Genomic DNA, 57,671 nt, shown 5'->3' on the forward strand with positions numbered 1-57,671 from the left:
CCCGGCGCCGGGGTTGTGGCAGGCTACGGGGATGACTGAGCAGTACGTCCTGACGCTCTCCTGCCCCGACAAAAAGGGCATCGTGCACGCCGTGTCGAGCTACCTCTTCATCACCGGCTGCAACATCGAGGACAGTCAGCAGTTCGGGGACCGGGACACGGGTCTGTTCTTCATGCGGGTGCACTTCTCCGCCGAGGCCCCGGTGACCGTGGAGAAGCTCCGCGCCAGCTTCGCCGCCGTCGGCGACTCCTTCGGCATGGAGTGGGAGATCCACCTCGCCGAGGAGCGGATGCGGATCGTCCTGATGGTCAGCAAGTTCGGCCACTGCCTGAACGACCTGCTCTTCCGCGCGCACACCGGCGTCCTGCCGGTGGAGATCGCCGCGGTCGTCTCCAACCACACCGACTTCTCCGAGCTCGTCGCCTCCTACGGCATCCCCTTCCACCACATCCCCGTGACGAAGGACACCAAGGCCGAGGCCGAGGCACGGCTGCTGGAGCTCGTCCGCGCGGAGGGCGTCGAACTGGTCGTCCTCGCCCGCTACATGCAGGTGCTCTCCGACGACCTGTGCAAGCAGCTCAGCGGCCGGATCATCAACATCCACCACTCCTTCCTGCCGAGCTTCAAGGGCGCCAAGCCCTACCACCAGGCGCACGCCCGCGGGGTGAAGCTGATCGGCGCGACCGCGCACTACGTGACGGCCGACCTCGACGAGGGCCCGATCATCGAGCAGGAGGTCCAGCGCGTCGGCCACCAGGTCACCCCGGAGCAGCTCGTCGCCACCGGCCGGGACGTGGAGTCCCAGGCGCTGGCCCGCGCGGTGACCTGGCACGCCGAGCACCGCATCCTGCTCAACGGCCGCCGCACGGTCGTCTTCGCCTGACCCGCGCGCGGCCCCTCCCGGGGCCGCGTCAGCCCGCCTGCCCGCCCGAGACCGGGCTGTCGCAGAGGTCGTCGAGCACGAAGGCGCCCGCGTCGAGCTGGAGCCGGCGCTCGGCGTCCAGCCGTTCCAGCAGACGGTCGAGCAGCGCCGCGTCCCGCGGGGCGCCGACGAACTCCAGCACCGCCCGGTAGAACGCGTCCCGCAGCGTCGGCGGCATCGCGTCGGACGCGTCCAGGCATATCCGGCCCGCCGTGTCGAGGAGCGTCTGCACCTCCCGCGTCGCCGCCGATGGCGGCCCCGCGGCGACCTCGCCGCCCGGGAAGAACGGCCGCTCGCCCGGCGCCGCGTGCCCGGCCCAGCTCTCGCGGGCGTCCCGCGAGGTGAGCCTGCTCAGCAGATCCCAAGCCGCCGCGCTCGGACGGAAGACGGCCGCCATGTCCCCCGACACCTCGAACGCCCTCTCCTGACCGGCACGCTCCGCCCCGCCGAGATAGCGCGCCGTCGGCAGCGGCCGCACGTCGTCGCCGTAGTGCCGGCGGATGAACGACCCCTGGTGCTCGTGGGTGCAGTCGCCCCGGTTGAGCAGCCCGTACGCCCCGCCGCCGAGGGCCTCGAAGGAATCGGTCAGCGACCTCGGATCAGGTGCCCCGCCGTGCGCCGTGAGCAGGCGGCCCCACTCCTCCCAGACGCCCTTCGTGGCCCGCCACGGCGTCCGGCCGGTGGCCCAGGCCTCGTACGCCGCCGTGCCCCCGCGCTGGAGCATCAGATCCTCGATCCAGTCGGTGCCCGGCCACCCCGAGGTCGCCCCGGAGCCCATCCCCAGGCACCACACCGGCTCCTGGTCCGCCACGCGCGGTCTGCTCCACACCACCGACTTCAGATCGATCCGCACCGGCACCCAGTACGTCCGGGTCCGCGCCCCGTCGCCGGTGCCCGTCACGGTCACCTGCGGGGCCCACGGCGGAATCGCCGCACCCGCCACCGCCTCCGGCAGCGGGTGGGCACGGCCGTCCCTGGCGTACTCGGCCAGTTCCCCGGGGCTGCTCAGCACGGCGACGTCCGGCGGCGCCCCCGCCTGGAGCTGGGCCACCAGGGTCTCCCGCAGCGAACGCGTCCCCGTGTACACGTAACTGCGGCCCGTCTCCTTCTCGATGCTGTCCAGCGCCTCGCGGAAGGGCCTCTCCTCGCCGTCCGTCCACGGCCCGAGCACGACCAGCGTCCGGTCGTCCTCCGGGGAGGCGCAGCCGCCGGTGGCCACGGCCCAGACGGCGAGCAGGACGCCCGCGAGCGCCAGCCGGATGCGTCGACTCATGGCTGCGGCTCCTTGCGCCGGGGGAGACGGCCCGGATAGGGCCTGCCGTAGAGGAAGAGCGTGAGGCCGCACCCCAGGGCGCCGGCCACGGTGACGGGCAGGGCGACGTCCGCCGTCAGCGACCAGCCGTCCGCGTGCGAGCCGGCCAGGGCACGCGAGGCCGCGGCGGCCGCGTCCCCGATCCTGCGGGGCGCGTCCGCGCCCCCGGTCACGTACGCCAGCGCCGCCAGCTCGGCCCGCACCCGCTGCTGCGCCCCGTGCTCCTGCGCGCCGGCGGCGCCGAGCAGCACCGGGGTCAGCAGCACCGGCACCGAGGCGGCCAGCAGTTGGAGGCTCACCAGCCGCAGCCGGTCCCGGAGGAAGACACAGGTGCCCACCACGACGAACGCGAAGAGCGCCGTGACGAGCACGGCGACGGCCGCCGCCGCCAGCACCGGCCCGCTCCAGGCCGTCGTCTCCTCGTCCCGGTCCCGGAGCCGCGCCTCGACGTGCTCGATCCGGTCGAGCAGCCCGACCGGCCGCGCCCGCTCCTCGTCCTGCGGGACCGGGCTGCGCAGCATGCCCTCCGCGTAGTCCACCCCGGCCTCCCGCAGCAGCGTGCTGCCGCGGTTGCGGTCCGCCCAGGCGATCTTGTCGCCGTAGGCGACCACCAGCCCCGCCACCACCCGCAGTTCCTGTTCCTGGCCCCGGTCCAGCGCCCGGCTCTGGGCGACCCGGGTGAGGTGCTGGGTGGCGTCGGTCAGATGGGTGCGGTACGTGTCCCCGAGCTCGACCGCCCCGTGCGGGGTGGTGTGCAGCAGCCGCAACTCGGCCTCGCGCTGGGCCAGTCCGAGCGAGGTCCGCGCCTGCGCCAGCCCCACCAGCGCCGGGACGGACCGGTCGCGCAGCCGCTCCGTCGACGCGTGCACCTCGTGGAACGCCGCCGCCACCAGGGCCACCGCGATCAGGGCCAGCGCCGGCAGCACCAGCATCCTGCGCCGCAGGAAGGCGGCCGTCGGCCGCCGCCCGCCGGGCCCGGTGCCGGTCGCCCACGCCCACATCCGGCCCGGCAGCCCGCCGAGCGACGCCCGCAGCCGCACGTCCGCCCGCCGCAGCCCCCGCCGTGCCGCGCCCGGCCACGCGCCGAGCCCGCCCCCGCGCCCGCCGGCCTCCCCGCCGCCCATGCCCGTCCCCTCCGCCGCCCACGCCCCTCATGCCCGCCCGGCCGTCCCCTCACGCGGTCCCGGGCCCCGTCCGCGCGGCGGCGACCGCGCCGGTCGTCCGCCCGGGCGTCACGGTGCCGCGTCCGGCGGGCGGGGGGTGCGGCGGCGGGGGAGCAGGCCCGCGCCGCGGTGGCGGAAGCCCAGCGGCCGGGTGCGGAACGCGCTGTCCAGCAGCGCCTCCGCCAGCGCGGCCCCCGGCCCGTCCTCCGGATGCGGCACCTGCTTGGCCAGCCGCCGGTAGCTGTCCGAGAGCTGCCGGCGCAGCTCCCGCTCGGTCGCCGGCACCGGGAACGGCGCGAGCAGTCCGTCCCGCACCGGCGGCAGCGGATCGTCCGCGCCCTTCTCCCGGGCGGCGCGGACCAGGTCGAGCAGCAGTTCCTGGAGCTCCGTCGCCAGCCGCTCCTGCGCCCGCCCGTCGGTCAGCCCTTCGTGGCTCACCAGCCGGTGCGCCGCCGACAGCGCCCGGCGGGCCGACTCCACCGTGGGCGGCGCCCCCGCGTGGATCCGCACCATCGCCGTCCGCGCGGCCGTGCGGTGGCGGGAGTCCGGCGGCACGCCGGCGAGCGAGGCGAGCGCCTGGTCCGGCCGGTGCCGCGCGAGCTGGATGCGGGCGAGGCCGAACGCCGCCGTCCCCAGGGCGTGGTTGCGCCGCCAGACGGCGTCGTAGTAGCGCATGGCCTGGTTCTCGTGCGCCTCCCTCCGCGGGGTGCCGTCCGGCCCGTCGCCCGGGTCGTCCGCGAGGCGCTCGTGGCAGTAGCCCAGCGCGAGTTTGGGCGCGTACTCGCCGGGGATCGCCGCGTACACGTCGTCGAAGCAGATCAGCGCACGCGCCGGCCGCCCGCGGGCCAGCTCCACGAGGCCCTGGTGCCAGTCGAGCCGCCAGTCGTACGAGGCCCGGCTGCCCAGCAGCCGCCGCGCGTCGGCCAGCGACCGCGCCGCCCTGCGCAGTTCGTCCTCGCCGTCGCGCCCCCGCCACCCCGACAGCTCCAGCCGCAGCCGGCAGCGCAGCAGATGCAGCTCGGGCGACGGCTCCCAGTCCTCGCTGAGCTGGAGGAGACCGGCGGCGTCGCTGTACGAGGTGCGCTGGAGCTCCTTCCAGTTGGGGTCCTGCTTGTCCGGCTTCGGCACGGGCAGCGCGACCGCCGCCCGGGCCGGTTCCGGCACCCGCGCGTCGGGCGCCCGCCCCCCGGTCCCCGCGTCCGCCGCCCAGCGTTCCAGCGGCGGCGCCGCCCCCAGCCGGCCGGAGAGCGCCGAGGCGGCGGGGGCGAACAGCGACGACGGCTCGAACGTCTCCTCCCCGAGCCGCAGCGACCGCAGCTCCCGCAGCACCCCCTGCAACTGCACCCGCATCTCGCGCGCCGAGGCGTAGCGCAGCCGCGGATCGGCGGCGGTCGCCCGGCGCAGCGCCCGCTGGAGCGACTCGGTGCCGAGGTCGGCCGGGGGTTCCGGGTCCTCGGCGAGCAGCGCGCCGAGGACCGCGCCGACCGTGTAGAGATCGCCCGCCGTCGTCATCTCGCCCCCCGCGCCCGTCTCGGGCGGACGGTGGGTGACGGGCCCGGGGGCGCCGGGCTCGCGCACCCCCGCGACGTCGATCAGCTTGATGCCGTTGCCGCAGTGCAGCACGTTGGTGAGCGACAGATCCCCGTACACGAGCTTCTCGTGCTCGTGGAGGTAGCTGAACGCGTCCAGCACGAGCAGCCCGTAGACGACGATGAACTCCCGGACCCGCGGCCCGGCGAACGGCGCGTCCTGCCGGGCGATCCGCGCCGCGACCCAGGCCAGCCGCGCCCCGTCGGCGAACTCCATGACGATGTAGTCGGCGGGCTGCCCGCCGCCCGTCCCGCCGGGGGCGCCGCCGCCGTGACGCGCGTAGTTGACGACCCGGATGATCGCCGGGTGGTTCAGACTGACCAGCCGCAGCCGCTCCTGCCGGGCCTGGCGCACGGCGGCCCGGTCACCGGGGTCGAGCAGGCCCTTGAGCGCGACGGGCCGCATCTCCAGCAGCAGGTCGCGGGCGAGGAAGACCTGCCCGTGGCTGCCGTGCCCCAGCGGCCCCACCACCTCGTACTGCTGGTGCAGCAGATCACCGGCCGCCAGCGGGGCGGCCCCGGCGGCGGCCCCCGGACCGACGAGCGCGGCGGGATCGCGCACGGCGACCACGGGCAGATCCGTCAGTTCGCCGCCGGGCGGCTCGACCACGAACTCCCGCGCTCCCATGGGGCCGGCGAAGGCGCCCTCGGCGTTCTCCGCCTCCAGCAGCGCGGCCTCCACCTCGACCGCCAGCCGGAACAGCCCCGGCGCCGCTCCGGTGCCGCCGGGCGTGGACGTCTCCCCGGCGCGGCGGAGTTCGCGGCGCAGGGTGGCAGCGCGGGCGTGCGGACGGGAGGAGCGGGCGGCGGCATCACCGGGCAGCCGGTGCAGCCGCAGCTCGGTCCCGGCGAGGCGGGAGATCCGGGCGGTGATCCGCCGCGTCGTGCGGGCCTCCCAGCCCGGCTCCATCAACTCCTCCCGGACCCGGGCGAACAGCGGCGCGTGCGGGTCGCTGAAGACCAGCAGAAGCCTGGTCCCCCCGCCCGTCAGCAGCGCGCGCAGCAGATCCACGATCTCCCCGTCCGGCGACGCCGAACGGTCGACGGCGAGGAACGCGGCCGTCAGCGGGGTGCGTTCGGCGGCGAGGCGCCCGAGGAGGCGAGCACACGGGTCCGCCCCGCCGCCGGCCCCCGCAGCGTCCCCATGCCCCTGCCCGTCCCCGTTCCCGTCCCCGTCCCTGGCCTCGTCCTCGGCCGCGTCCTCGTCGGCGGCCGGCAGGCCGATGCGTTCCGCCGCCTGGCGGGCCAGCTCCGCCGCCGTGCGGTTCGTCGCGTCCACCGCGAAGTCGATGCTGCCCGCCCGGGGTTCCCCCTGCGACGCGGCCGGGACACCCGACGGGGGCGGGTCCGCCGGGCTCTGCTCCCGGTCCGCCAGGGTGAGCACCGAGCGGACGGTGTGCAGCAGTCCGCGGTCGCCCTCGCCCGCGAAGACCGGCTCCACCGGATCCGTGTCCGGCGCCCCGTCGAGCCAGCGCGTCAGCCGCCGCTGGAGACCGGGCACCCGGCCCGAGGCCGTCCGGCCGGGGTCGAGCGCGACGTCCCGGGAGACCGCCCGGGGGCCCCGGACCGTCAGTCCCAGCCGTTCCAGCGGGAGATGGCGCAGCAGGGTCTCGGTCGGGACCAGATAGGCGCGGTCCCTGCGCACCGGCGCCTGCGGAGTGCCGGGCCGGTGCGCCACGATGCCGATGACCCGGCGCGAACGGCTGTGCACCACACCGCTGCCGCTGTAGCCGTGGCGTACGGGGTAGGCGGCGCCGTGCGGGTCGAGCTGGACCCACTCCGGCGTCGGCGCCGGCCCGCCGCGGCCCATCAGCCGGGCCTCCAGATGCTCCCCGCCCGGCAGGTCCTCCGGGTACCCGGTGAAGTGCACCCGCTCGCCGCGCACCGGGATCTGCCGGTGCAGCACCGCCGGGGAGGCGTCCGGCTCGTGGTCCAGCTTGAGCAGCGCCAGGTCGCCGCCGCTCTGCGCGGCGGGCGGCACGAGGTACTCGTCCAGCAGCCGTGCGCGCAGCGGCTCCCGCGTCCCGCGCCCGAAGGCGGCACCGGGCACGTCCACGTACACGGTGCCGAGCGGCGCGCGTCCGCCCGACGCCCCCTGGGGCGGCACGACCGTGTGCGCGCAGGTGAGCACCAGCCCGCCGGGCAGCAGCACCCCGGCCCCCAGCGGGCGGCCCGCCCGGTCCTGGGTGCGGAGCAGCCGTACCCGCCAACTCTCCTCCACGTCGGTGGAGTCGGATGTGCGATACGACTCGCTCATAGCGTTCCACGATAGCCACGCCCGCCCGCGCGGGCGACGGTCGTGCGCGGCCTTCCCCGCCCGTGGCCGTCCCCGCCGACGGCCGTCCGGCCCGCGGCGCGCGCCGTCCCGGCTCAGAGTCTGCTGAGCGCGGCCGCCGCGAAGAGCACGTCCGCGATCGCGTCGCGGTCCCCGTCCTGGCCGGCCGCCGCGTCCTGCGGGGCCACGTGACCGGCGACCAGCCGGCAGAACTCGACGCCGTCGAGGGCCACCTGGGCCACCGCGTGGTCGGCGGAGCCGACCGCCGCAGGGGAGTCCAGGGCGATGTACCAGTTCCCGCCGCCCGAGCCCTCCACCTCCAGGTGCAGGGACCGGCCCGGCGAGCCCGGCGTCACCAGATGCCGGGCGGGACCCGCCAGCCCGGCCCTGCGGCGGTCGGCGAGCGCGGCCGGCAGCAGACGCGCCGCGAGGTCGATCATCCGGTGCAGATGGGCGCCGCTCGGCGGCTCGTACGGGTAGTCGACGGCGTCGGCGATGTCGTCCGCGTGGATCCAGCACTCGAAGGCGCGGTCCAGCAGCGCGTCCCGCATCGGCAGGGCGAACGAGCCGTACGAGACGGTGAGATCGGACGCGCCCCGTCCGGCGAACGAGACGGTGCGGATCAGGGTGTGGCTCTGGTCCCGCCAGGGCTCGCGGATCCTGCGCGTCGGCGGGCGGTCGGCCGCGCCCCAGAAGGACTCGGTGCGCTCCGCCGGCAGGCCCGGCGCCGCGGGCCCGAGCGGGTCGTCGAGCCCCAGCGCGGCCGAGACCAGCCCGTCCACGCTCATCAGATGGGCGATCACCCCGGCGACGGTGGTCCGCCGGTTCACCTGGCGCTCGCCCTCGAACCACCGCAGCCGCACCGGCGCGTGCCACTCCGACTCGCCGATGTCGCGCAGCAGCGCGTCCAGCCGCGCGGTCTCCGCGTCGTAGGCGTCGGCCCAGGCGGGCACGGGGATACGGGCGGGCCGGCGGCCGAGGCAGTTCTCCAGCACCTGGAAGCGGAGCAGCGGGTCGAGGTCGAGATCCCGGTCGGTGTGCAGCAGCCCTACGGCCTCCCGCAGCCGCAGCGCCTCCTCGGCGCAGGGCGCGCACTCGCCGAGGTGCTCCTCGACGGCCTCGGTCTCCTCCCCGGAACACGCGGACAGCGCCCACGCCCCGAGCAGCGACTTCAGCACCCCGTGCGTCCGCCGCCCATCCGCGCCGCCTCCGGCCCCGGCATCCGGCTCGGCGGCCGCGGGGTTCCCGTCCGGACCGGCGTCGGCCGCGGGTCCTGCGCCGGGGGCCGCCCTGCCGCCCGGTGCGTCCGCGTCGCCCTGGGTGCCGGGCTCCGCCTCGCTGTCCGCGTCGCGGCGGGCGCCGGGCTCCGCCTCGGTGGAGTCGGCTTGGTGGGACCGGTGACCCGCCCCGTCAGGGGCGTCGCCGCGGTGGGGGAGGGCGGGGCGGTAGGCGTCCGGGGAGAGGTCGTCCGGGGCCCAGCGGGGCGCCGGTATGCGGGGCACGCCCCGCACCTCGTCGTGCTCGCGGTCGTCGTCGCCACCGTCCAGGGGGCCGTTCGGCGTGTTCACAGGGATCGTCCGTATCCAGGGGGTGAGGAGCCCTCCAGTGGCCGGGTGTGCGCCGTGGACAGCAGTTGCAGACCGAGGCGCAGCCGGCGCCGCGCCTCGTCCTCCGTGACGCCGAGGTCGGCGGCCGTCTGCCGGTAGTCGCGGCGCTGGAAGTAGGCCAGCTCCAGCGCGGCCCGCAGCGGCGCCGGCATGGACGTCACGATGTAGTCGGCGCGGGCGGCGACGGCCGCCCTGCGCACCTTCTGCTCCAGCTCCTCGGCGGTGCCCCCGCCGCCCTCGGCGAGCGCGGCGGCCTCGTTCCTGCGGAGGCGCTCGACGGCCTGGCCGTTGGTGAGCCGCGCCACCCAGGAGCGCATCGAGCCCTGCTTGGGGTCGTAGGCGTCCGGGTGCTCCCAGATGTAGCCGAAGACCTCGCGGGTGACCTGGTCGGCGGCGTCGTCGTCCTCCAGGACCCGGTGCGCCTGGCTGTGGACCAGCGCGGCGAACCGGTCGTACAGCTCCCCGAGCGCCGCGGCCTCGCCCCGCGCGAGCCGCTGCTGCATCCTGCGGTCCCAGCGCGGTGGTGCGTCCTTCGCCATACGGCCCCCAGCCCCTGCGGTCCGAGCGTCCTGCCCTGCTGCGTCGCGCGCGGCGCCCCCTGTCGCGCGCCGTGCGCGGCGCACGGCGCCGGGGTACCGCCGTCCTGTGTCCTATTCGAATGTAGTGCGCCGATTGGCGTACGCACTCCCCTTTGCGGCAAGTACGTCCATGGGGCGGCCCGGCGTGGTAGGGCCTGCCGGGCCCAGGAACCGGAGTGTGGAACTCCGCGTGACATCCGTCGCGTTTCAGGGATGGACGGTCGGGCAGGGGGCACTGGACCGACGGCTTCCGGTCTCCGGGACAGGCCGGTTCGAGGAGGGGTGTCCCCAGATGATGCTCAAGGTGGTCGAGGCCCGCGAGGGCCCGTGGACCGTGCTGCACGTGTGCGGCGAGCTCGACCTCGTGTCCTCGCCCGTGGTACGCCAGCACGTCCACGACGCGGTCGCGGCAGGCCACCGGGACGTGGTCCTCGATCTGTCCGGCGTCCACTTCTGCGACTCCAGCGGGGTGGGCGTGCTCGTGGCCGCCCGGCGGCTGATGCGGTCGTGCCAGGGCAGGCTGCGGCTCGTGCTGCCCGCGCACGGCGCCGAGGACGGCTCCCACGTCAACCGCGTGCTGGCCGCGCTCGGCGTGCGCCGCCTCTTCGAGGTGTACGCGGACGCCACGGCCGCCGCCGACGAGGAGGCCCGCCCGCTCTCCGCCTAGCCGCCCGGGGCGCCGACGCCGGCTCCGGCCCCGCCGCGCCCCCGGCACCCGCCGCCGGGGGAGGCGCCTCCGCGCCCCGGCGATGCGCCCCGGCGCGCGTCGGCGCAGGTCGCGGCGGTCCGGTGCGCCCCCGTGCACCCGCCGGTCGTCCGCCCGTCTCCCGCAGGTCGCGGGCACGCAATTCCCCCGCCGTGTACACGCGTCAGGCCCCGGGGCCTTACCCTCCCCGCATGGACAGCGCAGAATACGAGCGGAAGATCGCTTCCCGCTTCGCGGCTTTCGACCAGGACCACAACGGCTCCATCGACCGCGAGGACTTCAGCAGGGCCGCCGCGGCGGTGCTCGCCGAGTTCTCCGTGACGGCCCGCTCCGACAGGGGCCAGGCCGTCTACATCGGTGCCGAGGCGTTCTGGCAGGGCATGGCGGGGATCGCCGACGTCGACGGGGACCAGCGGGTCAGCCGCGAGGAGTTCGTGACCGGCGCGGCCAAGAGACTGCGCGACAACCCGGAGCGCTTCGGCGAGATCGCCCGGCCGTTCCTGCACGCGGTCTACGCCGTCGCGGACGAGGACGGCCAGGGGGTCACCCCGCAGGCCGCCGCCCGTGTGATGCGCGCCCTGGGCATCGACGGGCAGATCGCGGACGGCGCCGCCGCCGCGCTGGACGCCGACAGCGACGGCCGGATCTCCGAGCAGGAGGTCCACACGGCCTTCGCGGCCTACTGCGTCACCCCGGAACAGCCCCGCTAGCGGAGCGGGCCCGCGGCCCGGCGTCCCGCCGGAGCGGTGCCGACGACCGTCCCGAGGCGCCCCGTGTCATCTCACGGGGCGCCGCACGTCGTTGGCCCGCGCGTGAGCCACGTCGTCCCGAGCGTGAGCCACGTCGTCCCGCGCGCGAACGGCGTTGGCCCGAACACTCTGGAGCGTCACCGTGTGTTGATATCGGGTTGTGTCCTCGTAAGCGGTCGTCACCGCCCGGAGTCGTCCCGGTGCTCCGGTACGCTCCGTGGGATGCGAGTCGCCGCGAGGACGAGGCCCCACGGCGCGGTCGTTCCGGCCGCCCCGGTCCCTCCGATGCGCCCTGATCATCCGGCATGGATGCGGGCGACGAGCCCGTGTTCGAGTCCCCGGGAAGTGCGTCGCACAGTATGCACCATGGGTACTCCTTCACGCTGGAATATGCCCGAAGCGCTTGTTGCGGTGACTGTACGTCAACCATGCTGTCCTGCAAGGGAATCACGTTCCGTGATGGCAGTGAGGCGCAAGGCGATGTGTCCGCCGGTTCGGATGGTGTGAGCGGTGCAGGTGCTTCAGGTTCAGTTGGAGATCGGTCCCGACCCCGCAGAGGTGGGGAGGGCCCGGAGATGGGCGCGGTCGCGACTGCTGGGATCGGGGCTCGGGGACGACGAGCCGCTCTCCGAGACGTTGATCCTGCTGATCTCCGAGCTCGTCACCAACGCCGTGGTGCACACCGGCTGTCCGGCCGTGCTGCGCATGCTCTTCGGCCAGGGGCCGTCCGACGCGGGCACGGTGCGCGTCGAGGTCGCCGACGCGAGCGCCTGCCCGCCGCGTCCCCGCCACGCGGACGGGGACGACACCAACGGCCGCGGCCTGGAACTGGTCGACGGTCTGGCCGACCGCTGGGGCTGGACGGCCGAGGGCTCCGGCAAGTCCATCTGGTGCGAGGTGGACCGGTGTCCCGGCACCGCCGCCCCCCATGTCGCCCCGCACGCCCGGGTGTCGCAGGGCGGTGCGGCCCGGCCCGCACCGTACGGGACCGATCCCTACGGCAAACTCCGCGCCACCGCCCGGTGACCCGAGCCCGGTGACCTCGCCCGGGCCGGCGGCCCGCGGCCCCGGCCGCACCGGTCCGCCCGGTGCCCCGGTCCGGCTCAGCCGCCGTCCGCCCCGGCCCGGAAGGTGCGCCGGTACACCGTCGGCGGCACCCCCAGCACGGACAGCAGATGCTGGCGCATCGACTGGGCCGTGCCGAAACCGGCGTCCCGCGCGACCTGGTCCACCGACAGATCGGTGGACTCCAGCAGATGGCGCGCCCGTTCGACCCGCTGCCGGGTGAGCCACTGCCCGGGGCTGACCCCCACCTCCTCGCGGAAGCGCCGGGTGAACGTCCGTACCGACATGGACTCCTGCTCGGCGAGATCGCGGAGCTGAAGCGGTTCGTGGAGCCTGCCGAGCGCCCAGGCGCGTGCCGTCGTCGTGGTCGCGAGCTGCGGTTCCGGCACCGGCCGGTGGATGTACTGCGCCTGGCCGCCGTCGCGGTGCGGCGGCACCACCGTGCGCCGGGCGACCTCGTTGGCGACGGCCGTGCCGTGGTCGCGCCGCACGATGTGCAGGCACAGGTCGATGCCGGCCGCGACGCCCGCCGAGGTGAGCACGTCCCCGTCGTCGATGAACAGCACGTCGGGGTCGACGTCGACGGCCGGGAACAGCCGCTGGAAGTGGTCCGCCGACGCCCAGTGGGTGGTCGCCCGGCGTCCGTCGAGCAGCCCGGCGGCGGCGAGCACGTAGCCGCCCGTGCAGATGGACACCATGCGCGTGCCGGGCCGGACGAGGGCGAGCGCCGCGGCGAGTTCGGGGGTGAGCCGGCCCTCGTCGAAGACCGGCCCCAGCTCGTAGGAGGCGGGGATCACGACGGTGTCCGCCGTGGCCAGCGCCTCGGGGCCGTGTTCCACCCGCACGTCGAAGTCGGCGTCCGTGCGGACCGGGCCGGGCGCGAGCCCGCAGGTGACGATCTCGTAGAGCCGGGCGCCGCCGGGCGCCTTCGCGCGGCCGAAGATCCGGTGCGGGATCCCCAGCTCGAAAGGGAGCAGCCCGGTCAGGGCGAGGACCACCACGCGGTGCGGTGACGAGGTCATGGCCCGATCCTAGCGAATGCTGTCCCTCGGGCCACTCGTTGCGGACCGTACGAACCAGCAGGCTGTCCGCGTGACCCAGACGACCGACCGCCCCGCCGGCCCGCGCCGCCCGCTCCTTCGCGCACCCCGTGTCCACCGCGCCTGGTCCGTGGCCGCCGTCACCTTCGTGACGATCATCGGCGCCGCGGCCTTCGCCTCCCTGCCCGGCCTGCTGATCGAACCGCTGCACACGGAGTTCGACTGGTCACGGGGCACGATCGGCTTCGCCGTCTCGGTCAATCTGGCGCTGTACGGACTGACCGCGCCGTTCGCCGCCGCGCTGATGGACCGGTTCGGCATCCGCAAGGTCGTCGCCGTCGCCCTCACCGTCATCGCGGCGGGGTCCGTGCTCACCGTCCGGATGACCGAGCCCTGGCAGCTCGTCCTCTACTGGGGCGTCCTCGTCGGCCTCGGCTCCGGCTCGATGGCGCTGGCGTTCGCCGCCACCGTCACCAACCGGTGGTTCGTCCGGCGCCGCGGCCTGGTCACCGGCATCCTCACCGCCGCCGGGGCCTCCGGCCAGCTCGTGTTCCTGCCGCTGCTGTCCTGGCTGGTCCAGCACCACGGATGGCGCCCCGCCGCCGTCACCGTCGCGCTGTCGGCGCTGGCCGTGGTCCCCTTCGTCTGGCTGCTGCTGCGCGACCACCCGGCGGACGCCGGCGTCGCCGCCTACGGCGCGGAGGGCTTCACCCCGAAGCCCCCGCCCGTGCGGGGAGCGGCCCGCCGGGCGGTGGGCGTCCTCCTCTCGGCGGCCCGCACCGGCCCCTTCTGGCTGCTCGCCGGCACCTTCGCGATCTGCGGCGCCTCCACCAACGGCCTGGTCAAGACCCACTTCGTCCCCGCGGCGCACGACCACGGCATGCCGATCACGGCCGCGGCCTCGCTGCTCGCGGTGATCGGCGTCTTCGACGTGGTGGGCACCATCGCCTCCGGCTGGTTCACCGACCGCTTCGAGGCCCGCCGGCTGCTCGCGGTGTACTACGCGCTGCGCGGTGTCTCGCTGCTCTTCCTGCCGATGCTGCTCGCCCCGTCCGTCCAGCCGCCGATGGTCTTCTTCATCGTCTTCTACGGCCTGGACTGGGTGGCCACCGTCCCGCCGACCATCGCCCTGTGCCGCGAGCACTACGGCGAGGACAGCGCGATCGTGTTCGGCTGGGTCCTCGCCTCCCACCAGGTCGGCGCGGCGGTGGTCGCCTTCGCCGGCGGTGTCGCGCGGGACGTCTTCGGCTCCTACGACGTGGTCTGGTACGCCTCCGGAGCCCTGTGCGCCGCCGCGGCGCTGATGGCCCTGGTCATCCGGCGGGCGCCGCTGCCGCGGCTCGTGCCGGGCGCGCCCGCCGCCTGAGGCCCGGGGGATCGGGCGGTCCGGGCGGCGGGATCAGGCGGTCCGGCGGCGGATCTCCACCATGAAGCAGCCGAACTCGACGGCCCGGACATGGACGAGGGCCACCGCCGGGTCGGCGAAGACCTCCGCCAGCAGCCCGTCCACCTCGCCGGCCCGCTCCCGGGGCAGCTCGACCAGGGTGCCGCCGAGGATCCGGCCGCCGGCGTCGTAGGCGCGCAGCACCCGGCGCGCGCCGTGCAGCGCGGCCGGGTATCCGGGCCCGGACACCTGCCCGTCGCACGGTTCGGCGTGCACGAAGACGGGGCCCACCTCGTCGTACGGACCGGGTTCGGCCCCCGTCCGGGCCGCCCAGCCGCGCAGCGGCGCGTACGAGACGAGGACCAGGCGCTCGCCGGCCCGGCTGTGCCGCAGGCAGCAGCGCAGCGGCGCGCCGCCCTCGTCGTCGGTGAAAGGGCGGGGCACCCGCCCGGCGTCGTCGCGTCGGCGCAGCCGCGCCAGCACGTCCGGTGCGACGGCGACACTCTCGTAGTCGGTTTCCATGCGCCCACCCTCGCCCGGGCCGGCCCCCGCCCGCTGGCGGCTTTCGGACCTGGCGCTCCCCGCTACCGGCAGGTGCGGGCGACGGCGCGGGCGATGCGGCCCGCGTCGAGGGAGAGCTCCCGCAGCATCCCGCTGATCGGGTTGGTGTAGCCGGTGAACCAGAGCCCGGGCGCGCCCGGCGCGCAGCGGGCGCCGCGCACCCGGGGGCTGCCGTCGGCGTCGAGCACGCCGAGGTGGCCCACCAGTTCCTCCAGCCCGCGGCGGTAGCCGGTGGCGGCGATCACCGCCTCCGGGGCGATCAGCGAACCGTCGCCGAGCGCCACCTTGCCGCCGTCGAGGGAGGTGACGGCGGCGACGATCTCGACCCGGCCGCGGCGGACCGCGTCGATCAGACCCACGTCCTGGACGGGGATGGCGCCCTCGGCGACCCGCGAGTAGAGGCCGGTGTCCGGACGGGGCAGGCCGTGTTCGGCCAGGTCCGGGACGGCGACCTTGGAGAGCAGCGCCCCGGCCCGGTCCACCAGGCGCACCGGCAGACGGCGCACCAGGATGCCGGTCCGCTGGGCGGGCCAGCCCGCGGTCGAGCGGCGCACGATGTGCGGGACGGTCCTGATGGCGAGGCGGACCCGCGCGGCGCCGCCCTCGACGAGGTCGACGGCGATCTCCGCCCCGGTGTTGCCCGCCCCGACGACGAGGACGTCCTTGCCCGCCCAGGGCTCGGGGTTCCGGTAGTCCCGGGCGTGCAGCAGGGTGCCCTCGTAGGTGTCCAGGCCGGGCCACGCGGGGATCCGCGGGGTGTGGTTGTACCCGGTGGCCACCACGACCGCGCGTCCGGTCAGTTCGCGTCCGCCGCTGGCGCGCAGCAGCCAGTCCCGCCCGTCCGCCGCCCGCTCGACGCGGGAGACCTCCACCCCGGTGACGATCTCCAGTTCGTGGTACTCGGCGTACTTCTCCAGGTAGCGGACGACGTCGTCACGGGCCGGCCAGCGCCCGAACGACCGCGGCATCGCGAGGCCGGGGAGCGCCGACAGCTTGCGGGTGGTGTGCAGGTGCAGCCGGTCGTAGTGGCCCCGCCACACGTCCCCCACCGCGCCCGACTTCTCCAGCACCACGGCCCGTACGCCGTGCCTGCGCAGCACGGCGGCCACGGCGAGCCCGCCCGGTCCGCCGCCGACGATGTAGACGGGCCGGTCGTCCGTGCGGTCGATGCCCTTGGTCCTGCCCTTTTCTCCGGCCATGGACCGAGAGCGTAAAACTTCCGTTTTATTGATGGGTCTCGGTCAAGACCGAGTTCGGTTGCGAATCGGTCACGCCCCCGCAACGGGAGCCCGGTTCAGGGCCACAGCAGCTCCCGCAGCCAGCCCCCGCCGTCCCGCCGGTACCGCAGCCGCACATGCCTGCGGCGCTCGTCCCCCTGGAAGAACTCGGCCTCCTCGGGCCGCAGTACGTAGAGCGTCCAGCCGGGCACGGGGGCGTCGGGCTCGGCCGCGGCCCGGTCCCAGGCCGCCCGCGAGGCGCGGGCCAGTTCGCCGCCCGATCCGAGCACCTCGCTCTGCCGGCCGGTCAGCGCGGCGGCGAGCGCTCCGGTGGAGCGGGCGTGGAGGTCCGCCTGCCCCTCGGCGGAGGAGCCGGCCGTGACGGTGCCCCGCAGCCGGATCTGGCGGGCGAGGGCCGGCCAGTAGAAGTGCAGGGCGGCGTGCGGACGGGCGGCGAGCTGCCGGCCCTTGGCGCTGGTGGCGTGGGAGGCGAAGTGCCAGCCCCGGTCGTCCGCGCCGTGCAGCATCAGGGTGCGCGCGTCGGGGCGGCCCTCCTCGTCCACGGTGGCGAGGGTCGCGGTGTGCGGCTCGGGCTGGCCCGCCGCCACCGCGTCGGCGAACCAGCGGTGGAAGAGGGCGAGGGGGTCGCCGGGCGCCGCCTCCGGGTCGAAGCCCGGCAGTCCGGGCAGGTCCCACACCCGCTGGGTGCGCAGCAGCGCGTCGAACTCCCGCTGCCGTGCGCTGTCGTGGTCGCTCATGGGGCCATTGAACAGCCCCTGCGGTGACACCACCCGCCGCCGGAGCGGTCCTCGGGACACGTTCGGGGGAGACGAGCACCGGAGACGAACAACGGCGGCCACCACTGGGGTGAGCCGCCGTCTTCGTGACAGGACGTGGGAGGGGCGCGGCGGACGCCGCCGCGCCGCGGGCTACTTCACCGGCTTCTTGCCGGTGATGCCGAGGTGGACCAACAGGGCCAGATTGGGCTTGAGTTCGGCCTGCTTCACGCCCCAGGTGGTGAAGCCCTTCTGGTGCGAGGCGACCCCGGCCAGCATGACCACCAGGGAGCCGGCCATCGCGGCCGGGTTCACGTCCTTGTCGACCCGTCCCTTGGCCTGGAGTTCCTGCACGGCCTCGGTGAGGGAGTGGGTGACCGAGTTGAGGATCTTCATGCGGATCTTGTTGAACCGCTTGTCGCCCTCCGCGGCGCCGAGGTCGACGACCCGCAGGATCGCGTCGTTGCGCCGCCAGAAGTCGAGGAATCCGTCCACGAGTTCCTCGGAGCTCTGCCATCCGGCCTTGCCCACCCAGGAGCGTCCGGAGACCAGATTCGTCAACGAGGCGCCGTCCTTGGCCATTTCCTCGGCGATCTCGAGGACGGCCCCTTCGACGTCGGGGAAGTACTGATAGAACGTCGCGGGCGAAGTGCCCGCCTTCCGGGCGACGTCGATGACCTTGACGTCCCGGTAAGGCGACGAGCTGAGCATTTCACTGAGGCAGTCGAGCAGTTTCTGCCGCGTCGCCTGACCGCGTCGACCGGCCACGCGGCCGTCAACGGTGCGCACTTGTCCTGTCATGCCGTCAGCTTACCGACGGGTGATCTGCGCGCGATTCGGCCGAGTGCAAATGGGGTGGCCGCCGGTCCCGGCGATAGTGTTATCAACAGCCTGTGGACAACTTTCGTGGACAACGGAGCGCGACGCGCCCTCGCCCGGGGTGACCAATCCGGCGAAAAGCTCCCCCTTTGGACATGTGTGCGAGCCGACTGCGCGCGCATGGCGTGCACCGCCGCTAGCTTGAGTGTGACGGGCACCACAGGGAAGGCGGAACGTCCATGGCCGAATTCGTACAGGGAATGCCGTGCTGGGTGGACGCGGCGCTCCCTGATGTGGAAGCGGGCAAACGCTTCTACGGAGAGCTCTTCGGATGGACGTTCACCGACCGCGGCGGAGACCGGCTCCCCGGCGGCCGGACCCGTGGCCGCTCCGCCGACGCCTACAGCGGCGGACGGCTCGTCGCCGCCCTCACCCCCAAGAGCGACGGCCGCATGCCCACGGTGTGGAGCGTCTACCTCGCCACCCCGGACGCCCCGGCGCTCGCCCGGCGGATCACCGAGAGCGGCGGCCAGGTGATCAACGCCCCGCTCTCCGTCGGCCCGGCCGGCGCCTACGCCGTCGCCGCCGACCCCGGGGGCGCGGTCTTCGGGCTCTGGCAGGGCGGGGAGCGCGCCGGCTTCGAGAAGCACGGCGAACCGGGCTCCTACTGCTGGACCGAGGTCTACACCCGGGACAAGGAGCGGGTCGACGCCTTCTACGAGGGGGTCTTCGGCTTCCAGGGCACCGATCTGCCCGGCATCGCGTCCGAGGACTTCCGCATGTGGTCGCCCGAGGGTGCCGAGCCGGGCGAGAGCACGGCCGTCGGCGGGCGCAGCGTCATCGACGACTCCCTGCCCGCCGAGATGCCCGGCCACTTCCTCGTCTACTTCTGCGTCGAGGACTGCGACGACGCCGCCCGCAGGGCCGCGGAGCTCGGCGGGCGGGTGCGCACCGCCCCGTACGACATCCCCTACGGGCGCATCGCGGAACTCACCGACGACCAGGGCGCCGCGTTCGCGGTGCTCGCGGAACCCGCCGGGCCCGGCACGGCGCGGGACGACGCCCGCGCCCCCGGTGAGGGAGCCGAGGGGGCCGAGGACGGCGAGGAGCCCGAGAAGCCCTGGCCGCACGACTCCCCGGGGCCCGTCCGCGCTCCGGACACCGGGCCCCGGAACGGCTCCGGCGAGGAGCCCGCGCCGGGGGCGTGACCTCACATCCACGCCCGATACGGGGTGAGACACCCCGATCCGCCCCCGGGTTCGCAACAGCCGCCCCGGACAGGAAGAATCAGGGTGCTCACCGCAGAGGGCTCGATGGTGAGACCCTGCACGGGGCGGCAAGAGACGGGCTCCATGACACGAGGGCCCGTACGGGGAGGTGGCACGCAAGTATGGAGCAGCTGACGCAGCACGACCCGAGACGGATCGGTCCGTTCGAGGTGCTGGGCAGGCTCGGTGCCGGCGGCATGGGACTGGTCTATCTCGCACGGTCGGCGTCCGGCCGCCGGGTGGCGATCAAGACGGTGCGCACGGAGCTCGCCGAGGACCAGCTGTTCCGCGTCCGGTTCACGCGCGAGGTCGAGGCGGCCCGGGCGGTCAGCGGCTTCTACACGGCGGCCGTCGTCGACGCGGACCCGCGCGCGGCGGTGCCCTGGCTCGCCACCGCCTACGTCCCCGCGCCGTCGCTGGAGGAGATCGTCAACGAGTGCGGGCCGATGCCCGCCCAGGCGGTGCGCTGGCTGGCGGCCGGCATCGCCGAGGCGCTCCAGTCGATCCACGGGGCGGGCCTGGTCCACCGGGACCTCAAGCCGTCCAACGTGCTGGTCGTCGAGGACGGCCCCCGGGTGATCGACTTCGGCATCGCGTCCGGCGTCTCCAACACCCGGCTGACGATGACCAACGTCGCCGTCGGCACCCCCGCCTACATGTCCCCCGAGCAGGCGCGCGACTCCCGAAGCGTCACCGGGGCGAGCGACATCTTCTCGCTCGGCTCCACCCTGGTCTTCGCGGCCACCGGCCACGCCCCGTTCCACGGCGCCAACCCGGTGGAGACCGTCTTCATGCTGCTGCGCGAGGGCCCGGACCTGGAGGGCCTGCCCGACGAGCTGCGGCCGCTGATCGAGCACTGCATGCAGATGGACGCCGGGCTGCGGCCCTCGCCCGCGGACCTCCAGGCGCAGCTCGCCCCGCATCTCTTCTCGTCCGGCCACGACGACAGCGGCACCGCGTCCGCCTGGCTGCCCGACCGGGCCACGGCCATGATCGAGACCCGCCGCGGCGGCGGACGCTCCGCGCCCCCGGCGGCCCACCCGCCCGCGCCGCGCCACGCGCCGCCGCCGCCCCCGACAGCCGCCCCTCGTGGGCGACCGGCGACCCCGGGGCGCGCACGCCCCGCCGTCCGTGCCGGACGGCGGCCCGGTCCGCCTCGCCGGCGCGGCCGGCGTCGCGGTCGGCCCCGGCCCCCGGGTGGCCGGCACCGGTCGCGTCCCCGACGCCGGGCCGGCGACCGGCTGGATCCGCCCGCCCGCCGGGGTGAGCGTCTCCGACCCCGGCACCGGCACCGCTCCCGCCCCCGGGCCCGTGCCGCAGCAGGAGCCCGCTCCCGGGCACTGGCGGCCCTGGCGGTTCCGGATGTCCAACGACGTCTGGGGCACCCCGGCCGTCGCGGGCGACCTGCTGTACGTCACCTCCTTCGAGGTCCACGCGCTCGACGTCGGCACCGGCCGGCGCCAGTTCAAGACCCGGGACGTCGCCTGGTCCATGGCCGTCGCCGACGGCCGCATCCACGGCTCCGACGGGCCGACGCTCTACGCGCTGGACGCCCTGACCGGGACCGAGCGCTGGCGGCTGGGCACCGACGCCTGGGTGTACTCGCTGAAGGCCGACCGCGGCACGGTGCTCACCGGCACCCGCGGCGGCGGTGTCCAGGCGTGGGAGGCGTCCAACGGCGAGAAGATGTGGGAGCTGACCGGGGCGCAGACCGACTTCGAGACGGCGGAGGCCGGCCCCGCGATCTTCGGGGACACCGTCTACGTGTGGAAGGACGCCCGGCTGCGCGCCCTGGAGGCCAGGACCGGGATCGAGCGCTGGTCGTACCCGATCGGCGACGCCGCCTCCTGCGGCAGCGTGCCCGTGCGGGTCACCCCGGCGCCCGACGGCTATGCGTACGTCTCGGCCGGCACCCGGGTCATCGCCTTCGACATCGCCTCCGGCCGGGTGCGCTGGCACTTCGAGGCGCCCGCGGTGTTCCTGTCGCCGCCCGCCTTCGCGCCGGGCCCGGCGGTCACCGGCGGCGGCGTGTACCTCGCCGACTACCTCGGCACCGTGTACGCCGTCGACGCCACCACCGGCAAGGACCGCTGGCGCATCGCCACCGAGTCGCGCCAGTCGATCGAGCCGGTGCTGGTCGCGGGCGGCAACGTCCACGTGGGCAGCGGCAGCGCCCTCTACACCCTCGACGCCGTCACCGGCACGCCCATGTGGCGCTTCGCGGCCGGCGGGGAGGTCGTGGGGGCGCCCGTCGTCGCCGACGGCCGGGTCCACTTCGGGTCCGCCGACCATGTGCTCTACACCCTCGACGCGAGCGGCGGCCAGCTCCGCTGGAAGCTCGCCACCGGCGGCGAGATCACCGGGTCACCGGTCGTGCGCAACGGTGTCGTGTACGCGTGCAGCAAGGACCGCTGCGTCTACGCGCTCGACGCGGTCAAGGGCACCGCGACCGGCCGGGGGGCCCGCTGACCGGCGGGCCGGGCGGGCATGTCACCCGCGTGGCGGGGTACCCGGGGCGGGCGTAGCGTCGGGACCGGGAGCGCTCGGCACCGGGAGCGGGTCCCGCCCGGCACCGGCTGACTCGACCGAGGAGGCGGGCGATGGTCCGCAACGTCATCGGTTCCGTCCTCGCCCTCACAGGAGCGACGGCCGCCGTATGGAGCCCCTTCCGCGACTGGTACGACGGCCGTCCCGGACGTGACTACCGCGTCCAGGACCTGTTCGACGGCATCACCGGCGCCGGGTCCGGCATCGCGGCGTCGGTGATGCTCCCGCTGGCCTTCGGCGCGCTGATCGCGCTGATCGGCGTGGTGCTGCGCTCGCGGCTGCTGGTCGCCCTCGCGGGGCTGATCGTGCTGGGCTTCACCGTGCTGTGGATGGTCCGCCAGGGCCAGGCCGCGGGCAGTCTCACGGTGAGCACCGACGGCCGGGGGCTCGGCGACGGCGTCGCCATGGCCGCCGGCGGCGGGGTGCTGATGCTGATCGGAGCCGCCGTGATGAGCGGCCGGCCCCGGCAGCGGGTGTACGAGCCGCACCCGGCGCCGCCCGCGGAGGCGGACGACTGGGGGCCCTACGGCCCCGATCCCACCGGCCCCGTGCCGTACCGGCAGAACCCCTACCACCTGCGGCCCGACGACGAGGCGCGACCGTACGGCGAGACGCGACCGGACGAGGCGCAACCGTACGGCGACCAGGGGCGTCGTGGTGACGAGGGCGCCCACGGCGATGGCTACGGGCCCGACGGGCCGCCGACGCTGCCCGCGCCGAACAAGCGGGACGAGTGGTGACCGGGCGCTGCTAGGGTGACGTGCGCTCGTCAATCGAGCCCTAGTACCTACCACTTTCAACGGGGGTTGAAACGTGAAGATTCGTCATGTCCGCGCGATCGCTGTCTTCGGTATCGCGCTGGTGGCCCTGACCGGTGCCCGTGGTTCGGGCGGAGGCGGCTGCGACAACAACAGCAGCAGCAGCTCCAGCAGTTCGGGCGGCAGCCACAACGACAGCGACGGCACCTCGGGCGGCTCCTCCGGCGGTTCGCTGCCCGGCGGCTCCGGCGCCGACAAGGCCGCCCGCGACGTGACCATCGACGAGTGCAAGTACGACCCGGCGACCAAGAACCTCGTCGCCCGGATCACCGTGAACAACAGCGACATGATGGACTACGACTACAGCGTCACCATGAAGTTCACCGGCGGCGCGGGCGGCACGGCCACCCCGGCGACGGCGATGAAGAGCGGTATCGCGGTCGCCGGCGGCGCGAGCGCGAGCGCCGAACTCACCACCCCGTACATCGGTTCCGGCGACGGCTCCGAGTACACCAAGTGCGAGGTCACCCGCGCCAGCCGCTTCTGACGCGGCGCCGGCGGACGCGGAGCCCGGCCCCGGGCCGGGCCCGCGCCGCGCCGCCCCGGACGTCCGGGGCGGCGCGCCGGCGGTCAGCCCCGCAGCAGGACCGGTATCTCCTGCCAGCCGTACGCGATGAACGACGGCACCTGCCGCAGCTCGTCCGGCTTCGCCGCGAGGGCCAGGTCCGGGTAGCGGCCGAAGAACTCGGAGAGGGCCGTGATCGCCTCGACCCGCGCCAGCGGCGCGCCGATGCAGCGGTGCACCCCCACCCCGAACGCCATGTGGTCGTCCGCGGCACGGGCCGCGTCGAACGCCTCCGCCGTCTCCCCGTAGTGCGTCGGGTCGGTGCCCGCGGCCGCGTAGGTGGTGAGCACCGCGTCGCCCGCCGGGATGGTGACGCCGTCCACCGTGACGTCCGTGATGGCGAACCGCAGCGGCAGCGAGGCGATCGACGGCTGGAGCCGCAGCACCTCGTCCACCACCTGGTCCCAGGAGAGCGTGCCCGCGCGCACCGCGGCGAGCTGCTCGGGGTGCTGGAGCAGCGCGACGATCGCGTTGCCGATGAGGTTGACCGTCGTCTCGAAACCGGCGCCGATGACGAGCAGCAGCGTGTAGAGCAGCTCCTCGTCGCTGAGCCGGTCCCCGCCCCCGTCGCGGACCCTGACCAGCTCGCTGGTCATGTCGTCGCCCGGGTTCTCGACCTTGTAGGCGATCAGCCCGCCGAGGACCGTGACGATCTGCTCCTGCACGAAGGCGCCGTGCTCGGGGCTCGGGTCGGTGGTGTCCATGACGGCCGCGATCAGCCGGCCGGTCGCGTCGGTCAGATGGTCCGGGACGCCGAACAGCTCGCAGATCATCCGCATCGGCAGCGCGTACGCCAGCAGCGCCTTCACGTCCACCGGGCCGCCGCCGGCGCCGGCCTCGTCCACGCCCTCCAGCAGCTCCGCGGTGATGGCCTCCACCCGGGCCCGCATCGCCTCGGTGCGCCGGGCGGTGAAGCTCGGGGCGACGAGCCGGCGCAGCCGGGTGTGGTCCTCGCCGTAGCTGGAGAGCATGTTCCGCACACCGACCCAGCCGAGGATCCACGCCCAGTCCGGGTTGTCCCCGATCGCCCCGAACAGCGACCAGTGCTGCCGCGGGTCCTTGGAGATCCGCGGGTCCAGGATCAGCTTGCGGAGCGTGTCGTAACCGGTCGGCGCCCAGGCCGGAATGCCGCCCGGCAGCTCGACCGGGACGACCGCGCCCTGGGAGCGCAGCCGGGCGCTCTCGGCGATGATGTCGGCCCCGAACGGGTCGATGGGCACACGGATGGACACGGTCATGCGCGGTCTCCTGCCTGGTCGGACGAGGGCGCCGGCGTGCGGTCGGGCGTACGCGGCGTGAAACGGACGGGCAGAGCGTTCAGCGAACGGTGGAACGGGCCCGGCCGCCAGGAGAGGCGTTCGCGGGGGAGCACCGGGTGGAGGTCGGGCAGCCACTGGGTGAGGCGTTCGACGGCCTCGGTGGCGATCAGCACGGCGGGCTGCTTCACCGGGCAGGAGTGCGGACCGGCGCCCCAGGACATGTGCGAGGCGTCGTGCGGGTGGTGCGCCTCGGCGAAGTCCTTCTCCGCGAAGTACCCCATCGCGCCGAAGGAGATGACGATCGGGACGGCGGCCTGGAGCCACATCCCGTGGAAGCTCATCGACCTGCGGGCGAAGTGCGCCCCGTAGTTGGCGAGCGGTGTCTCGTAGCGCAGCACCTCCAGCACCGCGTCCATCACCGGGCGGGCGCCCGAGGTGAGGGTGGAGTAGTACGCGGAGTTGCCGAGGATGCGCGAGAGCGCGTTGGAGATCAGGTTGGCGGAGGGCTCGTGACCGGCGCCGAGGGTGAGGAACACCTGCCAGGTGACCTCCTCCGGGGTCAGCTCCAGCGGATGGTCCAGCAGCCGGCTCGTCAGGTCGTCGCCGCGCTCGGCCATCTTGGCGCCGATGAGCTCCATCACGTACTTGCCGTACTCGACCTCGCCGTCGGCGGCCCGGGCGCCGCCCTCCATCATCTGGCCGAGCGCCGCGTCCAGCCGGCCCGACTCGCTGTCCGGCAGGCCGAAGAGGCTGTTGAAGACCATCGCCATCATCGGGCGGGCGAACTGGGTGACCAGGTCGGCCTCGCCGTCCGGCCCGAACCGGGATACCAGGGTGTCCACCGCCCGGTGCACCCGCTCGCGCAGGTCGTGCGGCTCCACGAGGTCGAAGGCGTCCAGCAGGGTGCGCCGGTAGCGGATGTGCGCGTCGCCGTCCGCGAACAGCGCGTTGGCCCGCCAGCGCATCATGCCGAGGATCGGCGCGTCCGCGGCGACGGTCTTCTCCCAGGGCCGCGGGTCCACGGAGAACGACTCCGTGTCGTGCAGCAGGTCCAGCGCCGCCCGGCGGTCGGTGACGATGTACGCCGAGACGCCGGGCGCGAGTTCGGCCCAGCCGACCGGCCCCTGCGCGCGCAGGGTCGCGTAGTACGCGTACGGGTCGGCGGCGAAGCCCTCCTCCCACAGCCGGACCGGGGCGGCGAGGGTGAAGGCGTCGGAGTGGGCGGGGTAGGCGTTCACCGTTCCTCCGTGGCCATGCGGTCGATGACGTGCTGGACGAGGGCGAGGAGCGCGTCGACGGACGCGTTGGTGTGCCGGGCGTCCACGGCGACCAGCGGGGTGTCCGGCGCCAGATCGAGGGAGCGGCGCACCTGCTCGTCGGTGTAACGGGGCGAGTCGGGGAACATGTTGAGCGCGACGGCGAACGGCACCCCCGACTCCTCGACGAGCCCGAGGACGTCGAACGACTCGGCGATGCGGCGGGTGTCGACGAGCACGAGCGCGCCGAGCGCCCCGTACGCGATGTCGTCCCACAGCGGGCGGAACCGCTCCTGCCCCGGGGTGCCGAACAGGTACAGCACCACGGAGTCGCCGAGCGAGACGCGGCCGAAGTCGATGGCCACGGTGGTGGTCGTCTTGTCGCGCACCCCCGCGAGGTCGTCGACGGAGGAGGACGCCTCGGTCAGGTGCTCCTCGGTGTGCAGGGGGCGGATCTCGGACACCGCGTCGATCAGGGTGGTCTTGCCGACCCCGAACGGGCCGGTCACCAGGATCTTCACCAGTTCGCGGGCGGTGTCGGGCAGGTGCAGCGACGCGGCGTCGGCCGGGGTGGCGGCCGTCCGGTCATAGCTTGAGGGCGCGGAGGCCATCGGCCACTCTCTCCAGCAGGTCACGGTCGGGCAGGGCGGCGACGGGGACGGGCGGGCGGGCGCCCACCAGCCCCTGGTCGGTCAGGGCGGCGGCGAGGACGCGGACGGCCGAGACCGGCAGCCGGAGCAGGGCGGCGCACTCCATGAGCGTCAGCGAACCGCCGTCCAGCAGGTTCAGCAGGGCGTGCTGGGCCGCGGGCAGACCCGCGGGAGCGGGCCCGCCCGTGCCGGACAGCACGGACAGGCGCTCCAGACTGTTGCGGCTGGGCCGGGCCACCCCTCCGGTGGAGAGGTAGGCCGGGACCAGCGGCCGGCCGTTCCGGCGGCCGGTCATGCGAGGGTGCCGCCGTCGGCCGCCCGGGGCGCGGCGGCCATGACCTTCTCGCCCAGCCGCGCGACCTGCGAGTGGACGCGGTGGCCGAGCAGGTCCAGGCGCACCTCGGGGTCGCCGAAGGCGGCGACGCACGTGCCGTGCTCCGTGGGGGCGACCAGGATGTAGCCGAGGTCGGACTCGATCACGACCTGGCGGAGCTGGGCGACGGGCGCGTCCGCGAACGCGGCGGCGGCCGTGCGGCAGGCGCCCTGGACGGTGGAGGTGATGGCGGCCACCCGCTCGGCGGAGTCCTGGGCGAGCGCCGCGGTGAACCCGCTCACGAGCCCGTCCCTGGTGAGCAGTACGGCGGCCCGCACGTGCGGGATCTCCAGGATCGGATCGAGCACCCAGGCCGAGTCACCGGTCTCGCGGCTGTTCATCGGGGGTCGTTCCCTTCGGTGGCGGCGGCCTGGCGGGCCGCGTTGGTGGCGGACTGCAGGGCCCCGAGGGCCGCGGCGGACTCCTCGGGCGAGCGGGCGGGGATACGCGGCGCCGGCGCGCGGCGGACCGCCTGCGCACCCTGGAGCGGGCTGTGGCGGCGGCGCTGCGGGAGCAGGTCGCCGTCGGCGGGCGGGACACCGGGCGCCGCCGCGGGGGCCGGCGCGGCCGCGGGCCCCTGGGACACCGCGGGGTGCTGCCGCAGCCCCTCGTCCGGCCGCTCCCGGTCGGGCCGCGCCTCGTGCCCGGCGGGCTGCCTGGTCGAGGGGGCGGCGCCGGCGGACGGCGGCACGAGCACCGGGTCGATGGAGCACAGCAGGTGGTTCTTGATCAGCAGCACCGCCCGCACCCCGCCGTAGGGGGAGGGGCCGGAGAGGTCCACGGAGAGGTCGAACTGCCGGGTGAGCTGCCCGATCGCGGCCAGCCCCATGCGCGGCGGGTCGCCGAGTTCGGAGAGGAGGATCGGCTCGCTGCCCGCCACCATCCGCTGCGCGGTCTCCCGCTCGTCGGGGGCCATGCCCACGCCCGCGTCGTCGATGGTCACGGTGACGCCGTGGTGGGCGCGTTCGAGGCCGACGACGACCGAGGTGTCCGGCGAGGAGTGGCGCAGCGCGTTGTCCAGGAGCTCCGCGACGATGATCGCGACGGGCTCGACGGCGTGCGAGACGAGCCCGGTGCCCGGCTCCAGGTGGTGCAGCACCTGGACCCGGTGGTAGCCCACCAGACGGGCCTGGCCGCCGGTGACGGCGTCGACGAGGTGCGACTCCTCGCGCGCCAGCCCGACCCAGGCGCCGCAGACGACGGCCGCCACCTGCGCGCGGCGCAGGGACTGCTCGTTCTCGTGGTCGAGCGCGTAGAGGGTCTGGGCCAGCTCGGGGTCGTCGTAGCGCTGCTGGAGTCCGCGCAGCACGTCCTGGAGCCGGTAGAGGGCCGCCTGGATCTCCCGGGTGGTGCCGCGCATCCCGGCTCTCGCGGCGGCGTCGACCCGCTTGCGCTCCTGGGCGACGGCCTGGCGCAGGGCGTCGAGCACGGCGTCCGTGCCGGCGCCGGCGGGGCCGAGCGGACCGGGCACCCGGACGTGCGGATGGGTGCTGCGGGTCGCCTCGGCGGGCAGCCGCTTCAGCGCCAGGTGCTCGATCTCGGCGGCGAACGCCGCGGCCGCGCGGTCGAGATCGCCCCGGGTGGCGTCGAGTTCGGAGCGCAGCGACCGTATCTCGTCCTGGTGGCGGTCGCGTTCACGCCGGGCGCGCAGCAGGCCGCCGCCGAGGACGAACGCCGACAGTGTCCCGGCGGCCAGACCGCCGACGGCCAGCTCGGGTATCTCGATCATGGATGAGGACCTCGGGAGAAGGCGGGTTCAGATGAGCCCTGTTGGGCTCGGACCCGCCAAGTAGACACCGTAGAGACGCAGTTGCGTTCGAAACTGCGCGAGATCCCCTTGTATGTGTCTGACTGGTGACCAATTGTCGATGAAATGAAGGGCGGCTACCGGCCGCCGGGGCGCGATACCGCCGCCGCGCGGCCGAAAGGAGGGGCGGCTCCGGCGCGGGCGGCCGGGCGCTGAACGGAGAAACGGCGCGGGCGCGGGCCGGGGGAACGACGCGGCCGCGGCGGCTCCCCCTCCGCGCCGCCGCGGCCGTTCCCCGTCGAGTGGCTCGGGTCAGGGCCTCTTCGGCTTCAGGGGCTCGGACGTGGCGTGGGTGTCCAGCGTGCCGATCCCGCCGCCCGTCGCGTGGGTGTCGAGCGTGCGGATGTCCTCGCCGGTCGCGTGGGTGTCCAGGGTGCGGATGTCGCCGCCCGTGGCGTGGGTGTCCTGGGTCGTCACCGCGTCCTCCGCGCCCGTGGCGTGGGTGTCCTGCGGCTTCAGTACCGGGTCCTTCTTCTGAGCGTCAGCCATTGAACTGCCCTCCCGTTGGTGGTTCCGTCGTGCTGTCGGCCCGTCCGGCCGCTCCCCCGATGGCTTCCGGACGGGCCCTCAGGGCGGCTCACCCTAGTCGGTGCCGCCGCCGTGCCGGCCGTCTGCCCCCCGACGCGACGGTTCGACACGTAGAGAGTGCCTGCCGGGGATAAACGAACGATGAACGGCGCCCGGGCGGGAGCCGGGCGCCCGCGCGGCGGCCGGCCGCACCGCGCGGACGGGGCGCGCGCGGCGGCCGGTTACGCGGCGGCGGGTCAGGCGGTGCGGCCGGTCACGCGGCGGCCGCCGGTGCCAGGAGCGCGCGGACGTCCGCCGACTCCGGGGAGCCCAACTCCTCGTAGATCCCCAGCGCCTCCCGCCAGCACACCTCCGCGCGGCCGGTCTGGCCCAGCGCGCCGAGGGCCTTGCCGAGGACCGTCAGGACGTTCCCGCGCCGCCACTCGCCCCCTATGCCGCGCAGCACGGTCAGCGCCATCTCCGCGTTGGACGCGGCCTGGGCGGTGCGGCGGCCCGCGAGGTCGGCCTCGGCCATCCGGTAGAGCGTCATGCCCTCCCACAGCCGCTGCCTGCTGTCGTGGAAGACCTCCAGGGCCTCCTGGAGGCGCGCCGTCGCCTCCGCGATCTGGCCGCTGCGGGTGAGCGCCATGCCGAGCGCGTACCGGGCGTTGGCCCCGCGCAGCGCGTGGCCCATGGCGTCGTAGATGTCGAGCCCCTTGCGGGCGAGGGCCACCGCGCTGGCGGTGCGGCCCATCGCCAGGTGGATCCGCGAGAGGTTGCACAGGGCCGAGGCCTCGCCGGGCTGGTTCTCGCCCGCCCGGAAGTCCGCGATCGCCCGCTCCAGATGGCGCTCGCCGTCCTCCTGGCGGTTCTGGTAGACGGCGATGACACCCCGGTGGTTGGAGGCCCAGCAGCCGGTCAGCGGATCGTCGTTGAGGCCGGACAGCCGCAGCGCCTGCGCCGCCTCGGCGTCCGCCTCGTCGAACCGCCCCGCGACCAGATGGGCGTTGCTCAGGGTCACCAGGGCGCGGCCCTCGGCCCAGGTGTCGCGCGCGGCGCGCGCCGCGTCCAGCACGGCGGCGGCGACCGCCTCGTACTGCTTCGGGTTGGCGCCGGACTCGCCGAGGTCCAGGGCCGCCCACAGCAGGTCGACGGCCCGGCGCAGCATGCTCGGCCGGGAGGACTGGCGCACGCAGGCCAGCAGCGGATCGGCCTCCGCGTACAGCCAGTCCTGCGCCTGGTGGCGGTCCGAGAAGGTCAGGCCCGCGTCCCCGGCCGGCTCCAGGTGGTCCACCAGCCGGTCGCCGGGGCGCTCGATCGCGTAGACCCGGGAGGCCGAGGCCAGGTAGAAGTCGAGCAGCCGGGACAGCGCCGCCTCGCGCTCCGACGGCGGCTGCTCGTCGCGCTCCGCGCATGCACGCGCGTAGAGGCGCACGAGATCGTGGAAGCGGTACCGGCCCGGCGCCGCCGACTCCAGCAGCGAGGTGTCGACCAGCGCCTCCAGCAGGTCCTCCGTCTCGTGCGGCGGCAGGTCCAGCAGCGCGGCGGAGGCGGCCAGCGAGATGTCCGGGCCGTCCGCGAGGCCCAGCAGCCGGAACGCCCGCGCCTGGGCCGGTTCGAGCTGCCCGTAGCCGAGTTCGAAGGTGGCCTTCACCGCGAGGTCGCCCGCCTGGAGCTCGTCCAGCCGGCGCCGCTCGTCGGCGAGCTTGGCCGCCAGGACCGAGACCGTCCAGGTGCGGCGGGCCGCCAGCCGGGAGGCCGCGATCCGGATGGCCAGCGGCAGGAAGCCGCACGCCGCGACCACGTCGAGCGCCGCCTCCCGCTCCGAGTCGACCCGCTCGGCCCCCACGATCCGGGTGAACAGCCGCAGCGCCTCCTCGGGCGACATCACGTCCAGGTCCACCAGGTGCGCGCCCGCCAGGTCGACCATGCGGACCCGGCTGGTGACGAGCGCCGCGCAGCCGGCCGTGCCGGGCAGCAGCGGACGGATCTGGGCCGCGTCCCGCGCGTTGTCCAGCAGGACGAGGATGCGGCGGCCGTCGAGCGCGGAGCGGTACAGCGCCGCGCGTTCGTCGAGGGTGTCGGGGATCGCCGAGTCCGCGGTGCCGAGGGCGCGCAGGAAGGCGCCCAGCACCGTCTCGGGCTCCGCCGAGCGGCTGCTCGTCCCCTGGAGGTCGATGTAGAGCTGCCCGTCCGGGAAATGGGTGCGCGCCTGGTGCGCGACGTGCACGGCCAGGGTCGTCTTGCCGACGCCGCCGATGCCGGCCAGCGCGGACACCGCCATCACCGAGCCCTCGGCCGAGGCGAGACGGTCGCCGAGCTCCTGCACGAAGGAGACCCGGCCGGTGAAGTCGGGTACGGTGGCAGGCAGTTGGGCGGGCCGGGTGAGCTGGACGCCGGGCGCGGGCTCCTCGACGGGGCGGGCGAGCTCGGCGTCGGCGGTCAGGATGCGCTGCTGGAGGCCGGCCAGTTCGGGGCGGGGGTCCACGCCGAGTTCGTCGGCGAGCAGGCGCCGGGTGTCCGCGTAGACGGCGAGCGCCTCGGCCTGCCGTCCGCACCGGTAGAGCGCCAGCATCAGCAGCTCGCGCAGGCGTTCGCGCAGCGGGTGGGTGGCGGTGAGGGCGGTCAGCTCGGAGACGGCCTCCGCGTGGCGGCCGACCTCCAGGTCGAGATCGAGCCGGGTCTCCAGCAGGGTCAGACCCCACTCGACGAGCCGGGCGCGCTGGTTCTCCGCGTACGGGCCCGGCACGTTGGCCAGCGGTTCGCCGTCCCACAGGCCGAGCACCTTGTTGATCAGGGTGCGGGCCTGGTTCCGGTCGCCGGCCGCATGGGCCTTGCTCGCCTCGTCCGCCAGTTCCTGGGCGACGGCCAGGTCGAGCGCGTCCCGCCCGACGCGCAGCGCGTAGCCGCCCGAATCGCTGACGAGGGCGTCCCCTTCGAGCGCCTTGCGCAGCCGGGATGCGTAGGTGCGGACGGCCGCGAGGGCCTGGGACGGCGGGTCCTCGCCCCAGATGGCGTCGATCAGTTCGGAGGCCGTCGCGGTACGTCCCTCGCGCAGCAGCAGCGCCGCGAGCAGGGCCCGTTGCTGGGGTGAGCCGGGCGGCAGGGTCTCGGCGCCGCGGCGTACCCGGACGGGGCCGAGCACGGTGAAGTGCAGCGCGGCGTCGATGCTGTCCGCGCCGTCCTCACGCTGATGCGGAACGCGCTGGTTCGGTACGCGTGGCCCGCTGTCACGGCCCATTGGCTGCCCCCTGCCCGTACTGCCGGAATCGCCCTCGACAGTCTGCCCTGTGCGGGGCGGCTCCGTCAGCATGGGGGCGTCACGGTCTGGTACCACGCGGGCCGCCCGGGGTGCCGGGGTGATCAGGGGCGATAGACCGTTCCCGGCTCCGCCTTCCCGGGGGCGAGGAGCTCGGGGACCGTGACGAAGGTGTAACCGCGCTTCTTCAGCTCGTCGATGATGCCGGGGACGGCGGGCACGGTCCCGTCGTAGATGTCGTGGAGCAGGATGATGCCGTCGCGGTCCGCCTGGTCCAGGATCCGCTTGCGGATCAGCGCCGAGTCGGTGGTCGAGTAGTCCTTGGCGGTGGCGCTCCACAGCACGGCGGAGAGGCCGAGCTCCTTGCTGACGGCCATCACCTCGTCGGTGCGGCGGCCCTGCGGAGGACGCATCAGCGTCGGCTTCTTCCCGGTGATCTCCGCTATCGCGTCCTGGGTGCGGGCCAGTTCGTCGCGTATCGCGTCCTTGTCGAGCCGGTCGAGCCTGCGGTGGGTCCAGGTGTGGTTGGCGACCTCGTGGCCCTCGTCGGCCAGCCTGCGCACCACGTCCGGGTACTTGACGACGTGGTTCTTGCCCAGCAGGAAGAAGGTGGCGTGGACGTCCTTCTCCTTGAGGATGTCGAGGAGTTCGGGGGTGTCCCGGCCCGGGCCCGCGTCGAAGGTGAGCGCGATGCACTTGGCCTTCTCGCAGTCCACCGGGGGCCGGGCGGAGCCCGCGTTCTTCCCCGCGGAGCCGCCCCGGTCGGCGGCGAGTGCCGCGCCTTCGGGCGCGTCGGCGCGCGCCGCGGAGGGCGAGGTGGTGTCCGAGCCGCAGCCGGCGAGGACGAGCGCGAGTGCGGCCGCCGTGAGCGCCGAGGCAACCCGGGACCGGGTCCTGCCCGTCCTGTGGGGTGTGACGGTCGTGGTGGTCCCGGGGCGTGCGGGCATGGCGGGGTTCCCCTCCGTGGGTGGATGGTGCGGACGCGCACGGGGCGCGGCGTGCTGCCGGCCCGGTCGGCCGTGCGCGTCCGCCCCGACTATACATACGGTGTATACACGGGGTGCATAGTGGGGGTCCGGCCTTCCGGGTGCCGGGTGGGGAGGTCGTGGGCCCGCGGTGCCCGGACGCCCGCGAAAACGCCGCGGGAAATTTTGGAAACGGGCATACCGGGCACGGCTGCGATTCCCGCACCGGGGGCGCTTGCCGGTCGTGCCTCGCGATGCGGTGCCGCTGCCTCGTAGGGGCCTTTCCTTTGTGTGCGCCGAGCGCTCATTGACCTTGGAATCACAGGAGTTGGAACCGGATGGCGATCATCCGGATATGGAAACCGCAGGACTTACCGTCCTGTCCCATGACTCAGCTGGATGCACGGCCCCAGGCCGGAGACCCGGTAAGGGGCGTCCCCGGCGGGGGCGCCACCGACGCCGGCGTACGCACGAAGGGCCTCGGCGGGAACTCCGTCGGACTGATGGGCAGTGCCGTCATCGGCGTCTCCACCGTCGCGCCCGTCTACTGCCTGACCTCCACCCTCGGCTCCACGGCCGGCGAGGTCGGGGTGCAGATGCCGGCCGTCTTCCTCGCCGGCTTCCTGCCGATGCTGCTGGTCGCCTTCGCCTACCGTGAGCTCAACCGTGTGATGCCCGACTGCGGCACCTCGTTCACCTGGACGGTGAAGGCCTTCGGCCCCCGCGTCGGATGGATGTGCGGCTGGGGCCTCGTCATCGCGACGATCATCGTGCTCTCCAACCTCGCCGGCGTCGCCACCTCCTACTTCTGGCTGCTGGCCGGGGAGATCACCGGCAGCGACGCGATCGCCGCCCTCGACGGGAACAAGGCCGTCCACATCGGCACCTGCCTCGTCCTGATCGCCGTCGCCACCGCGATCAGCTACCGCGGCATGACCGCCACCAAGGGCGTGCAGTACGCCCTCGTCGGCCTCCAGCTCGCCGTGCTCGCCGTCTTCGTGGCCATGGCCTTCACCAAGGCGGACTCCTTCGCCACGTCCCTGTCCTTCTCCTGGTCCTGGCTGAACCCCTTCGCCGTCCAGTCGTTCGCCGCCTTCACCGCGGGGCTGTCCCTGTCGATCTTCATGTACTGGGGCTGGGACGCCTGTCTGACCGCCAACGAGGAGACCGTCGGCAGCGCCAGGACCCCCGGCCGCGCCGCGATGATCGCCATGGTGGTGCTGGTCGGCTCCTACCTCGCCACCGGCGTCGCCGCGCAGATGGCCGTCGGCTCCGGCGACGCCGGCCTCGGCCTCGCCAACCCCGAGACCTCCGACAACGTCTTCGCCGCACTCGCCGGGCCCGTGATGGGCCCCGGGCTCGGCATCCTCCTCTTCGTCGCGGTGCTCGCCTCCGCCGCCGCCAGCCTCCAGACCACCTTCATCCCGGTCGCCCGCACCGTCCTCGCCATGTCCGCCTACGAGGCCCTGCCGCCGTCCTACGCCCGGGTCCACGAGCGCTTCCGGACCCCCGGCCGGGCGACCGTCGTCGCGGGCGTCGCCACCGGCGCGTTCTACACCGTCATGACCCTGGTCAGCGAGCACGTCCTGGTCGACACGATCTACGCGCTCGGGCTGATGATCTGCTTCTACTACGCGCTCACGGCCTTCGCCTGCGCCTGGTACTTCCGCGGCGACCTGCGCCGCTCCGCCCGCGACCTCGTCTTCAAGGGCGTCTTCCCGGTGCTCGGCGGTGCGCTGCTGGCCGCCGTCTTCGGCAAGACCCTCTACGACATGTGGGACCCGGCCTACGGCTCGGGATCCTCCGTCCTCGGCGTCGGCTCGGTCTTCGTGATCGGCGTCGGACTGCTGCTGCTCGGCGTGGTCCTGATGGTCGCGATGCAGCGCCGCAGCCCGGCGTTCTTCCGCGGCGAGGTGCTGACCAAGGAGACCCCCGCGCTGGTCGTCGCCGACTGAGACCGCCCGGGGCGGGGGCCGGGTGGTCGTCTCCGCCGGGAGACGGTCCGGCGGGGGCCGGGGCGGCCGTGGTCCGGGGTCTCCGGTCGGCCGCCGTCCCGGGGACGGCAGCCGACCGGCCGCTGTCCGGCCGGCGTCGTCCGGGGGCGCCCGGGCGTCGTCGGGTCGTCTCCGTCCGGCGGCGCCCGGGAGCAGCCAGGCGGCTGCCGCCCGGGAGCAGCCAGGCCGGTCGGCGTCCCGGGGCGCCCGGGAGCCGTCACGCCGGTTGCCGGTCGGGAGCCGCCGTCCGGGGCCCGGAGGCCGCTGTCGTCCGGCCCGTTCAGCCGCCCAGGAAGACCGGGTTGGTCAGGGCGGCCGGGGCCCCGGGCAGCCCCGGCACCGACGGGGCGTGCCGGACCTCCGCGCGGACGTAGGCCGCGTTCCGCGGCGTCGTGCGCCACCGCACGGTCCCCGTCCCCGAGGCGGGGACCGTCTCCGTGTGCAGCACGCCCTGGTCGGTCACCACCCGCACCGTGCAGCCGGGGACGCCCGCCACCTCCACCCGGACCGTCACCGGCGCGTCGTCGGCCACCCGCAGCCGGCCGCCGATCCCGGCCTGCCGCCCCCGCCCGTCCGCGGCCGTGAGCGCCACGGTGACGTCCTTGCTCTCCGCGATGTAGCACCGGCCCGCCCGGATGCCGTCCAGGACCGCTCGGCGGCTCAGGTCGTCGGCGAGCACCACGGTCTGCGGGGCGCCGACCGGGTCGGGATCGCGATGGGCGTCGCTGCCGCCGATCGCCGGGGTCCAGCGGCCGCCGCCGCGCGCGGCGACGGCGAGCGAGCCGTCCCAGTCGGCCAGCGAGACCTCGTCGTCGGGCGTGTAGGGGCCGTTCCACACCTCGACCGCGTCGGCCTCGCCGAAGCCGAACTTCCAGTTGCAGCCGATGCAGGTGGCGTGCGGATGGGCGGGCACCACGAGCCCGCCGGCCTGCCGGATCCGCCGCGCGAAACGGCCGAAGCGGTTGTCCCGGGCCCGGTAGCGCCAGTCGACGAACGTCCCCGGGTCGGTGCCGACCGCGAGGACGTGCCCGTTGCGGGTCGTGACCTCCTCGCCGAGCAGCACGAGCAGGTCGTCCCCGGCCGCGTCGGCCCAGTGGGCGTGCGCCGCGTGGGTGTTGTGCTCCGCGGAGTTGACGAAGTCCAGCCCCGCGGCCCTGGCCAGCGCGGCGATCTCGGCGGGGGTGCGCCGTCCGTCGGAGTACCAGGAGTGCAGATGGCAGTCGCCCCGGTACCAGTCCCGCCCGCGCCCCCTGGCCCGCTCCGGCGGGTACACCGGGGTGCGCGGCGGGGCCCCGGCGCCGTAGGTGAGGGTGATCCGGACCTCGTACGCCAGACCGCCGGGCGCCACCGTGTAGGGCGCCAGCGCGATGTACCAGACGCCCGGCTCCAGCGCCCCGGGCAGATACCCCGGGGTCGCGTCGTCGGAGCGCAGGAAGAACTCGCTGCGCGCACCGCCCGACCAGCCGCGGAAACCCTCCCCGCCGAGGGCGGTGCCCCGCTGGTCGAAGATGCCGATGTCCAGCGCGTTGCCCGTGGTCCCCGGCGGCTGCGCGGGCCGCTCGTAGGCGTAGGCGACATGGATCTCCTTCACCCCGCGGGGGATCTCCACCGGGAGGTACACGAAGTCGGCCGCGCCGGGATCCAGGGTCCCGCGCACGGTCTCGGTGCTCCGGGCGTCTTCGCGCGGTGCCGCGTTCGCGAAGCGCACGGTGCCCAGGGTGAGGGCGGCCACCGCCCCCGTCACGATGAGCGCGCGTCTGCCGGGTGCGTGTTCTGCGTCGGTGCACATGCCGTCGGGCTCCCGAGGTGTCGAGACGGACAGGAGGATGCGCTCGCGCTCCCCGCGCCGGCCGGTGACGGACACGAGGGGCGCTCCCGCGCGCCCCGAGTCCGCCGGTGACGGGCACGAGAGCGCCGGTCGCACCCTCGTACCGGGCGGTGAACGGCGTGACAAGGGCGGGAAGTCGCCGGATGACACGCTCGTGACCGGCGACGCGCTGCGCCCCGTGCGAGGGCTGCCCTACCGTTGTCCCCATGCGGATCGCGACCACGATCTTCCTCACCGACGAGACCGTCACCCCCGTCCGCCTCGCCCGCGCGCTCGAACAGCGCGGCTTCGCCGGGCTCTGGCTCCCCGAGCACACCCACATCCCGGCCGACCGCCGGACCCCCTACGCGGCCGGCGGCGACCTGCCCGCCGAGTACACCCGCACCCTGGACCCCTTCGTCGCCCTCGCCCAGGCCGCCGCCGTCACCGAGACCCTCGCGCTCGGCACCGGCATCACGCTCGTCGCCCAGCACGACCCGATCGTGCTGGCCAAGCAGATCGCCACCCTCGACCACGTCTCCGGCGGCCGGTTCACCCTCGGCGTCGGCTTCGGCTGGAACGTGGAGGAGGCCGCCGACCACGGCGTCGAGTGGTCCACCCGCCGGGAGCTGGTGCTCGACCGGATGCGCCTGATGCGCGCGCTCTGGGCCCCGGAACCCACCCCGTACGAGGGCGAACACGCCCGTGTCAGCGCCTCCTTCGCCCACCCGAAGCCGGGCGGCGGCAGCCCCCGCGTCCTGGTCGGCGGCGGTGCGGGCCCCGGGCTCTTCGCCCACGTCACCGAGTACGCCGACGGCTGGCTGCCGATCGGCGGAGGCGGCCTCGGCACCTCGCTGCCCGTGCTCCGGCGGGCCTGGGCCGACGCGGGACGCGACCCGGCGACCCTCCAGGTCGTCCCCTACGCCGTGCGCCCCTCGCCGGGCAAGCTCGCCCACTTCGCGGAGCAGGGCGTCACGGAGGTGGTGCTCCAACTCCCGCCGGGCACCGAAGCGGAGATCCTGCGCGTCCTGGACGACTACGCCCAGTACCTGTGACCGGGGCCGAGTGCCCCTGACCCGGGCCCAGTACCTGTGGCCCGGGCCGCACCCCTGACCGAGGGCGTGCCCCGGTCCGCACCTGTGGCCGAGGGCGCGCCCCGGTCCGCACCTGTGGCCGAGGGCGCGCCCCGGAGCGCGCCCCGGTCGTCCGGGAGCGCCCACAACGGGCCAACGTCACACCGGCTCCCGCGAACGCCGCGGCACCGCGCTCGTATGCTCGACGCATGACCGATCACCAGCGCGGACACACCCCGGCGGCGACGGACCGGCCCACCGCGAACGCCATGCGAAGGGCGCTGCGGCGGGCGCGGGACGGCGTCGCCCTCGATGTCGCCGAGGCCGCCGTGCTGCTCCAGGCGCGCGGCGCCGACCTGGAGGACCTCACGGCCTCCGCCGGGCGGGTCCGGGACGCGGGCCTGGAGGCCGCCGGGCGCGCCGGGGTCATCACGTACTCCAAGAGCGTCTTCATCCCGCTGACCCGGCTCTGCCGCGACAAGTGCCACTACTGCACCTTCGTCACGGTGCCGGGCAAGCTGCGCCGCGCGGGGCACGGGATGTACATGTCCCCGGACGAGGTGCTGGACATCGCCCGGCGCGGCGCCGAACTCGGCTGCAAGGAAGCGCTCATCACCCTCGGCGACAAGCCCGAGGACCGCTGGCCCGAGGCCCGCGAATGGCTCGACGCCCACGGCTACGACGACACCCTCGCCTATGTGCGCGCCATGTCGGTCCGCATCCTGGAGGAGACGGGGCTGCTGCCCCACCTCAACCCGGGCGTCATGTCGTGGACCGACTTCCAGCGCCTGAAGCCCGTCGCCCCGTCCATGGGCATGATGCTGGAGACCACCGCCACCCGGCTGTGGTCCGAGCCCGGCGGCCCCCACCACGGCTCACCCGACAAGGAGCCCGCCGTACGGCTGCGCGTCCTGGAGGACGCCGGACGCTCCAACGTCCCCTTCACCAGCGGCCTGCTCATCGGCATCGGCGAGACGTACGAGGAGCGCGCCGAATCGCTGTTCGCGCTGCGCCGCGTCTCCCGCGCCTACCACGGCATCCAGGAACTGATCCTGCAGAACTTCCGCGCCAAGCCGGACACGGCCATGCGCGGCATGCCCGACGCCGAACTCGACGAACTCGTCGCCACCGTCGCCGTCGCCCGCCACATCATGGGCCCCGCCGCCTGCCTCCAGGCGCCCCCCAACCTCGTCGACGGCGAGTACGCCCGGCTGCTGCGGGCCGGCATCGACGACTGGGGCGGCGTCTCCCCGCTCACCCCCGACCACGTCAACCCCGAACGGCCCTGGCCGCAGATCGACGAACTGGCCGCCCGCTCCGCGGCGGAGGGCTTCACCCTCCGGGAACGCCTGTGCGTGTACCCCGAGTTCGTGCGGCGCGGCGAACCGTGGCTCGACCCGCGGCTGCTCCCGCACGTCACCGCGCTGGCCGACCCCGCGACCGGGCTGGCCCGCGCGGACGCGCTGCCCGTCGGGCTGCCCTGGCAGGAGCCCGACGGCGGCTTCGCCGAGGCCGGCCGGACCGACCTGCACCGCACCATCGACACCGACGGACGCACCCACGACCGGCGCGACGACTTCGACCACGTCTACGGCGACTGGGACGCCTTGCGGGAGGCCGCCGCGCCCGGCATGGTCCCCCAGCGCATCGACACCGACGTCCGCCAGGCCCTCGCCACCGCCGCCGACGACCCGACCCGGCTCACCGACGCCGAGGCGCTCGCCCTGCTGCACGCCGACGGCCCGGCGCTCGACGCGCTCGCCCGCGTCGCCGACGACCTGCGCCGCTCCGTGGTGGGCGACGACGTCACCTACATCGTCACGCGCAACATCAACTTCACCAACGTCTGCTACACCGGCTGCCGTTTCTGCGCCTTCGCCCAGCGGCGCACCGACGCCGACGCCTACAGCCTCTCCCTGGACCAGGTCGCCGACCGCGCCGCCCAGGCGTGGGACCTCGGCGCCGTCGAGGTGTGCATGCAGGGCGGCATCCACCCCGACCTGCCCGGCACCGCCTACTTCGACATCGCCCGGGCCGTGAAGGAACGCGTCCCCGGCATCCATGTGCACGCCTTCTCCCCGATGGAGATCGTCAACGGCGCCTCCCGCACCGGGATGTCCGTCCGCGACTGGCTGACCGCCGCGAAGGAGGCCGGGCTCGACTCGATCCCCGGCACCGCCGCCGAGATCCTCGACGACGAGGTCCGCTGGATCCTCACCAAGGGCAAGCTGCCCGCGGCCACCTGGATCGACGTCGTGCGCACCGCCCACGAGCTGGGCATCCGCTCCAGCTCCACCATGATGTACGGGCACGTCGACCAGCCCCGGCACTGGCTCGGCCACCTGCGCACCCTGGCCCGGCTCCAGCAGGAGACCGGCGGCTTCACGGAGTTCGTCACCCTGCCGTTCATCCACACCAACGCGCCCGTCTACCTCGCCGGCATCGCCCGGCCCGGCCCCACGGCACGCGACAACCGGGCCGTCACCGCGATGGCGCGCCTGCTGCTGCACCCGCACATCACCAACATCCAGACGAGCTGGGTCAAGCTCGGCGCGGACGGCGCGGCGCAGATGCTGCGCTCCGGCGCCAACGACGTCGGCGGCACCCTCATGGAGGAGACCATCTCCCGCATGGCCGGGTCCGGTTACGGCTCCTACCGCTCCGTCCGCGACCTGCGCGCCATCGCCGAGGCCGCCGGACGCCCCGCCCGCCCGCGCACCACCCTCTACGGCGAGGTGCCCGAGGAGCGGCAGCGCGCCGCGACCGCGTCCGACGGACACCTCCCGGAGCTGCTGCCGGTGCTGCCAGACTGACCGTCATGAAGCCGACGGGGGAGCGGACGGGGCCTGTTGTCGCGGCGACGGCGGGGGAGCGGGCGGGGCCGGCTGTCACGGACACGGCGGGCGAACGGTCCGGGCCCGCCGTCGCGGTGACGGCGGGCGAACGGTCCGGGACGGCCGCCGCGGTGACGGCGGGGGAGCGGGCGTGAGCGGGCACCGCAAGTCGCTGCGGCAGGTGCTGGAGGACCGGCGCGGGGCGCGGTTCATCGGCCGTGCCGAGGAGATCGAGCTGTACCGGGGCAACTTCCGCCTCCCCGTCGAGGACCCGGACCGCAGGTTCGTCTTCCACGTCCACGGCAGCGCGGGCGTCGGCAAGACCTCGCTGGTGCACCGGATGCGGGCGGCGGCCGCCGAGCGCGGCGCCCTCGCCGCGTACGTCGACGACTCCGTCAACAGCGTGCCCGACGCGATGGCCGCCGTCAGCGCCGACGTCGCCCGGCAGGGGCACCGGCTCAAGGAGTTCGACCGGCTGATGGCCACCTACCGGCAGCGCCGGCACGAGGCCGCCTCGCTCGTCGAGGACCCGGACCAGTCGCTCACCGCGGGCGCGGGCCCCTCCGCCGGGCACCTGACGGCGGCCCGCGCCGGACTGATGGCCGTCTCCCTCATCCCCGGCGCCGGGATGCTGGCCGGCGCCATCGACCCCGCCCAGGTCGCCGAGGGCACCGAACGGCTGCGGGCCCACCTCAGCTCCCGCTTCCGGCAGGACGACGTCCAGCTCGTCATGGACCCGCTGCCGCTGATGTCCCCCGTCTTCCTCGCCGAACTGGAACAGGCCGCCGCCGCCCTCCACCGCGACGCCCACATCGCCCTCTTCTTCGACACCTACGAGCGCACCGGCACCTTCCTCGACCCCTGGCTCGCCGCGCTGTTCGCCGTCGGCCGCTACGGGGAGCCGCCCGCCGGGCTGGTCGTCACCACGGCAGGACAGCGGCGCCTGGACCGGGTGCTGTGGGCCGACAGCATCGACCTCGTCGCCGAACTGCCGCTCACCCCCTTCACCGAGGCCGAGGCCCGCGAACTGCTCGCCGCCCGCGGCATCGTGGACGAGGCCGTCGTCCGCGACGTGCTCCGCCTGTCGGGCCGGCTGCCCGTCCTGCTCACCACCCTGGCCGCCAACCCGGCCACCGCCGCCGGCGCCGTCGACGACCCCAGCGCCACCGCCGTCGAACGCTTCCTCGACGGCGAACGGGACCACTCCCGCCGGGACGCCGCCCTCGACGGGGCGCTGCCCCGCAGGCTCAACGAGGACGTCTTCGCCGCCGTCGTCGAACAGGACGCCACCGAACTGTTCCGCTGGCTGCGCACCATGCCGTTCGCCGACGAGCGCGCCGGGCTGACCGTCTACCACGACGTCGTCCGCACCCCCATGCTGCGGCTGCGCAGGGCCGGCTCCCCGCAGCGCTGGATCGCCTGCCACGAACGGCTCGCCGCGGCGTTCGCCCGCTGGGCCCAGTCCGCCGCCGCCGGGATCGACGAGCGCCGGCTGTGGGCGGCGCGGAACTGGCGCGAACTGCGCCTGGAGGAGACGTACCACCGGCTGTGCGCCCAGCCGCGCGTCGCCCTGCCCGGCGCGCTGCGGGACGGCATCGGCGCCTGCCGGGAGGGCACCGCCGCCGCCCGCGCCTGGGCGCGGATGCTCGCCCAGGCCGGCGACGACGCCGACAGCGCCCTGCTGCGGGGCTGGGGCGAGGACGGACTGGAGGCCCTCGCCGACGAGTCCCGGCTCGGCATCGACCTGCTGGGCGTGCTGCTCCAGCGCGGCGCGCTGGACACCGCGAGCCGGGTCGACGCCCTCGTCGTCCGCGCCCGGGACCTCCACAACGCCGGCGAGTACGAGGCCGCCCTCGCCGACTCCCGGCGCGCCCTCGATCTCGACCCGGCCGCCGCCCCCGCGCTCCACGGACGCGCCCGCACCCTGCGCCGGCTCGGCGACCTCACCGCCGCCCTCGCCGACCTCGACCGCGCCCTGGAGATCGAGCCCGGCGTCCCCTGGACGCTCGCCGAACGGGGCGAGGTGCACCGGCTCGCGGGCCGCTACGAGGACGCCGTCGCCGACCTCGACCGTGCCATCGGGGCGGGGCTCGACCACCACTGGCCCTACGCCGGGCGCGGACACGCGCTGCTCCGCCTCGGCCGCACCGGGGAGGCCCTCGCCGACCTGGACCGCGCCGTCGAGCTCAAACCGGGCTACGTCTGGGCCCTGCTGCGCCGCGCCCGGGCGCGCACCCTGCGCGGCGACGTCACCGGGGCGCTCGGCGACCTGAACCGGGCGGGGGCGCTCGCACCGGACAACCCGTGGATCGCGGGCGAGCGCGGCGACGCCTACCGGTTCGCCGGCCGCTTCGAGGAGGCCGTCGAGCAGTACGACCGCGCCCTGGAGCTCGACCCGTCCTACGCCTGGGCGCTCGGCAGCAGGGCCATGGCCCTCGACGGGGCCGGCCGCACCCGGGAGGCCGTCGCCGACCTGGACCGCGCCATCACCATCGAACCGGACTACGCCTGGGCGATGCTCCGCCGCGCCGAGATACGCGAACGCCTCGGCGACACCGCGGGAGCCCGGGCCGACCGGGCCCGCGCCGAGGCCACCTCCGGCGGGCGGGAGGCACGTGAACTGGCCGCCCGGGGAGCCGCCCACGCCCTGGCGGGCCGCCACGAGGAGGCCCTCGCCGACCTCGACGGCGCCCTGGCGCTGGCCCCCGGCCACCGTCCGGCCCTGTGGTCCCGCGTCGGCACCAACCTGGCCCTGGGCCGGACTCAGCAGGCCCTCGCCGACCTCGCCGAACTGTCCCGCTCCCGCACGGCACCGCCGGGGGAGGCGTACCGGCAGTACGCGGACGGCATGGACACCTCCTCCTGGCAGGGCTGACCGGGCCGGCGCGCGGGGCCGCCCCGCGCGCCGAGCCGGGCGCCCGCGCACCGACGGCCGCGCCGACCGCCCGCGTCGCGCACCGCCCGCCCGCGCCCGCGCGCCGACGGCCCCCGCCCGTGCCCCTGCGCGCAGCCCCGGACAGAACGGGCATTCGCGCTTCCGGGGAGTAGATCGACATACCCCCGCGTTCCCCCTGGGCGCCCCGGACCCAGCGTCCCCGTTCGATTACAGTGCTGGGCCGGGCAGTGTTCTTTCGACGTCGGGGAGGGCCACGGTGGGCGCAGGAGCCGCGGCCGTGTGGGGCCGGGCCGAGCAGCAGGACTTCCGTGCCCGGGTGCGCGGAGCGCTCCTCGGCGGGGCGATCGGCGACGCGCTCGGCGCGGGGGCCGGCGGCCGGGGCCTCGACGACCTGCGGGCGGCCTACGGGCCCGAGGGGCTCACCGAGTTCCAGGCCGCGGACGGACGCCGCGGAGCGGTCACCGCCGCCACCCAGATGACGCTGTTCTCCGTCGACGGGCTGATCCGCGCCCAGGTCCGGCGCGACACCGGCGCCTGGCACCCCCCGACCGACCTCCACCACGCCTATCTGCGCTGGGCCGCCACCCAGCGCGACTGGGGCCCCGACGAGCGCCGCAGGGACAACGGCTGGCTCGCGGGCGAGGAGTGGCTCTACAGCAGGCGCGGCCCGGCCCGCGCCTGCCTCACCGGCCTCGGCGACACCGCCATGGGCACCCTCCAGGCCCCCAAGAACCCGACCGCCCGCGACGCGGGCGCCCTGGTGCGCTCGGCGCCCTTCGGGCTGCTGGTGGGCTGGGAGCCGGAGCTGGTCTGCCAGCTCGCCGTGGAGTGCGCGGCGCAGACCCACGGCCACCCGACCGCGTACCTCTCGGCCGGCGCCTACGCGGTGATCGTCCACGGCCTCGCCCGCGGGGAGACCCTGGACGCCTCGGTGCAGCGCGGTCTCGCCCTGCTGGCGGCCCGGCCCGGCCACCAGCCGGTGACCGACGCGCTCAAGGAGGCCCTCGGCGCCGTCCGCCAGGGCATCCCCGGCCCGGGCAGGGTCGCGGCGCTCGGGGAGAACGGCTTCGCCGAGGAGGTGCTCGCCGTCGCCGTCTACTGCACCCTCGTCGGCGAGGACATCCGCCAGGGCCTGCGGCTGGCCGTCAACCACGACGGCCCCTCCGAGGCCACCGGGGCGGTCTGCGGGGCGCTGCTGGGCGCGCTGCACGGCGAGACGGCGCTGCCGCCGGCCTGGCTCTGCGAACTGGAGGGCCGCGGGACCCTGCTGGAGCTCGCGGACGACTTCGCGATGGAGATGACCCAGGGGCCCGCCCTCCACGGCCCGACCCTCTCGGCCCCCGGCTGGCTGGCCCGCTACCCCCGCGGCGCCGCCGAACTCACCTGACACCGCGCCCTCCACGCCCCGTGGGCCGCGTGCGGGGCCGCGCCCTCCACGCCCCGTGGGCCGCGTGCGGTGCCGCTCCCTCCACGCCCCGGCGCCGGCTCCTCCGCGCCCCCGGTGCCGGCCCCGCACGTCCACACCACGGCCCCCGCCGTCACACCCCGCCCCCGGACCGCCCGTGCACGACCGAGCGGCCGCCCCCGGCTCACGGGGACGGCCGCTCGGTGCGGCAGGGCGGGGACGGCGGGGCGTCAGCCGTCCGCGCCCTCGCGGGTGGCGGGCGCCGCGGGCGCCGGGATCAGACCGATCCCGCCGGCCGGCCCGTCGTCGTCGTTGTTGATCTTCGCCAGGACCTCGTCCCGCTCCGGGGTGTCCTCCGGCTTGATCCAGCCGATCACCACGAAGAGCACCAGGGAGACCGCCAGCGGGATCGACACCTGGTACTGGAGCGGCACCCCGCCGTCCACGTTCCAGCTGATCGGGTAGTTGACGAGCCAGAAGGTGACCAGGCCGACGCCCCAGCTCACCAGGGCCGCCGTCGGCCCGCTCCGGCGGAACCAGGGCAGCAGGCCGAGCATCAGCGGGATGGCGATCGGTCCCATGAGACCGGCGACCCACTTGATGACCACGGTGATGATGTCGCCGAAGAAGGCGGAGTTGACCTGGGTCGCGATCGCCATCGACAGGCCGAGGAAGAGCAGCGTCGTCCAGCGGGCGGCCAGCAGCCCCGCGCGGGTGTCCCACTGGCGGGCCCGGCGGGAGAGGGCGGGCATGATGTCGCGGGTGACGACGGCCGCGATCGCGTTGGCGTCCGAGGAGCACATGGCCATGGTGTGCGAGAAGAAGCCGACGATCACCAGGCCCAGCAGGCCGTGCGGCAGGAGCTGTTCGGCCATCAGCGCGTAGCTGTCCGCCGGCACGTCCGTCTCGATGATCAGCGGCGCCACCCACATCGGGAAGAACAGGACCGCGGGCCACACCAGCCACAGCACCGCGGACAGCACGGCCGACCGCTGCGCCTCCTTGGCGGTGGGCGTGGCCATGTAGCGCTGGGCCTGGTTCCACATGCCGCCGTTGTACTCGAAGGTCTTGATGAAGAGATACGCGATGAGGAAGACCATCATGTAGGGCCCGGCGAGCGGCTCGGCGTGGCCCTCCAGCTTCGGCTCGTCCCAGACCGTCCACAGGCTGCTGAAGCCGCCGAGCTCGGCCATCACGGCGACGAGCATCGCGATGCCGGCGATGAACTGGATGACGAACTGGCCCAGTTCGGTGAGCGCGTCCGCCCACAGGCCGCCGACCGTGCAGTAGACGGCCGTGACGGCGCCGGTGATCAGGATGCCCGTGTTGAGGGAGACCCCGGTGAAGACCGAGAGCAGCGTCGCGATGGCGGCCCACTTGGCGCCCACGTCCACGATCTTCAGCAGCACGCCCGACCAGGCGAGGGCCTGCTGGGTCGGCAGGTCGTAACGGCTCTTCAGGTACTCCAGCGGGGAGGCCACATGGAGCCGGGAGCGCACCCGGTTGAGCCGCGGCGCGAACAGCCGCGCGCCGATGGCGATCCCGATCGCGATCGGGAAGGACCAGGTGACGTACGAGGTGATGCCGTAGGTGTACGCGATGGCGGCGTATCCGGTGAACATGACGGCGCTGTAGCCCGACATGTGGTGGGAGATGCCGGACAGCCACCAGGGCATCTTGCCGCCCGCGGTGAAGAAGTCGCTCACGTCGTCCACCCGCTTGTGGGACCAGACGCCGATCGCGACCATCACGCCGAAGTAGCCGATGAGCACGGCCCAGTCGAGACTGTTCATGCCCCCTCCAGGGGTCCGGTCCTCCTTGTGAACGCCGTTCATGGTGTGGCGTTCCGTGCTGGCGCGACAACGGATCGGAGGGTCAAGAGCAGGTAAAATCGTTCGGATTATTGACCTGGGTTCACATACTTGACCGACAGAAGGGTGAAAAAGGGGCTGTACGGGATGGGTTCGGGGTGGCGCGTGCCGGGGACGCCCGACCTCGGCCGCTCAGCCCGCTGACCGTCCGCGCGCGGGCGGGAGGGGGCGGGCGCGACCGTTCACGGGCCGGCCGGGCCGATGACCCGTTCCGGTCGGGACCCGCGGTATCGGACTGACACGGCACCGGGCCGGACCTATCGTTGGTGTTTCGTCCGTCGGCCGATGGGCGGCGGACGGTACAGGGGGCCCGCATGGACGCGCAGTTGGTCGATCTCGCTCGAACCGCGGGAACCACCGTGGTGACGCTCATGGCCACGGACGCGTGGGAGCGCATCCGCGACGGTGTCGTCGCCGTGTGGCGGCGCGCCAGTCCGGATCGCGCGGACGGCGTGGAAGGCGAACTGGACATCGCCCGTGACGAACTGGTCGCGGCGCGGGAGGCCGGGGACGACCAGACGGAACGGGAACTGCGCGAGGAGTGGTCGGGCCGCCTGCGGCGCCTGCTCAGGGAGCAGCCGGAGGTCGCCGCCGAGCTGCGTCGCATTCTGGCCGAAGTCGACCCGCAGGCGGACGAGGGGGCGTCGCACCAGGTCCGGATGCACGCCACGGCATCCGGCAGCGGGCGCGTCTACCAGGCCGGCAGGGACCAGCACATCACGGAGCGGTGAGCGCGGTGACCGACGAGCCGGAGCCCACCGTGCAAGGGCGGTCCACGGGGCAGGGACGGGTCTTTCAGTCCGTGCGGGACCAGTACATCAGCGAGCACCACCACCACTACACGGCCGATCCGGCCTCGATCTTCGACCTGCCGGCCCAGTCCGGGCCGGTGCGGGTGCCTTCGGCCGGCGGGCCGGCGGGTGTGCCGGCCCCGGCGTCGGTGCGCATGCCGCTGATCGGCCGGGCCCCGGCGATCCTGAGGGATCGGCGCGAGCTCGTGCCCGGTCTCCTCCGGGCGGCCGAGCACGAACGGGGCGGCGTCCACGTCCTGCACGGGCTCGGCGGCTGCGGGAAGACCGCGGTGGCGCACGAGGTGTTCAACAAGGTGGCCTCACCCGCGGGACGCATCGGCCTGTGGGTCAACGCGTCGGACGCCGCGACCGTGCGCGCCGGAATGATGGCGGTGGCGGCGGACCGCGGGGCCGGGGCCGCGGAACTCGCGGCGGCCTTCGACGGCCGGCGCGCTGCCGCCGATCTCGTGTGGCACCACCTGGACCACTCCAGCCGGCCCTGGCTCCTGGTGCTCGACAACGCGGACGACCCGGCAGTGCTGGGCGACGGCACATGGCTTCGCCACAGCCCCCAGGGCACGGTCCTCGTGACGTCGCGCCAGCCGTACTCCCCGGTCTGGGCGGGCGCCACGCTCCACCGGGTCGATGTCCTGCCGCCCGCGGACGCGGCCCAGGTGCTGCGCGACCTCGCTCCGCACTCCGGCACGGCGGAGGAGGCCGAGGCGGTCGCCCGCAGGCTGGACTGCCTTCCTCTCGCGCTGACGCTCGCCGGCTCGTTCCTGTCCAACCAAATCCTGGAGAGCTGGTCCATGGACGAGTACCGCCGGCGCCTGGACGAAGACCCCACGGACCTGCTCGACCAGGGAGGCGGCCCCGGCCTCACCGACCGCAACGCCCGCCAGTTGGTGAGCCGTACCTGGGAACTCTCCCTCTCGGCACTGGCTGACGCCGGTGTTCCGGAAAGCGTGACGCTGCTCGGACTGCTGTCCTGCTGGAGCTCCGACCCGGTGCCGGTCTCCCTCCTCCGCGGTGCGGCGGTGGATGCCGTCGATCTGACCGCCCTCGAACCGCCGTTGCCGGGGAGCAGGGTCGAGACCGCGCTGCGCGGTCTGATGAGCCACTCGCTCGTCTCGCTGGTGGAGGTCGAGGGCGAGGCGGGAACCACGCGCTGCGTCAAGACCCACGGGGTCCTCCTCGACAGCGTTGCCGCCGCCGTTCCGGACGAGCAGAAGGCACCCTTGCTGCGTGCCGCCGCGCAGCTCCTCGAACGAGGCCTCGACGCGCCGGTGGGCCCCGGCAGCCTGGTCTCCCATGTCGTCGGCCTGCTCCGCAAGGCTCAGGCCGCGGGCGAGACCGCCCCTGTCGAGGTCGGTGTGCTCGCGGCGAGGCGGCTCTTCGACCGAGGCGATTTCCACGGTGCCCTGCTCGTGGCCGAGGCCACGGCGGAGACGGCTCAGCGGCTCTCCGGTCCGGAACACCGTCCGACCCTGCGGGCCGAACACATCGCCGGCCTGGCGCTCTTCAGGCTGGGGCGATTCCAGGAGTCGGAAGCGCTGCACCGCCGGGTGCTCGAGACCAGTGAGCGCGTGCTGGGGCCGGACGACCCCGAGACCCTCGAAAGCCTCCAGTACATCCACGAGCCGCTGGGTCAGCTCCAGCGGCTCGCGGAGTCCGTCGACACCTTGCGCCGTGTGCAGGAGCGGCGCACCGAGCTGCAGGGCCCGAAGCATCCCGCAACCCTGCACGCGCGGGCGCTTCTGATCGAGTACCTGGCTCTGAGCGGCGCCGTCGAGGAGTTCGACCGTGTCGGACCTGCGACCGTCGCCGATTGCGAACAGGTCCTCGGCGTCGACTCCCGCAGCACGGTGACCGCCGCACACAACTACGCCTTCGGGCTGTTCCGCCTCGATCGCTTCGAACAGGCCGAGCCGATCGCGCGACGAGCCCTTGCCGGTCGTGAGCTGGTCCACGGCCCGGAGCACGCGCTCACGCTGTCCGCCGCCGTGCTGCTGAGCTGGATCCTCGAACGACGCGGGCTGCTCGGGGAGGCCGTGGGCCTCGCCCGCCGGGCTCTGACGGGCCAGGAGACGTCACTGGGTGCGGAGCATCCGTACGTGCTGGCGAACAGGACGCGGCTCGCCGCGTTCCTGGCGGCCTCCGGGGAGACGGCCGAGGCCGCCGCTCTCGCGCGGCGGAACCTTCCGCTGTGCGAGCGTCTGCTGGGGGTGGACCACGCCCTGACCGAGGAGACGAGAGGTCTCATCGGTCAGGAGCCGGAGCCCGGGACGCACTGAGCCCCCTCGGCCGGGACGGCGGACCAGTCGAGAGGGCGTGACACGGGCTGTTGCCGGCGCTGATGCGTGCGTGCCGATCAGGAAACGGCGGAGTCGTCCCGGCGGACGGCGAGCACGAACTCCGACCAGGTCGGTGCGGCCACGGCGAGCATCGGGCCACAGGGGTTCTTGGAATCACGGATCGCGACGGCGCTCAGGTCGGGCCTCCGGACCTCCACGCAGTCTCCGTTGACGGCCGAGTACGAGGATTTGATCCACTTCGTCGGCGCGGCGTGCCCACTCAGCATGATGACTCCCATGGTTGTACCGGTCGGGTCAGATGATCGTGACCCGAGGCAGCTGCTCTCAGCGGCTCTCGTGATCGACGCTACGCTGCAACATCACTACAGGCAGCTGGCGTTCACTCATCCGGATGGCATATCCCATGTGGGTCTTCTCGACCGAGGGGCCACAGGTGTACCTTTCGGCCCCTCGGTCTCCAGGAGATCAGGCGCTGTACTCTTCCGCGGTCTTTCGGATGAAATCCCGGGATTGCTCCGCGCTGAGTGCCTTGGCCCGCAGATGTTCGTACATGATCTCGTAGCTCTGCACATCGGCCGCCCGTTCCAGGTAGAGGTCACTGGTGACCCCTTCCAGGTAGACGACGCTGGCGTCCATCGCGTCCTGGAACTCCAGGATGGCGAACTTCCCGTACATGCCCGGATGCGCCCCGACCTCGAACGGCAGGACCTGAAGCGTCACATGGGGACGCTCGCTCAGCTCGGCGAGGTGGGTGAGCTGCTGGGCCATGACCGCGGGGCTGCCGACGGTCCGGCGCAGGAGTGCCTCGTCGATCACGGCCCAGAAGCGGAGCGGATCGTCGGGATCGGCGAGGCGGTCCTGCCGCTTGAGCCGGACCTGAATGCGCTTGTCGATCTCGCCGGGCGTCGCCTCCGGCCACATCCCCGCGATGACGGCCTGGGCGTACTCACGGGTCTGCAGGAGCCCCGGCACGATCAGCGACTCGTACACCCGCAGGCTCGCGGCGTCGGTCTCCAGACCGATGTAGACGCTGTACGGGATGTCGCCGAAGGCATGCCACCAGCCCTGCTGACGCGAGTCCTTGGCCATCTGCATGAGGGAGTCGACCACCCGCTCGTCCTCGACTCCGTACACCCCGCACAGATCGCGGACGTCGCGCTGGCTGATGGAGCGGCGGCCGTTCTCCAGGCGGCTGATCTTCGACTGGGAGACGAGCAGGCGCTCGGCGACCTCTTCCGCCGTCATGCCCTTCAGCTCTCTCAGCCGGCGCAGCTCCTGGCCCAACCGGCGTCTTCTGACAGTGGGATTGACGTTGGACGCCACGGAAACCGCACCTCCGGCTGCTTTGCCTCGCGTTGCTCTGCGTATCTACTGCTCAGCAGATTGCCACCAATGGTCGTTCCTGCGCGGCGAAATGGCCACACACGCGAACGCGCGGGGCAGCGGTGAGGCTGCCCCGCGCGTTCCGTGCGGCTCCCGGACCGGGTCTTCGTGGGGACGTCGGTGCGGCGGTGGTGGTGCGGGTGGTCCCGGAGGGCCGCCCTCTGTTCAGTGGGCGGCGACGCGTGCCATGGAACCGCCGTGCGGCTGCATGGGCACAGGTCCCGGCTGGCGGCCGGGGCCGCTCGCCGGCTGGTTGCGGCGCGGCTGTGCGCCCACGCCGTTCTGGACGTCCATCACGGCGTGCGCCACGAGACCGCCCATCGGGTCGTGCCTGATGAGGTCCCTCAGGCGGGACCTCGAGGAACGCCCTTCGTTCCCCGGGTACAGGTGCTTGCCGAGACCGACCGCGTGGGCCAGTGCGGCGAGCGCCGCGGTCCGCGGGTCCGGCGGTACACCGGTGCGGATCGCACTGTCGAGCCGGGCCCTGATGTCCCGGCTGATCGCGGTGTCCGTCGCCTGGTAGCGAGTCGTCGGCAGCACCCCGCACATCTGGCCCTCCACGGCATGCACCATGCCGCAGCGTTCCAGATGCGAGAGATAGATCTGGCGCAGCCCCAGCCGGGGCCCGCCGATCCAGTGGACGGCCCGGACCGGACTGCCGCGTCTGCGCAGCAGTTCCAGTGCGGAGTCCAGAGTCGGATCTCCGGTCGGCCGTGGCATCACCACGGCGATACGATCCCCGTCAGGGGCTATCCGTCCTGCCAGGGCCAGCTCCACTAGCTGAGCTCCTGCCAGGCCGAGGTCGAGCGACTGCGGCTGCGCTGTGGTACCCGTGGCCGGGTCCAGAGCGAGCAGCAGAAGCTCTTCCGGAAGTGTTCTGCGGCTCCTGCCCATCCATGCCTCCCCGCGTGGATGTCTGACAGGGTGACCCCTCTCACATTGGTCTGTCGAGAGGGCCTGGGTGCTTTGTTAGGGAACCGATAGGTATGTCGTTCTCGTCTAGCACCGGAGCCATGCGCTCACACAGGACACTGGTACATGGTTCGGACACGGCGGTCCTCGGGTGCCGAGGCCCGGCGCGGCAAGCGTAACGACTCGTGTCGTACGTCGGACAGACGTGCGGCGCGTGGCACATGACTCATGGAGGAGGCACGGTGGCGGGCGAGTCCCCCGACAAGTCGGAGCAGCGGAAGTCGTCGGGGGAGACGACTGGGAGCGAACGTGACCCGCGTCTCGCGATGTTCCGCGAGGGTTCCCCGGCGTCTCCGGCCTCCTCGGAACCGTCGCCGCCGTCATCGGCGGCGACGGACGAGCGCACGGCGGTCTTCCGGCTGCCTCCGCGCGACCGCGCGGAGACGGCCGGAGCGACGGCCGGGGAAGCGCCCGCGGGGGCGTCCGCGGACGCGGAGCCGGGTGACGGCGACGCCGACGCGTCGGCACCGTCCGCCGGGGTGCCTGCGGGCGCGGCGGGCGACGGCGGGGTGACGGACGCGTCCGCGTCTGCATCCGCGTCCTCGGACGACGAGCCCTCCGGGACGGCGACCGACGACGAGGCTGCCGAGGAGGAGCGCGGGGCGGACTCCGGCGCGGGTTCCGACACGGAGGCGGCCGAGGCCGGTTCCGGGGCGGGAGCGGACGCGGAGGCGGAGGCGGAGGCGCCCGAGGGCGGTTCCGACGCGGACTCCGTCTCCGGTGCCGCCGGGACCCGGAACGCTCCGGACGCGGACGCCGATGCCCACGCGGCTCCGGAGAAGCCCGAGGACGGCGCGGACCGGACGGCGGCGAAGCCTGCCGTGGACGCGACGGCGGACGACGCCGGTGACGACGCGAACGACGACGCGAGCGACGACGCGTCCGCGTCGTCGTCCGACGCCCCCGCCGGTGACGAGCGCCTGCGCGCGGCCGTGGCCGCCTGGGTGGCGACCGGGGACGACGAGCCGGGGGACGGCTCCGAGAGTGCCGGGACGCCGCAGAAAGCTTCCCCCGAGGCCGCACAGGCCCCTGAGGCCGACGGTACGGCCCCGGGCGACGCGGAGAAGGGGAGAGCCCCCGCTGCGGGCTCTGAGCCGACGTCCTCCGCGGACGGCGACGACGACGAGGTCCCCTCGTCCGACGCCTCCGACGCCGAGGACGACGACGCCCCCGCGACGGCCGCCGCCGAAGAAGCGTCCGCCCCCGCCCCCAAGAGCACCCCCGACGCCGACGGCAGCGGCGACACCGACACCGACTCCGGCAAGACCCCCGCAGGGGACACCCCCGCGGTCGATCAGCCGACCGCGGTGTTCAAGGCTCCGAAGCGCCCGGTGGTGGACCAGCCCACCACCGCGCTCAAGCTGCCCAAGCCCGCGAGCGACCCCGAGCCCGCCACCCCGGCCGGAGCCGAGGCCGACTCGGAGCGCACCAGCACCTTCGTGCCGCTGCGCCGCGACGACGCCCGGCCCGCCGCGGCGGGCGCGGCCGCCCGCCCGAAGCCCGCCGCCCCCGCGGCGAACGCCCCCGCCGCCCCCGCGGCGAAGGCGGGCACGGCGAAGGCGACCACGGCGGAGGCCGACGCGCCCGCCGCCTCGCTGACCGAGGCCGAGCGCACCAGGCAGCAGCCCATGCCGCCGCTCCCGCCGCTCGACCTGCTCGCCGAGCTGACGAACACCCCGCCGCCGCCCGAGACGCCGACCCGCACCGTCGTGCGGCGGATCAAGATCTGGACGCCGCTGGTCGCCCTGCTGCTGATCGTCTTCGCGATCGCGCAGGCGCTGCGCCCGCTCCCGCAGCCCGAGCTGACGCTGACCGCCGACGCGGAGTACACCTTCGACGGAGGCCGTCCGTCCCTGCCGTGGCCGGACGAGGGCCAGGGCCAGATCGTCGTGTCCGGGGTCGGCGTCGTCGGCCAGTTCGGCGACGAGAAGCCCGTCCCGATCGCCAGCGTGACCAAGACGATGACGGCGTACATCATCATGCGCGACCACCCGCTCAAGCGCGGCGAGGACGGCGAGTCCATCCCGGTCGACGCGCTCGCGGAGAAGGAGGGCGGCTACGACGAGACCAACGACGAGTCGACCCTCAACACCATCAAGGAGGGCGACACGATCTCCGTGCGCGACGCCCTCAGCGCGATCATGATTCCGTCCGCGAACAACGTCGCGCGGCTCGTCGCCCGCTGGGACGCCGGTTCCGAGGAGGCGTTCGTCAAGAAGATGAACGACACCGCCAAGGACCTCGGCATGACGAACACGACGTACACCGACCCCTCCGGCCTCGACGCGACCACCGTCTCGACCGCCGCGGACCAGGTGAAGCTGGGCCAGGCCCTGGTGAAGAACAAGGCCATGGTCGACATCACCCGCGTACAGGAGTGGTACGACCCCTCGGGCAAGCGCCACAGCAACTACAACACCCTCATGCCGAGGAACGGCGCGATCGGCATCAAGACCGGCTCGACGACCAAGGCCGGCGGCAACCTGCTCTTCGCCGCCTACAAGGACATCGGCGGGTCGACCCAGACGATCGTCGGCGCCGTCCTCAGCCAGCACGAGTCGCCCATCCTGGAGACGGTCAACCGGGTCAGCGAGGAGGTCCTCGTCGCCACCCGTGAGGCGCTGCTGGAGCAGAAGGTCGTCAAGAAGGGCGATGTCGTCGGGTACGTCGACGACGGCCTCGGCGGGCAGACCCCCGTCGTGGCGACCAAGGACCTGACGATCGTCGGCTGGACGGGCCTCAAGCTGGAGGCGAGCATCACCGACGGCGGCAAGAAGCTGCCGCACACCGCCGAGGCCGGCACGGTCGTCGGCAGTCTGACGGCCGGCACGGGCCCGGGGACCATAAGCGTCCCCGTCGCGCTCCAGCAGGACCTGGTGGAGCCCGGCTTCGGCGACAAGCTGACCAGGATCGGCTAGCCGCCGCGCGGGCGTCCCGGGAGACCGGGACGCCCGCGTGTTAGCGTCCCCGGGCAACTGCGGGGTACCGGACGGCGTCCTTCCCCGCGGGAGCGGAGGAGCCGCCGGGGCCCACCGCGGCCGGCGGCTGCACGGGTACGGGCACCACGGCACACAGCTCCAGCAGGACGCAGACGACATGCCCGGGGGACGGCAGAAGGAACAGGACGGGGAGAGCCGCAGTGACCACCGCCGAGCCGACACACGCGGATGGCAGCAGCACCGGCGCCGGCGGCACCGCGTCGCGGGACCACGACGCTTCCGGCACCACCCCGGCCCGCGACCGGGCCCCCGAGCACGACCGGGCCCGCGAGCAAGACCGCGGCCACGGGACCGATCAGGCCCCCGCCCGCGAGGACGCCCCCGACGACGCCCCCGCACACGACACCGACCCGGACCGCCCCCGCGAGAACCCCCGCGACCACGCCCCCCGCGTCCCGCGAATACCGCCGTCGTCCGCCACCGGCCGTCCGGGCGCACCCGCCGGCGGGTCGCGCGTCACGGACTTCGTCCTGCACCCCGTCACCCTGGCGACCGCCGCCGCCGCGGCCGTCCACCTGGCGTGGTTCTTCTTCTTCGCGAACAGCGGCGGCGACATCGCCGCCCAGGACGCCTGGGCGGAGTTCGTCGGCCGGCACCCCGACTCCGCGTACAACCTCGCCTGGTACGGCGGGATGCACCCCGTCTCGTACAGCGTGGTGTCCCCGTACCTGATGTCCGTCCTCGGGGTCCGGACGACGATGATCGTCGCGGGCACGGTGTCGGCCGCCCTGACCGCGCTGATCCTCACCCGGCTGAAGGCCGTGCGGAACCCGGTCGCCTGCGCGCTCGCCGGGGTGTTCGCCTTCCTGTGCAACGCGCTCTCCGGGCGGGTCACCTTCGGCCTCGGCATGATGTTCGCGCTCGCCGCGGTGGGCGCCGTCTTCTGCTGGCCGCACCGCTGGCGACGCCACCGCTGGGCGAAGGCGGCCTTCGCCGCACCGCTCGCCGGGCTCGCGACCGCCGCCAGCCCCGTCGCAGGGCTCTTCCTCGGCGTCGTGGCCGCCGCGCTGTTCCTGACCGGCCGCCGGCCGGGGGCGTACGCGCTGGGCCTCGCGCCGGTCGCCGTCGTCGGACTGTCGGCCTGGCTGTTCCCGTTCTCCGGTACGCAGCCGATGTCGCTGGCCTCCACCTCGCTGCCGTTCGTCTTCGGCGTGCTGGTGCTGCTCCTCGTACCGGCCGGGTGGCGCACCGTGCGCATCGCCGCCGGGGTGTACGCGCTCGGCACCCTGCTGACCTGGCTGATCGACTCGCAGATCGGCTCCAACGTCTCGCGGCTGCCGATGCTCTTCGCCGGGGTGGTGCTCCTCGCGGCCCTGCCGTACACCGCGCCGCGCTCGCGCAAGTGGTACGCCCTGGTGATCGCCTTCGCCGGCCTGAACTTCTGGATCGGCTTCAAGGGCGTCGACGACATCGTCCGCACCGCCCCCGCCGCGTCCTGGAACCGGGAGCTCGCCCCCCTGGTGAACCAGCTCCAGCGGGTCGGCGCCGAACGCGGACGGGTCGAGGTCGTGCCCGAGAGCAGCCACCGCGAGGCGTCGGCGCTGGCCCCGTACGTCAACCTGGCCCGCGGCTGGAACCGGCAGGCCGACATGGAGCGCAACCCGCTCTTCTACGACGACGAGAAGCTCCTCGACGCCGCCACCTACCGCGCCTGGCTGGACCGCTGGGCCGTGCACTACGTCGTGCTGCCGAACGGGCGGCCGGACTCCAGCGGGGCGGTGCGCGAGGCCGAGCTCGTCGCCGAGGGCCTGCCGTACCTCACCCGGGTCTGGGGCGACGCCAACTGGCAGCTCTTCGCCGTGCGGAACCCGGCGCCCCTCGCCGCCCCGCCGGCGGACGTCCGCCACGCGGGCGCGGGCGAGATGACGATCCAGGTCCGTGCCGCGGGCCGGGTGCTGATCCGCGTCCCGTACTCGCCGTGGCTGAGCCTGGTCGACGAGGACGGCAACAGCCTCGAAGGGCCGCAGGAGACCGAGGAGTCGAAGCTCCGGGAGGACGGCCCCAAGACCTGGGACAACACCAACGGCTGCCTGCTCAAGGCGGAGGAGGACGCCGAGGGCGACGAGTGGACGGAACTGCTCGCGCCCCGGGCCGGCGTCTACCGGCTCGCCGCGCCCTACCAGTTCCCGCGCGGTACCCCCTGCCCGGACGAGCTCCGCTGAGGCGGGTCCGTTCGGGCCGCGGACGGGAGGCGAACCCGCGCTGCCCGGCCGCGGACGGGCCGCGAACCCGTGCTTCCCGGGCCGCGAACCCGCGCTTCCCGGGCCGCGATTCTTACCCGCGTTAACACTTAT

At 74.4% G+C, this 57,671-nt stretch carries 41 protein-coding genes and 2 pseudogenes; 19 read left to right on the forward strand and 24 right to left on the reverse strand.

Annotated features, from left to right (window positions below; all coding sequences use genetic code 11):
• Nucleotides 1–31 precede the first annotated feature (31 nt).
• A complete protein-coding gene (purU, locus tag JE024_RS19800; protein WP_205374856.1) occupies nucleotides 32–883 on the forward strand; it encodes a formyltetrahydrofolate deformylase in 852 nt (283 codons plus the stop codon).
• A gap of 28 nt (nucleotides 884–911) precedes the next feature.
• On the opposite strand, the gene JE024_RS19805 is transcribed toward purU, so the two are convergent.
• From JE024_RS19805 to JE024_RS19825, 5 genes are all read right to left on the reverse strand, one after another.
• A complete protein-coding gene (locus JE024_RS19805; protein ID WP_205374857.1) occupies nucleotides 912–2,195 on the reverse strand; it encodes an extracellular solute-binding protein in 1,284 nt (427 codons plus the stop codon).
• Nucleotides 2,192–3,358 carry a hypothetical protein gene (locus tag JE024_RS19810; protein ID WP_205374858.1) on the reverse strand — a complete coding sequence of 389 codons (1,167 nt, stop codon included), beginning with the start codon at nucleotides 3,356–3,358 and terminating at the stop codon, nucleotides 2,192–2,194. The genes JE024_RS19805 and JE024_RS19810 overlap by 4 nt, the downstream gene beginning before the upstream one ends.
• A gap of 108 nt (nucleotides 3,359–3,466) precedes the next feature.
• Nucleotides 3,467–7,243 carry a tetratricopeptide repeat protein gene (locus tag JE024_RS41955; protein ID WP_205374859.1) on the reverse strand — a complete coding sequence of 1,259 codons (3,777 nt, stop codon included), beginning with the start codon at nucleotides 7,241–7,243 and terminating at the stop codon, nucleotides 3,467–3,469.
• 113 nt (nucleotides 7,244–7,356) lie between these two features.
• A complete protein-coding gene (locus JE024_RS19820; RefSeq protein ID WP_244882990.1) occupies nucleotides 7,357–8,829 on the reverse strand; it encodes a maleylpyruvate isomerase N-terminal domain-containing protein in 1,473 nt (490 codons plus the stop codon).
• Nucleotides 8,826–9,407 carry an RNA polymerase sigma factor gene (locus tag JE024_RS19825; protein ID WP_205374860.1) on the reverse strand — a complete coding sequence of 194 codons (582 nt, stop codon included), beginning with the start codon at nucleotides 9,405–9,407 and terminating at the stop codon, nucleotides 8,826–8,828. Before JE024_RS19825 ends, JE024_RS19820 begins: the two co-directional genes overlap by 4 nt.
• Nucleotides 9,408–9,738: 331 nt before the next feature.
• On the opposite strand from JE024_RS19825, the gene JE024_RS19830 reads away from it, so the two are divergent.
• The 3 genes from JE024_RS19830 (at nucleotide 9,739) to JE024_RS19840 (ending at nucleotide 11,927) form a co-directional block, all read left to right on the forward strand.
• Nucleotides 9,739–10,113 (forward strand): STAS domain-containing protein, encoded by a 375-nt coding sequence (locus tag JE024_RS19830; protein WP_205374861.1) that lies wholly within the window; start codon nucleotides 9,739–9,741, stop codon nucleotides 10,111–10,113.
• A gap of 230 nt (nucleotides 10,114–10,343) precedes the next feature.
• Complete coding sequence (locus tag JE024_RS19835) at nucleotides 10,344–10,862, forward strand: EF-hand domain-containing protein (protein WP_205374862.1); 519 nt, start codon at nucleotides 10,344–10,346, stop codon at nucleotides 10,860–10,862.
• Nucleotides 10,863–11,411: 549 nt separating this feature from the next.
• Complete coding sequence (locus JE024_RS19840; protein ID WP_205374863.1) at nucleotides 11,412–11,927, forward strand: ATP-binding protein; 516 nt, start codon at nucleotides 11,412–11,414, stop codon at nucleotides 11,925–11,927.
• A gap of 77 nt (nucleotides 11,928–12,004) precedes the next feature.
• On the opposite strand, the gene JE024_RS19845 is transcribed toward JE024_RS19840, so the two are convergent.
• Entirely contained in the window at nucleotides 12,005–12,988 is a 984-nt protein-coding gene (locus JE024_RS19845) for a GlxA family transcriptional regulator (RefSeq protein ID WP_205374864.1), read from the reverse strand.
• A gap of 16 nt (nucleotides 12,989–13,004) precedes the next feature.
• Here JE024_RS19845 and JE024_RS19850 point away from each other — a divergent pair, with 16 nt between their 5' ends.
• Complete coding sequence (locus JE024_RS19850; RefSeq protein ID WP_372449819.1) at nucleotides 13,005–14,372, forward strand: MFS transporter; 1,368 nt, start codon at nucleotides 13,005–13,007, stop codon at nucleotides 14,370–14,372.
• 33 nt (nucleotides 14,373–14,405) lie between these two features.
• Here JE024_RS19850 and JE024_RS19855 read toward each other — a convergent pair whose 3' ends face one another.
• From JE024_RS19855 to JE024_RS19870, 4 genes are all read right to left on the reverse strand, one after another.
• Nucleotides 14,406–14,912, reverse strand: coding sequence for a DUF1203 domain-containing protein (locus JE024_RS19855; protein ID WP_205374866.1), 507 nt, complete (start codon nucleotides 14,910–14,912; stop codon nucleotides 14,406–14,408).
• 62 nt (nucleotides 14,913–14,974) lie between these two features.
• Nucleotides 14,975–16,150, reverse strand: coding sequence for a flavin-containing monooxygenase (locus JE024_RS19860; RefSeq protein WP_205374867.1), 1,176 nt, complete (start codon nucleotides 16,148–16,150; stop codon nucleotides 14,975–14,977).
• 95 nt (nucleotides 16,151–16,245) lie between these two features.
• The gene (locus tag JE024_RS19865; RefSeq protein ID WP_205374868.1) at nucleotides 16,246–16,926 is read right to left on the reverse strand and encodes a pyridoxine/pyridoxamine 5'-phosphate oxidase; all 681 of its coding nucleotides are present in this window, start codon (nucleotides 16,924–16,926) and stop codon (nucleotides 16,246–16,248) included.
• Nucleotides 16,927–17,097: 171 nt separating this feature from the next.
• Nucleotides 17,098–17,745, reverse strand: a complete 648-nt coding sequence (locus tag JE024_RS19870; RefSeq protein WP_205374869.1) for a TetR/AcrR family transcriptional regulator — start codon at nucleotides 17,743–17,745, stop codon at nucleotides 17,098–17,100.
• Nucleotides 17,746–18,002: 257 nt separating this feature from the next.
• Here JE024_RS19870 and kbpA point away from each other — a divergent pair.
• The 4 genes and pseudogenes from kbpA to JE024_RS19890 all read left to right on the forward strand — a co-directional run.
• A pseudogene (gene kbpA / locus JE024_RS19875) lies at nucleotides 18,003–18,788 on the forward strand (AfsK-binding protein KbpA); the annotation flags it as partial.
• Between the two features lie 365 nt (nucleotides 18,789–19,153).
• Nucleotides 19,154–21,500: pseudogene (afsK, locus tag JE024_RS19880) on the forward strand (protein serine/threonine kinase AfsK).
• 131 nt (nucleotides 21,501–21,631) lie between these two features.
• Nucleotides 21,632–22,318 carry a hypothetical protein gene (locus JE024_RS41180; protein WP_244882992.1) on the forward strand — a complete coding sequence of 229 codons (687 nt, stop codon included), beginning with the start codon at nucleotides 21,632–21,634 and terminating at the stop codon, nucleotides 22,316–22,318.
• Between the two features lie 73 nt (nucleotides 22,319–22,391).
• Nucleotides 22,392–22,883: a hypothetical protein gene (locus JE024_RS19890; RefSeq protein ID WP_205374871.1), complete on the forward strand. Its 492-nt coding sequence runs from the start codon at nucleotides 22,392–22,394 to the stop codon at nucleotides 22,881–22,883.
• An 83-nt stretch (nucleotides 22,884–22,966) separates the two neighbouring features.
• On the opposite strand, the gene JE024_RS19895 is transcribed toward JE024_RS19890, so the two are convergent.
• The 9 genes from JE024_RS19895 to JE024_RS19935 all read right to left on the reverse strand — a co-directional run bounded on the left by JE024_RS19895 (nucleotide 22,967) and on the right by JE024_RS19935 (nucleotide 33,019).
• Complete coding sequence (locus JE024_RS19895; protein WP_205374872.1) at nucleotides 22,967–24,199, reverse strand: cytochrome P450 family protein; 1,233 nt, start codon at nucleotides 24,197–24,199, stop codon at nucleotides 22,967–22,969.
• A complete protein-coding gene (locus JE024_RS19900) occupies nucleotides 24,196–25,458 on the reverse strand; it encodes a cytochrome P450 family protein (protein WP_205374873.1) in 1,263 nt (420 codons plus the stop codon). The genes JE024_RS19895 and JE024_RS19900 overlap by 4 nt, the downstream gene beginning before the upstream one ends.
• Nucleotides 25,455–26,087, reverse strand: a complete 633-nt coding sequence (locus JE024_RS19905) for a GTP-binding protein (RefSeq protein WP_205374874.1) — start codon at nucleotides 26,085–26,087, stop codon at nucleotides 25,455–25,457. The genes JE024_RS19900 and JE024_RS19905 overlap by 4 nt, the downstream gene beginning before the upstream one ends.
• Nucleotides 26,062–26,421 carry a DUF742 domain-containing protein gene (locus tag JE024_RS19910; RefSeq protein ID WP_205374875.1) on the reverse strand — a complete coding sequence of 120 codons (360 nt, stop codon included), beginning with the start codon at nucleotides 26,419–26,421 and terminating at the stop codon, nucleotides 26,062–26,064. The genes JE024_RS19905 and JE024_RS19910 overlap by 26 nt, the downstream gene beginning before the upstream one ends.
• Nucleotides 26,418–26,840, reverse strand: coding sequence for a roadblock/LC7 domain-containing protein (locus tag JE024_RS19915; RefSeq protein WP_205374876.1), 423 nt, complete (start codon nucleotides 26,838–26,840; stop codon nucleotides 26,418–26,420). The genes JE024_RS19910 and JE024_RS19915 overlap by 4 nt, the downstream gene beginning before the upstream one ends.
• Complete coding sequence (locus tag JE024_RS19920) at nucleotides 26,837–28,228, reverse strand: ATP-binding protein (protein WP_205374877.1); 1,392 nt, start codon at nucleotides 28,226–28,228, stop codon at nucleotides 26,837–26,839. Before JE024_RS19920 ends, JE024_RS19915 begins: the two co-directional genes overlap by 4 nt.
• 330 nt (nucleotides 28,229–28,558) lie before the next feature.
• A complete protein-coding gene (locus tag JE024_RS19925; RefSeq protein ID WP_205374878.1) occupies nucleotides 28,559–28,795 on the reverse strand; it encodes a hypothetical protein in 237 nt (78 codons plus the stop codon).
• A gap of 292 nt (nucleotides 28,796–29,087) precedes the next feature.
• Nucleotides 29,088–32,054: an SARP-family global regulator AfsR gene (afsR, locus tag JE024_RS19930; RefSeq protein WP_205374879.1), complete on the reverse strand. Its 2,967-nt coding sequence runs from the start codon at nucleotides 32,052–32,054 to the stop codon at nucleotides 29,088–29,090.
• 122 nt (nucleotides 32,055–32,176) lie between these two features.
• Nucleotides 32,177–33,019: a polysaccharide deacetylase family protein gene (locus JE024_RS19935; RefSeq protein ID WP_205374880.1), complete on the reverse strand. Its 843-nt coding sequence runs from the start codon at nucleotides 33,017–33,019 to the stop codon at nucleotides 32,177–32,179.
• Nucleotides 33,020–33,423: 404 nt separating this feature from the next.
• Between JE024_RS19935 and JE024_RS19940 the strand changes: the two genes are divergently transcribed.
• Nucleotides 33,424–34,992: an APC family permease gene (locus JE024_RS19940; RefSeq protein ID WP_205374881.1), complete on the forward strand. Its 1,569-nt coding sequence runs from the start codon at nucleotides 33,424–33,426 to the stop codon at nucleotides 34,990–34,992.
• Nucleotides 34,993–35,311: 319 nt separating this feature from the next.
• Here JE024_RS19940 and JE024_RS19945 read toward each other — a convergent pair whose 3' ends face one another.
• Nucleotides 35,312–36,820 carry a CehA/McbA family metallohydrolase gene (locus JE024_RS19945; protein WP_205376633.1) on the reverse strand — a complete coding sequence of 503 codons (1,509 nt, stop codon included), beginning with the start codon at nucleotides 36,818–36,820 and terminating at the stop codon, nucleotides 35,312–35,314.
• Between the two features lie 245 nt (nucleotides 36,821–37,065).
• Between JE024_RS19945 and JE024_RS19950 the strand changes: the two genes are divergently transcribed.
• The 5 genes from JE024_RS19950 to JE024_RS19970 all read left to right on the forward strand — a co-directional run bounded on the left by JE024_RS19950 (nucleotide 37,066) and on the right by JE024_RS19970 (nucleotide 45,028).
• Complete coding sequence (locus JE024_RS19950) at nucleotides 37,066–37,893, forward strand: LLM class F420-dependent oxidoreductase (protein ID WP_205374882.1); 828 nt, start codon at nucleotides 37,066–37,068, stop codon at nucleotides 37,891–37,893.
• A gap of 227 nt (nucleotides 37,894–38,120) precedes the next feature.
• On the forward strand, nucleotides 38,121–40,724 hold the full coding sequence (locus tag JE024_RS19955; protein ID WP_205374883.1) for a bifunctional FO biosynthesis protein CofGH: 2,604 nt from the start codon (nucleotides 38,121–38,123) through the stop codon (nucleotides 40,722–40,724).
• Nucleotides 40,725–40,729: 5 nt separating this feature from the next.
• Nucleotides 40,730–40,900, forward strand: coding sequence for a hypothetical protein (locus JE024_RS19960; RefSeq protein ID WP_205374884.1), 171 nt, complete (start codon nucleotides 40,730–40,732; stop codon nucleotides 40,898–40,900).
• Nucleotides 40,897–43,620 carry a tetratricopeptide repeat protein gene (locus tag JE024_RS19965; protein ID WP_244882994.1) on the forward strand — a complete coding sequence of 908 codons (2,724 nt, stop codon included), beginning with the start codon at nucleotides 40,897–40,899 and terminating at the stop codon, nucleotides 43,618–43,620. The genes JE024_RS19960 and JE024_RS19965 overlap by 4 nt, the downstream gene beginning before the upstream one ends.
• A gap of 277 nt (nucleotides 43,621–43,897) precedes the next feature.
• Complete coding sequence (locus JE024_RS19970; protein ID WP_205374885.1) at nucleotides 43,898–45,028, forward strand: ADP-ribosylglycohydrolase family protein; 1,131 nt, start codon at nucleotides 43,898–43,900, stop codon at nucleotides 45,026–45,028.
• Between the two features lie 248 nt (nucleotides 45,029–45,276).
• Here the strand turns inward: JE024_RS19970 and JE024_RS19975 are convergent, their stop codons facing one another.
• Nucleotides 45,277–46,839 (reverse strand): sodium:solute symporter family protein, encoded by a 1,563-nt coding sequence (locus tag JE024_RS19975; RefSeq protein ID WP_205374886.1) that lies wholly within the window; start codon nucleotides 46,837–46,839, stop codon nucleotides 45,277–45,279.
• Nucleotides 46,840–47,231: 392 nt separating this feature from the next.
• Between JE024_RS19975 and JE024_RS19980 the strand changes: the two genes are divergently transcribed.
• Together JE024_RS19980 and JE024_RS19985 are read left to right on the forward strand one after the other, a co-directional pair.
• Nucleotides 47,232–47,648 carry a hypothetical protein gene (locus tag JE024_RS19980; protein ID WP_205374887.1) on the forward strand — a complete coding sequence of 139 codons (417 nt, stop codon included), beginning with the start codon at nucleotides 47,232–47,234 and terminating at the stop codon, nucleotides 47,646–47,648.
• A 5-nt stretch (nucleotides 47,649–47,653) separates the two neighbouring features.
• A complete protein-coding gene (locus JE024_RS19985; protein ID WP_205374888.1) occupies nucleotides 47,654–50,002 on the forward strand; it encodes a tetratricopeptide repeat protein in 2,349 nt (782 codons plus the stop codon).
• Nucleotides 50,003–50,079: 77 nt separating this feature from the next.
• Here JE024_RS19985 and JE024_RS19990 read toward each other — a convergent pair whose 3' ends face one another.
• The 3 genes from JE024_RS19990 to JE024_RS20000 form a co-directional block, all read right to left on the reverse strand.
• Complete coding sequence (locus JE024_RS19990; protein ID WP_244882995.1) at nucleotides 50,080–50,289, reverse strand: DUF397 domain-containing protein; 210 nt, start codon at nucleotides 50,287–50,289, stop codon at nucleotides 50,080–50,082.
• Nucleotides 50,290–50,488: 199 nt separating this feature from the next.
• Nucleotides 50,489–51,346: a helix-turn-helix domain-containing protein gene (locus tag JE024_RS19995; RefSeq protein WP_205374890.1), complete on the reverse strand. Its 858-nt coding sequence runs from the start codon at nucleotides 51,344–51,346 to the stop codon at nucleotides 50,489–50,491.
• A gap of 225 nt (nucleotides 51,347–51,571) precedes the next feature.
• Entirely contained in the window at nucleotides 51,572–52,300 is a 729-nt protein-coding gene (locus JE024_RS20000; protein ID WP_187740953.1) for a GOLPH3/VPS74 family protein, read from the reverse strand.
• A 260-nt stretch (nucleotides 52,301–52,560) separates the two neighbouring features.
• Here JE024_RS20000 and JE024_RS20005 point away from each other — a divergent pair, with 260 nt between their 5' ends.
• Together JE024_RS20005 and JE024_RS20010 are read left to right on the forward strand one after the other, a co-directional pair.
• Nucleotides 52,561–55,296: a serine hydrolase gene (locus JE024_RS20005; RefSeq protein ID WP_205374891.1), complete on the forward strand. Its 2,736-nt coding sequence runs from the start codon at nucleotides 52,561–52,563 to the stop codon at nucleotides 55,294–55,296.
• A gap of 551 nt (nucleotides 55,297–55,847) precedes the next feature.
• Nucleotides 55,848–57,539, forward strand: coding sequence for a DUF8823 domain-containing protein (locus tag JE024_RS20010; RefSeq protein ID WP_244883195.1), 1,692 nt, complete (start codon nucleotides 55,848–55,850; stop codon nucleotides 57,537–57,539).
• The last annotated feature ends 132 nt before the right edge of the window (nucleotides 57,540–57,671 follow it).

Source organism: Streptomyces zhihengii (genome assembly GCF_016919245.1).
In the GTDB taxonomy this organism is placed as follows: Bacteria; Actinomycetota; Actinomycetes; order Streptomycetales; family Streptomycetaceae; genus Streptomyces; species Streptomyces zhihengii.

Excerpts from the sequence above, each read along its gene's own strand:
- purU (WP_205374856.1), top strand. The coding sequence starts at position 32 with ATGACTGAGCAGTACGTCCTGACGCTCTCCTGCCCCGACAAAAAGGGC.
- JE024_RS19805 (WP_205374857.1), bottom strand. The coding sequence starts at position 2,195 with ATGAGTCGACGCATCCGGCTGGCGCTCGCGGGCGTCCTGCTCGCCGTC.
- JE024_RS19810 (WP_205374858.1), bottom strand. The coding sequence starts at position 3,358 with ATGGGCGGCGGGGAGGCCGGCGGGCGCGGGGGCGGGCTCGGCGCGTGG.
- JE024_RS41955 (WP_205374859.1), bottom strand. The coding sequence starts at position 7,243 with ATGAGCGAGTCGTATCGCACATCCGACTCCACCGACGTGGAGGAGAGT.
- JE024_RS19825 (WP_205374860.1), bottom strand. The coding sequence starts at position 9,407 with ATGGCGAAGGACGCACCACCGCGCTGGGACCGCAGGATGCAGCAGCGG.
- JE024_RS19830 (WP_205374861.1), top strand. The coding sequence starts at position 9,739 with ATGATGCTCAAGGTGGTCGAGGCCCGCGAGGGCCCGTGGACCGTGCTG.
- JE024_RS19835 (WP_205374862.1), top strand. The coding sequence starts at position 10,344 with ATGGACAGCGCAGAATACGAGCGGAAGATCGCTTCCCGCTTCGCGGCT.
- JE024_RS19845 (WP_205374864.1), bottom strand. The coding sequence starts at position 12,988 with ATGACCTCGTCACCGCACCGCGTGGTGGTCCTCGCCCTGACCGGGCTG.
- JE024_RS19850 (WP_372449819.1), top strand. The coding sequence starts at position 13,005 with ATGCTGTCCCTCGGGCCACTCGTTGCGGACCGTACGAACCAGCAGGCT.
- JE024_RS19855 (WP_205374866.1), bottom strand. The coding sequence starts at position 14,912 with ATGGAAACCGACTACGAGAGTGTCGCCGTCGCACCGGACGTGCTGGCG.
- JE024_RS19860 (WP_205374867.1), bottom strand. The coding sequence starts at position 16,150 with ATGGCCGGAGAAAAGGGCAGGACCAAGGGCATCGACCGCACGGACGAC.
- JE024_RS19865 (WP_205374868.1), bottom strand. The coding sequence starts at position 16,926 with ATGAGCGACCACGACAGCGCACGGCAGCGGGAGTTCGACGCGCTGCTG.
- JE024_RS19870 (WP_205374869.1), bottom strand. The coding sequence starts at position 17,745 with ATGACAGGACAAGTGCGCACCGTTGACGGCCGCGTGGCCGGTCGACGC.
- JE024_RS41180 (WP_244882992.1), top strand. The coding sequence starts at position 21,632 with ATGGTCCGCAACGTCATCGGTTCCGTCCTCGCCCTCACAGGAGCGACG.
- JE024_RS19895 (WP_205374872.1), bottom strand. The coding sequence starts at position 24,199 with ATGACCGTGTCCATCCGTGTGCCCATCGACCCGTTCGGGGCCGACATC.
- JE024_RS19905 (WP_205374874.1), bottom strand. The coding sequence starts at position 26,087 with ATGGCCTCCGCGCCCTCAAGCTATGACCGGACGGCCGCCACCCCGGCC.
- JE024_RS19910 (WP_205374875.1), bottom strand. The coding sequence starts at position 26,421 with ATGACCGGCCGCCGGAACGGCCGGCCGCTGGTCCCGGCCTACCTCTCC.
- JE024_RS19915 (WP_205374876.1), bottom strand. The coding sequence starts at position 26,840 with ATGAACAGCCGCGAGACCGGTGACTCGGCCTGGGTGCTCGATCCGATC.
- JE024_RS19920 (WP_205374877.1), bottom strand. The coding sequence starts at position 28,228 with ATGATCGAGATACCCGAGCTGGCCGTCGGCGGTCTGGCCGCCGGGACA.
- JE024_RS19925 (WP_205374878.1), bottom strand. The coding sequence starts at position 28,795 with ATGGCTGACGCTCAGAAGAAGGACCCGGTACTGAAGCCGCAGGACACC.
- afsR (WP_205374879.1), bottom strand. The coding sequence starts at position 32,054 with ATGGGCCGTGACAGCGGGCCACGCGTACCGAACCAGCGCGTTCCGCAT.
- JE024_RS19935 (WP_205374880.1), bottom strand. The coding sequence starts at position 33,019 with ATGCCCGCACGCCCCGGGACCACCACGACCGTCACACCCCACAGGACG.
- JE024_RS19940 (WP_205374881.1), top strand. The coding sequence starts at position 33,424 with ATGACTCAGCTGGATGCACGGCCCCAGGCCGGAGACCCGGTAAGGGGC.
- JE024_RS19945 (WP_205376633.1), bottom strand. The coding sequence starts at position 36,820 with ATGTGCACCGACGCAGAACACGCACCCGGCAGACGCGCGCTCATCGTG.
- JE024_RS19950 (WP_205374882.1), top strand. The coding sequence starts at position 37,066 with ATGCGGATCGCGACCACGATCTTCCTCACCGACGAGACCGTCACCCCC.
- JE024_RS19955 (WP_205374883.1), top strand. The coding sequence starts at position 38,121 with ATGACCGATCACCAGCGCGGACACACCCCGGCGGCGACGGACCGGCCC.
- JE024_RS19960 (WP_205374884.1), top strand. The coding sequence starts at position 40,730 with ATGAAGCCGACGGGGGAGCGGACGGGGCCTGTTGTCGCGGCGACGGCG.
- JE024_RS19975 (WP_205374886.1), bottom strand. The coding sequence starts at position 46,839 with ATGAACAGTCTCGACTGGGCCGTGCTCATCGGCTACTTCGGCGTGATG.
- JE024_RS19980 (WP_205374887.1), top strand. The coding sequence starts at position 47,232 with ATGGACGCGCAGTTGGTCGATCTCGCTCGAACCGCGGGAACCACCGTG.
- JE024_RS19990 (WP_244882995.1), bottom strand. The coding sequence starts at position 50,289 with ATGCTGAGTGGGCACGCCGCGCCGACGAAGTGGATCAAATCCTCGTAC.
- JE024_RS20000 (WP_187740953.1), bottom strand. The coding sequence starts at position 52,300 with ATGGGCAGGAGCCGCAGAACACTTCCGGAAGAGCTTCTGCTGCTCGCT.